Origin of the sequence: Myxococcus sp. AM010 (assembly GCF_013372585.1) — a bacterium.
Taxonomy (GTDB): Bacteria; Myxococcota; Myxococcia; order Myxococcales; family Myxococcaceae; genus Myxococcus; species Myxococcus vastator.
On record NZ_JABXEO010000050.1, the window covers coordinates 1 to 56,892 of the forward strand.

The 56,892-nt window shown below is 70.0% G+C and carries 47 protein-coding genes and 1 pseudogene; 27 read left to right on the plus strand and 21 right to left on the minus strand.

The features are described from left to right. Window positions 1-56: 56 nt before the first annotated feature. Both HV826_RS22060 and wbaP read left to right on the plus strand, forming a co-directional pair. Window positions 57-1,202, plus strand: coding sequence for a glycosyltransferase (locus tag HV826_RS22060; RefSeq protein ID WP_176418983.1), 1,146 nt, complete (start codon window positions 57-59; stop codon window positions 1,200-1,202). Between the two features lie 218 nt (window positions 1,203-1,420). Continuing rightward, the gene (wbaP, locus tag HV826_RS22065; RefSeq protein ID WP_176418984.1) at window positions 1,421-2,815 is read left to right on the plus strand and encodes an undecaprenyl-phosphate galactose phosphotransferase WbaP; all 1,395 of its coding nucleotides are present in this window, start codon (window positions 1,421-1,423) and stop codon (window positions 2,813-2,815) included. Between the two features lie 69 nt (window positions 2,816-2,884). Here the strand turns inward: wbaP and HV826_RS22070 are convergent, their stop codons facing one another. Then, a complete protein-coding gene (locus tag HV826_RS22070) occupies window positions 2,885-4,813 on the minus strand; it encodes a serine protease (RefSeq protein ID WP_176418985.1) in 1,929 nt (642 codons plus the stop codon). A gap of 461 nt (window positions 4,814-5,274) precedes the next feature. Here HV826_RS22070 and HV826_RS38120 point away from each other — a divergent pair. After that, window positions 5,275-5,490 (plus strand): annotated as a pseudogene (locus tag HV826_RS38120) (hypothetical protein); the annotation flags it as partial. Between the two features lie 50 nt (window positions 5,491-5,540). Here HV826_RS38120 and HV826_RS37370 read toward each other — a convergent pair. After that, complete coding sequence (locus HV826_RS37370; RefSeq protein ID WP_255217349.1) at window positions 5,541-6,095, minus strand: hypothetical protein; 555 nt, start codon at window positions 6,093-6,095, stop codon at window positions 5,541-5,543. Window positions 6,096-10,017: 3,922 nt separating this feature from the next. Between HV826_RS37370 and HV826_RS37375 the strand changes: the two genes are divergently transcribed. Next, window positions 10,018-11,199: a general secretion pathway protein GspE gene (locus HV826_RS37375; protein WP_255217350.1), complete on the plus strand. Its 1,182-nt coding sequence runs from the start codon at window positions 10,018-10,020 to the stop codon at window positions 11,197-11,199. Between the two features lie 90 nt (window positions 11,200-11,289). Here HV826_RS37375 and HV826_RS22080 read toward each other — a convergent pair whose 3' ends face one another. After that, window positions 11,290-14,070: a vitamin B12-dependent ribonucleotide reductase gene (locus tag HV826_RS22080; RefSeq protein WP_176418987.1), complete on the minus strand. Its 2,781-nt coding sequence runs from the start codon at window positions 14,068-14,070 to the stop codon at window positions 11,290-11,292. 605 nt (window positions 14,071-14,675) lie between these two features. Between HV826_RS22080 and HV826_RS22085 the strand changes: the two genes are divergently transcribed. The 7 genes from HV826_RS22085 to HV826_RS22115 all read left to right on the plus strand — a co-directional run bounded on the left by HV826_RS22085 (window position 14,676) and on the right by HV826_RS22115 (window position 22,326). Next, on the plus strand, window positions 14,676-15,017 hold the full coding sequence (locus HV826_RS22085) for a ferredoxin (protein ID WP_176418988.1): 342 nt from the start codon (window positions 14,676-14,678) through the stop codon (window positions 15,015-15,017). Window positions 15,018-15,172: 155 nt separating this feature from the next. Further along, window positions 15,173-16,972: a glycosyl hydrolase family 18 protein gene (locus tag HV826_RS22090; protein ID WP_176418989.1), complete on the plus strand. Its 1,800-nt coding sequence runs from the start codon at window positions 15,173-15,175 to the stop codon at window positions 16,970-16,972. Window positions 16,973-17,058: 86 nt separating this feature from the next. Beyond that, window positions 17,059-18,120: a hypothetical protein gene (locus HV826_RS22095; RefSeq protein ID WP_176418990.1), complete on the plus strand. Its 1,062-nt coding sequence runs from the start codon at window positions 17,059-17,061 to the stop codon at window positions 18,118-18,120. Window positions 18,121-18,164: 44 nt separating this feature from the next. Then, the gene (locus HV826_RS22100) at window positions 18,165-18,758 is read left to right on the plus strand and encodes an RNA polymerase sigma factor (RefSeq protein ID WP_255208072.1); all 594 of its coding nucleotides are present in this window, start codon (window positions 18,165-18,167) and stop codon (window positions 18,756-18,758) included. Continuing rightward, complete coding sequence (locus HV826_RS22105; protein WP_176418991.1) at window positions 18,755-19,627, plus strand: tol-pal system YbgF family protein; 873 nt, start codon at window positions 18,755-18,757, stop codon at window positions 19,625-19,627. The genes HV826_RS22100 and HV826_RS22105 overlap by 4 nt, the downstream gene beginning before the upstream one ends. After that, window positions 19,624-20,841: a hypothetical protein gene (locus HV826_RS22110; protein WP_176418992.1), complete on the plus strand. Its 1,218-nt coding sequence runs from the start codon at window positions 19,624-19,626 to the stop codon at window positions 20,839-20,841. The genes HV826_RS22105 and HV826_RS22110 overlap by 4 nt, the downstream gene beginning before the upstream one ends. A gap of 207 nt (window positions 20,842-21,048) precedes the next feature. Further along, window positions 21,049-22,326, plus strand: coding sequence for a hypothetical protein (locus HV826_RS22115; RefSeq protein WP_255208071.1), 1,278 nt, complete (start codon window positions 21,049-21,051; stop codon window positions 22,324-22,326). A gap of 122 nt (window positions 22,327-22,448) precedes the next feature. Here HV826_RS22115 and HV826_RS22120 read toward each other — a convergent pair whose 3' ends face one another. From HV826_RS22120 to HV826_RS22130, 3 genes are all read right to left on the minus strand, one after another. Continuing rightward, entirely contained in the window at window positions 22,449-23,942 is a 1,494-nt protein-coding gene (locus tag HV826_RS22120; protein WP_176418993.1) for a hypothetical protein, read from the minus strand. Between the two features lie 139 nt (window positions 23,943-24,081). Then, on the minus strand, window positions 24,082-25,236 hold the full coding sequence (locus HV826_RS22125) for a lytic polysaccharide monooxygenase (protein WP_176418994.1): 1,155 nt from the start codon (window positions 25,234-25,236) through the stop codon (window positions 24,082-24,084). A gap of 57 nt (window positions 25,237-25,293) precedes the next feature. Continuing rightward, window positions 25,294-26,766 (minus strand): hypothetical protein, encoded by a 1,473-nt coding sequence (locus tag HV826_RS22130; protein WP_176418995.1) that lies wholly within the window; start codon window positions 26,764-26,766, stop codon window positions 25,294-25,296. Between the two features lie 337 nt (window positions 26,767-27,103). Here HV826_RS22130 and HV826_RS22135 point away from each other — a divergent pair, with 337 nt between their 5' ends. The 6 genes from HV826_RS22135 (at window position 27,104) to HV826_RS22160 (ending at window position 31,877) form a co-directional block, all read left to right on the plus strand. Then, entirely contained in the window at window positions 27,104-27,538 is a 435-nt protein-coding gene (locus HV826_RS22135; RefSeq protein WP_176418996.1) for a hypothetical protein, read from the plus strand. Between the two features lie 275 nt (window positions 27,539-27,813). Further along, entirely contained in the window at window positions 27,814-28,311 is a 498-nt protein-coding gene (locus HV826_RS22140) for a hypothetical protein (protein WP_176418997.1), read from the plus strand. Window positions 28,312-28,394: 83 nt separating this feature from the next. After that, complete coding sequence (locus HV826_RS22145) at window positions 28,395-28,778, plus strand: hypothetical protein (RefSeq protein ID WP_163781550.1); 384 nt, start codon at window positions 28,395-28,397, stop codon at window positions 28,776-28,778. Window positions 28,779-28,793: 15 nt separating this feature from the next. Then, window positions 28,794-29,396: a hypothetical protein gene (locus HV826_RS22150; protein ID WP_176418998.1), complete on the plus strand. Its 603-nt coding sequence runs from the start codon at window positions 28,794-28,796 to the stop codon at window positions 29,394-29,396. Between the two features lie 10 nt (window positions 29,397-29,406). Further along, window positions 29,407-31,140, plus strand: a complete 1,734-nt coding sequence (locus tag HV826_RS22155; protein ID WP_176418999.1) for a hypothetical protein — start codon at window positions 29,407-29,409, stop codon at window positions 31,138-31,140. Between the two features lie 185 nt (window positions 31,141-31,325). Continuing rightward, window positions 31,326-31,877, plus strand: coding sequence for an isochorismatase family protein (locus HV826_RS22160; protein ID WP_176419000.1), 552 nt, complete (start codon window positions 31,326-31,328; stop codon window positions 31,875-31,877). A gap of 3 nt (window positions 31,878-31,880) precedes the next feature. Here the strand turns inward: HV826_RS22160 and HV826_RS22165 are convergent, their stop codons facing one another. The 6 genes from HV826_RS22165 to HV826_RS22190 all read right to left on the minus strand — a co-directional run bounded on the left by HV826_RS22165 (window position 31,881) and on the right by HV826_RS22190 (window position 37,190). Then, complete coding sequence (locus HV826_RS22165) at window positions 31,881-32,753, minus strand: metal ABC transporter permease (protein WP_176419001.1); 873 nt, start codon at window positions 32,751-32,753, stop codon at window positions 31,881-31,883. Further along, on the minus strand, window positions 32,734-33,546 hold the full coding sequence (locus tag HV826_RS22170; RefSeq protein WP_176419002.1) for a metal ABC transporter ATP-binding protein: 813 nt from the start codon (window positions 33,544-33,546) through the stop codon (window positions 32,734-32,736). Before HV826_RS22170 ends, HV826_RS22165 begins: the two co-directional genes overlap by 20 nt. Beyond that, on the minus strand, window positions 33,533-34,378 hold the full coding sequence (locus HV826_RS22175; protein WP_176419003.1) for a hypothetical protein: 846 nt from the start codon (window positions 34,376-34,378) through the stop codon (window positions 33,533-33,535). The genes HV826_RS22170 and HV826_RS22175 overlap by 14 nt, the downstream gene beginning before the upstream one ends. A 3-nt stretch (window positions 34,379-34,381) precedes the next feature. Then, window positions 34,382-35,311: a metal ABC transporter substrate-binding protein gene (locus HV826_RS22180; protein WP_176419004.1), complete on the minus strand. Its 930-nt coding sequence runs from the start codon at window positions 35,309-35,311 to the stop codon at window positions 34,382-34,384. A 17-nt stretch (window positions 35,312-35,328) separates the two neighbouring features. Continuing rightward, on the minus strand, window positions 35,329-36,687 hold the full coding sequence (locus tag HV826_RS22185; protein WP_176419005.1) for a zinc-regulated TonB-dependent outer membrane receptor: 1,359 nt from the start codon (window positions 36,685-36,687) through the stop codon (window positions 35,329-35,331). Between the two features lie 77 nt (window positions 36,688-36,764). After that, window positions 36,765-37,190 (minus strand): hypothetical protein, encoded by a 426-nt coding sequence (locus HV826_RS22190; RefSeq protein ID WP_176419006.1) that lies wholly within the window; start codon window positions 37,188-37,190, stop codon window positions 36,765-36,767. Window positions 37,191-37,347: 157 nt separating this feature from the next. Between HV826_RS22190 and HV826_RS22195 the strand changes: the two genes are divergently transcribed. The 6 genes from HV826_RS22195 to HV826_RS22220 all read left to right on the plus strand — a co-directional run bounded on the left by HV826_RS22195 (window position 37,348) and on the right by HV826_RS22220 (window position 43,441). Next, a complete protein-coding gene (locus tag HV826_RS22195) occupies window positions 37,348-37,656 on the plus strand; it encodes a Rieske (2Fe-2S) protein (RefSeq protein ID WP_368670969.1) in 309 nt (102 codons plus the stop codon). 102 nt (window positions 37,657-37,758) lie between these two features. Continuing rightward, complete coding sequence (gene folE / locus HV826_RS22200) at window positions 37,759-38,316, plus strand: GTP cyclohydrolase I (RefSeq protein WP_217917439.1); 558 nt, start codon at window positions 37,759-37,761, stop codon at window positions 38,314-38,316. After that, window positions 38,313-39,737: an FAD-binding oxidoreductase gene (locus HV826_RS22205; RefSeq protein ID WP_176419009.1), complete on the plus strand. Its 1,425-nt coding sequence runs from the start codon at window positions 38,313-38,315 to the stop codon at window positions 39,735-39,737. Before folE ends, HV826_RS22205 begins: the two co-directional genes overlap by 4 nt. Window positions 39,738-39,937: 200 nt before the next feature. After that, window positions 39,938-40,687 (plus strand): RNA polymerase sigma factor RpoD/SigA, encoded by a 750-nt coding sequence (locus HV826_RS22210; RefSeq protein ID WP_176419010.1) that lies wholly within the window; start codon window positions 39,938-39,940, stop codon window positions 40,685-40,687. A gap of 97 nt (window positions 40,688-40,784) precedes the next feature. Next, entirely contained in the window at window positions 40,785-41,582 is a 798-nt protein-coding gene (locus HV826_RS22215; protein ID WP_176419011.1) for a tetratricopeptide repeat protein, read from the plus strand. Next, window positions 41,579-43,441, plus strand: a complete 1,863-nt coding sequence (locus tag HV826_RS22220; RefSeq protein WP_176419012.1) for a long-chain fatty acid--CoA ligase — start codon at window positions 41,579-41,581, stop codon at window positions 43,439-43,441. Before HV826_RS22215 ends, HV826_RS22220 begins: the two co-directional genes overlap by 4 nt. A 126-nt stretch (window positions 43,442-43,567) precedes the next feature. On the opposite strand, the gene tatA is transcribed toward HV826_RS22220, so the two are convergent. Both tatA and HV826_RS22230 read right to left on the minus strand, forming a co-directional pair. Continuing rightward, window positions 43,568-43,816 (minus strand): twin-arginine translocase TatA/TatE family subunit, encoded by a 249-nt coding sequence (gene tatA, locus HV826_RS22225; RefSeq protein ID WP_368670970.1) that lies wholly within the window; start codon window positions 43,814-43,816, stop codon window positions 43,568-43,570. Between the two features lie 75 nt (window positions 43,817-43,891). Beyond that, the gene (locus HV826_RS22230) at window positions 43,892-44,917 is read right to left on the minus strand and encodes a HAMP domain-containing sensor histidine kinase (protein WP_176419014.1); all 1,026 of its coding nucleotides are present in this window, start codon (window positions 44,915-44,917) and stop codon (window positions 43,892-43,894) included. 183 nt (window positions 44,918-45,100) lie between these two features. Here HV826_RS22230 and HV826_RS22235 point away from each other — a divergent pair, with 183 nt between their 5' ends. The 3 genes from HV826_RS22235 (at window position 45,101) to HV826_RS22245 (ending at window position 47,177) form a co-directional block, all read left to right on the plus strand. Next, a complete protein-coding gene (locus HV826_RS22235; RefSeq protein ID WP_176419015.1) occupies window positions 45,101-45,478 on the plus strand; it encodes a two-component system response regulator in 378 nt (125 codons plus the stop codon). Window positions 45,479-45,575: 97 nt separating this feature from the next. Next, entirely contained in the window at window positions 45,576-45,899 is a 324-nt protein-coding gene (locus tag HV826_RS22240; protein WP_176419016.1) for an SCP2 sterol-binding domain-containing protein, read from the plus strand. Between the two features lie 105 nt (window positions 45,900-46,004). Continuing rightward, window positions 46,005-47,177, plus strand: a complete 1,173-nt coding sequence (locus tag HV826_RS22245; protein WP_176419017.1) for a CaiB/BaiF CoA-transferase family protein — start codon at window positions 46,005-46,007, stop codon at window positions 47,175-47,177. On the opposite strand, the gene HV826_RS22250 is transcribed toward HV826_RS22245, so the two are convergent. The 4 genes from HV826_RS22250 to HV826_RS22265 form a co-directional block, all read right to left on the minus strand. Continuing rightward, a complete protein-coding gene (locus tag HV826_RS22250; RefSeq protein WP_176419018.1) occupies window positions 47,143-48,300 on the minus strand; it encodes a hypothetical protein in 1,158 nt (385 codons plus the stop codon). The genes HV826_RS22245 and HV826_RS22250 overlap by 35 nt on opposite strands. Before the next feature lie 106 nt (window positions 48,301-48,406). Next, window positions 48,407-49,006, minus strand: coding sequence for a MarR family winged helix-turn-helix transcriptional regulator (locus tag HV826_RS22255; protein ID WP_176419019.1), 600 nt, complete (start codon window positions 49,004-49,006; stop codon window positions 48,407-48,409). Next, window positions 49,006-52,146: an efflux RND transporter permease subunit gene (locus HV826_RS22260; RefSeq protein WP_176419020.1), complete on the minus strand. Its 3,141-nt coding sequence runs from the start codon at window positions 52,144-52,146 to the stop codon at window positions 49,006-49,008. Before HV826_RS22260 ends, HV826_RS22255 begins: the two co-directional genes overlap by 1 nt. Window positions 52,147-52,181: 35 nt before the next feature. Then, window positions 52,182-53,264: an efflux RND transporter periplasmic adaptor subunit gene (locus HV826_RS22265; protein ID WP_176419028.1), complete on the minus strand. Its 1,083-nt coding sequence runs from the start codon at window positions 53,262-53,264 to the stop codon at window positions 52,182-52,184. 331 nt (window positions 53,265-53,595) lie between these two features. Here HV826_RS22265 and HV826_RS22270 point away from each other — a divergent pair, with 331 nt between their 5' ends. Beyond that, window positions 53,596-54,735, plus strand: coding sequence for an acyl-CoA dehydrogenase family protein (locus tag HV826_RS22270; RefSeq protein WP_176419021.1), 1,140 nt, complete (start codon window positions 53,596-53,598; stop codon window positions 54,733-54,735). An 8-nt stretch (window positions 54,736-54,743) separates the two neighbouring features. Here the strand turns inward: HV826_RS22270 and dctA are convergent, their stop codons facing one another. The 3 genes from dctA to HV826_RS22285 form a co-directional block, all read right to left on the minus strand. Next, window positions 54,744-56,033: a C4-dicarboxylate transporter DctA gene (gene dctA, locus HV826_RS22275; protein ID WP_176419022.1), complete on the minus strand. Its 1,290-nt coding sequence runs from the start codon at window positions 56,031-56,033 to the stop codon at window positions 54,744-54,746. Window positions 56,034-56,103: 70 nt separating this feature from the next. Beyond that, window positions 56,104-56,391 carry a hypothetical protein gene (locus HV826_RS22280; protein WP_176419023.1) on the minus strand — a complete coding sequence of 96 codons (288 nt, stop codon included), beginning with the start codon at window positions 56,389-56,391 and terminating at the stop codon, window positions 56,104-56,106. 60 nt (window positions 56,392-56,451) lie between these two features. Further along, window positions 56,452-56,874 (minus strand): hypothetical protein, encoded by a 423-nt coding sequence (locus tag HV826_RS22285; protein ID WP_176419024.1) that lies wholly within the window; start codon window positions 56,872-56,874, stop codon window positions 56,452-56,454. Window positions 56,875-56,892: the final 18 nt, after the last annotated feature.

Below are 56,892 nucleotides of genomic sequence, written 5' to 3' on the forward strand. Positions count from 1 at the left end.
GCGGGGCACCCTCGACGCTTGCCGCGCCGCGCGCGCCCGGTGTTAGAAGCCGTGCCGTGAAGGTTGCCCTGGTCCACGATTGGCTCGTCACCCACCGAGGTGGTGAGCGCGTCCTTGATGCCCTCTGTGAAGTCCTGCCAGACGCGGACATCTACACGCTCATCCACAAGCCGGGCTCCCAGTCGCCGGCCATCGAATCCCGGCGCATCTTCACGTCCTTCCTTCAGCACATCCCCGGCATCCACACGCGCTACCGGCACTTCCTGCCGCTGATGCCGAAGGCCATCGAGTCCCTCCAGCTCCAGGGGAAGTACGACCTGGTCCTCTCCTCCAGTCACTGCGTGGCCAAGGGCCTGCGCACGCCGCGGGGCACGCCGCACCTGAGCTACGTGCACGCGCCCATGCGGTACATGTGGGACTTGTTCGACGACTACTTCGGCCCGGGGCGCACCGGCCTCCCGGTGCGCGCGGCGGCCCATGCCGTCCGGCCCTGGCTCCGCCGGTGGGACCGGCGCACGGCGGCGGGGGTCCATCGTTTCATCGCCAACAGTCGGCACATCGCCACCAAGGTGCAGCGCTTCTGGGGCCGCGAGGCGTCCGTCATCCACCCCCCAGTCTCCTTGGAGCGCTTCGCCCAGGTGCCCCTGGCGGGCGGGGGGCAGGGCGGCTACTTCCTCTGGCTGGGGGCCTTCGCGCCGTACAAGCGCTTGGACGTGGCGCTGGAGGCGTTCCGGAACCTGGAGGCACAACTCTGGGTGGTGGGCACAGGCCAGGAGGCCGCTCGCCTGGGGGCCGGAACCCTGCCTGAAAATATCCGCTTCCTTGGCAATGTCTTGGATGCGTCCCTTCCGGCGCTGTACCGAGACGCCCGCGCGCTCATCTTCACGCCCGAGGAGGACTTCGGCCTCACTCCGCTGGAATCCCAGGCGACGGGCCGGCCCGTCATCGCCTACGGGAAGGGCGGCGCGCTCGAGACGGTGACGGAGCAGACCGGAATCTTCTTCTCGGAACAGACGCCGGCATCGCTCGCAGCGGCCGTGCGCCACTTCGACGAATGGGAGACAGGCTTCCGGCCCGGAGCCGCTCGCGCCCAGGCCGAGCGCTTTGGCCGCGCGCAGTTCCAGCGTGCCATGCTTCGAGAAATCCACTCGCTGCTCGGCGGGGTGTCGCCAGATTCCCCAGGCCCCGCAGCGGGACTGTGACTTCGCTGTCGCTCCTGGCCTGGCCTTTTGTGGGCAGCAGGTGGAGGGCGCTCCCGGCTGTGGGGGAGGGGTCGCCGCAACCCATTGTTTTCACGAATTTTTTCGTGTTAGCAAGCGCGGCTATCAAACGGTGATGGGCAAAACGCGTGTCCGTCTGAAGAGGGCGCGAGTCTTGCACAGGGGTGGCCACCCGTTGATTACGCCACAGGAGTACTGCGGTGTTCAGTCGTCTCCAGCGTTTCTACACGTCCATCAAAGTCGTCGCCGACATGGTGATGCTCGCGCTGGCCTTCGTCCTCGCGTACGCCACGCGCTTCTCCGGCATCGTGCCCGTCACGGAGGGGATACCTCCCTGGACGGACTCGTTCTTCTCGTTGCTGATGGTGCTCGTCATCTTCCCGGTGACGTTCCACCAGTCACGCCTGTACGGCACCAACCGCTCCCGGACGAACACGGGCGAGGTCTTCGAGGTCTTCAAGTCCACCATCACCGCGGCGCTCATCCTGGTGGCGGTGACGTACTTCGTGCGCGAGCGCTACTCGCGGCTCACGCTGGTCATCTTCATCGTCTATGCCTTCGCGCTGGTGACGTGCAGCCGGCTGGTGACTCGCTATCTGGTGAGTGAAATCCGGCGCCGGGGCCACAACCTCAAGTCCATCCTCGTCATCGGCGCGGGGGACCTGGGGCAGCGGGTCATCGAGACGGTGGAGCACCACCGCGAGCTGGGCTTCCGGGTGACGGGCGTGCTCACGCTGCGCCAGGAGAAGGTGGGCCAGTACGTGGGGGGCGTGCGCATCATCGGACACGTGGACCAGGTGAACGAGGTGTTGGACGCCGAGCCGGTGGACCAGGTCATCCTCGCGCTGCCGCTGGAGGGCCACGCCCAGGTCAAGGGGCTGATGGACAAGCTGACCCTGCGCACCGTGGACGTGCGCGTGGTGCCGGACCTGTACCAGTACATCACGCTCTATGGCGGCCTGGAGGAGTTCGGCGGGCTGCCCATCATCCGCCTCCAGGGCGACCCGATGGAGGGCTGGAGCCGGGTGGCCAAGCGGGCCTTCGACATCCTCTTCTCCCTGCTGGCCATCCTCATCACCGCGCCGCTCATGGCGGCCACCGCGCTGGCGGTGCGGCTCACCAGCCGCGGGCCCATGCTGTACCGCCAGGAGCGCATGGGCATGGATGGGCGCACCTTCCCCATCCTCAAGTTCCGCACCATGCGCATCGACGCCGAGCACAGCGGCGCGATGATGGCCCGCCCGGACGACCCGCGGCGCACGGTGATTGGCACGTTCCTGCGGAAGTACTCGCTGGACGAGCTCCCTCAGTTTTTCAACGTCCTGCGCGGTGACATGAGCCTGGTGGGTCCGCGCCCGGAGCGCCCCGTCTTCATCGAGGAGTTCAAGCGGCAGATTCCGCGCTACCACCTGCGGCACAAGGTGAAGGCGGGCATCACCGGCTGGGCGCAAATCAATGGCCTGCGCGGACAGACGTGCATTGAGAAGCGAATCGAGTACGACCTGTACTACATCGAGAACTGGTCGCTGCTGATGGACCTGAAGATCCTCGTGCGCACCGCGCTGGGCGGCTTTCTGTCGAAGAACGCCTACTGACGCCGCGAGCCCGGGCGGTGGCGCTCGCCACGGCCCGGGCCCGGGGGTTCAACGCCGCCGCGGGGGGGACTACTGGATGTTCCACACCACGGTGCCGGTGCAGCTCCCGCTGGAGTAGCAGCCCGCGCGAAGCTGCAGGGTGGTGGCCGTGGGCGAGGTGTACGTCAGGCTGGAGCCTCGGCCACCGCAGGCGTCGTCGTTGGCGGCCGCCTGCGTGGCGCCGTTGAAGAGGCGCAGGTAGGTGTCGCCGGTGAAGGACGCGCCCGTCACGCCGCAGGTGGCCACGGTGATGCTCTTGCCCGCGGCGATGGTGACGTCGCGGTTGGTGGTGTTCTGCTGCGCGCTGTTGGTGTTGGTGCCGCTGTAGCTGAAGCTGCCGCTGGTGGGGCCGCCGGAGCCGCCGGTGATTTCCCAGACGACGCGGCCGGTGCAGCTCCCGCTGGAGTAGCAGCCGGCGCGGACCTCGTGGTTGCCGGCGGTGGTGGCGGTGAAGGTGATGCTGGAGCCCCGGCCACCGCACGCGTCGTCGTTGGAGGCCACCTCGGTGCCCGCGGGGTTGCGCAGGCGCAGCCACGTGTCACCGGTGAGCTGCGTCCCCGTGAGGCCACACGTCGCGACGGTGAGCGTCTGGCCCGCCGTCAGCGCGAGGGTGTGGTTGGTGGTGTTCTGCTGCGCGCTGTTGGTGTTGCTGGCGCTGTAGTCGAACGAGTTCTCCGGGGGCGGGGGAGGCGGCGGGGGCGGCTCGCCGTTGCCGCCGGTGTCCGGGCAGCCGGCGGCGGGCAGCGCGCACTGGGGCAGGCTGGTGCCCAGGTGGCTGATGACCGCTTCAATGGGCACGCCGCGGTTGGGGCAGTTGGCGCAGTGGTGCAGGGCCACCACCAGGTTGTCCGAGTGGCCGATGACGGGCGAGCCGGAGGAGCCGCCCTGCGTGTCCGCGTAGTAGCCGATGTCGTTGGGACCGCCCGACTGGCAGGAGGCCTCGTTGCGGCTGTAGATCTCCGCGAAGCCGGACTCGTCCCGGGCATCCGTGGAGCGCACGGCGATCTTCTTGCCGTGGCCGGCCGGGTGCTGCGGCAGGTAGATGCGCTCGTTCACCACGGCGCCGGAGGCGCGCAACTGGAGGTAGCCGTAGGTGTTCACCGGGTTCTGGGACAGCTGGATGAGCGCGTAGTCACGCGGCGCGTCCACCTTCACCAGCGTGCCGCCCGGGATGACGGTACCCGGACAGCCGAACCAGCTCGCGCAGCTCGTCGAACAGCTCGCGCCTTCCGCCATGAATTCGTAGTGGGTGTTCTGCGCCTCGCTCGCCGTACCGACGCAGTGCTGGTTGGTCATCAGGTGGCCCTGGCTGCCCACGAGCCAGCCCGTGCACGCACCGGAGCCGTTGATGAGCAGGCGCGCCACCGGACGGGCGCGGCCGTAGAGGGTGGGGTCGCTGGAGGCGTAGCAGGGGGCCCACTGCGTGTCGTCCGCACCGCACAGGGCCTTGTTGCCCGACAGGCCCATCTCCTCGTTGGAGTAGCCCCGCGCGAACCGGTCGATGGAGTAACCGTGCTTGTTGAGGATGCCGCGGCGGTTGACGCTGTCCTGGCTGTGCAGCTCGATGATGGCCGTGTCGCCGGCGATGTGGATGCCCCAGAAGCCACTGCGCGCGCCCGGGTGCGAGTTGTCGTAGCGCCACGACCGGGAGTTGTCCGGCGCGCGCACCACGACGAAGTCGCCTTCCTCCAGGTCGAGCCGCTCGAAGTGGGGCGCGATGTACGCCGCGCCGGGGTGGGTGATGACGTCCGTGTGGATGGGGCCGTCAAAGGCGCGAAGCTGCGTGGTGGCGTAGGGGTGGGTCGTCTCGAAGCGGCGGAAGACGTCCTCGCCCACCTTCGTGAGCCGCTGGGACGAAGAGGAGACTTCTTCCTGCTGGCAGACCTCATCGGAGGCCAGCGCCGACGGCGCCCCCGTGGCCAGCGCCGTGACGAGACATGCGAGTGGGATGCGTTTCATCGATTCTCCTGGGAGTGAAGCTCTTGCGGAGCTGACTGCACTCCCATTTATATCCTGTAAAACTGACAATTCCCTGTAATGGCCCTGGGTTCCGCGGCAGGCGCAGCGTGATTGGAGTTTTCTCTCTTCACGGTGAGTGACACTCCGGCAGGCGCGGCGTGGTGTGTGGAGGCGTGGGCCTCGAGCCGGGGGCCTGGTTTCACTCGGAGCAGGTGCCTGTGGCTCCGCTCGTGCGGCCTGGCTGGCATGCAGGGGCCAGGCGACGGGAGGGGCGTCTCAGCCGCTGAGAAGGCGTCTAGAATCGGGCGGACATGGCCGAAAAGCTCGGAGCGATCCTGGTCCGCAAGGGCCTCATCACGCAGGCGCAGCTCGACGAAGCCCTTCGGGCCCAGCTCATCTACGGCGGAAGGTTGGGCTCCAACCTTGTCGAGCTGGACATCCTCGACATCGACACCCTGGCCATGGTGCTGGGGGAGCTGTGCCGCTACCCGGTGGCGCAGGAAGCGGACTTCGAGGCGGCGCCGGACGCGGTGCTGCACCTGCTCCCCGCTGCGATGGCGGAGAAGCACCAGGCCTTCCCGCTGGCGCAAGAAGGCCGGCGCCTCAAGGTGGCCATGGCCAGCCCGCTGGAAATCGAGCACGCGGATGCGCTGGGGTTCATCACCGGCCTGCGCATCGTTCCGTACGTCACGCCGGAGCTGCGGCTGTTCCAGTTCCAGGAGCTTCGTTACGGCATCAAGCGCGAGATGCGGTTCATCCAGATGAGCTCGACGAAGCGCCCGAAGCGGACCGGGACCGCGGCGCTGCCCGTGGAGGTCTCTTTGGCGCCCGCCGCGCTGAGCATGACGCCGCCGCCTCCCGCGCCCGTGCGAGCGGAGTCCGAGGCGGAAGGGATGTTTGGTGGGCTCGCGCCCGGGCAGTACCTGAGCGGCGATGACCCGGACACGGAGCCCGAGGATTCCGGCTCGGTCCGGTGGGCGCCAGCCGTGTCGGGGAGCTCGCATCCGTCGGACCATCTGCCGCCGCCCGCGCCACCGGTGGCGATGATTGATTTCGGGGAGGACGGCGGGATGCGGGTGGTGACGCCCGAGGTGCCCGTGCCTCCGACGCTGACGCCCGTGGGTGGCAGCGCGCGGCCCGCCTCGCCGCCGCGACTCACGCCGACGGAGACGCCGCGTGCCGTCGCGCCGCCTCCGTTCGCGATGGAGCCGGAGCCCGCGGAGGAGATAGACCTCCTGGAGGATGGGGAGGTGCTGGAGGAGGGCGACGTCGTCGAGGACATGGCCGCTGTGCCCGAGGGCTTCGATGGTGCTCCCGCGCCGGGAGTCGCCGCGGGCTCGGCCATGCCGGTGGCTCCGCAGGGCGCCGGTGGGGGGACGCAGCCACCTGGATTGGCGTCGCGGCAGGGTGTGGCGACTCGGCCTCCGGTTCCTCCGATGGGCGCCGCGTCTTCGGAGCCCGTGCCGCCGGCTCGGGGGGCTTCGGGGGCGGGCGAGGGGATGGGTGTTCCGCCTGGGATGCTCGCGCGGCCCTCGGGGGCGCCGGTGCCTCCGGGGACGATGGGGGCTCGGCCTCCGTCGTCTCCTGGGCTTCAGTCGGTGGCGGGACCTCCGGACAGGGTGGGCGCGCCGCCTGTGCCTGGTGCGTCGATGCCGCCGGGGATGGCCGGGGCTCGGCCGTCCTCCGCGACGGGACTGCCAGCGGTGCATGGCGCACCCGGCGCGGGCGCTGCTGGTCCGCAGATTCCTCCGGGGATGGTGGGCGCAGCGCCGTCGTCCGCGCCCGGAGGGATGTCCGCACCTCCAGGGATGATGGGACATCGTCCGCCGTCCGCGACGGGCCTGCCCGCGGTTCCTGGGCCACACGGTCCGGTGCAGCCAGGCATGGTGGGCGCTCGGCCTCCGTCCATGACGGGGGGACCGGCAGTGCCGGGGCCTCATGGGCCGGTGCCACCGGGGATGATGGGCGTACCACCTCCTGCGATGGCTGGAGTGAGTGCTCCGGTGCCTCCCGGGAGGGTGGGGGCGCAGGCTCCGGCCATGGTTGGAGCGGGTGCTCCGGTGCCTCCCGGGATGATGGGGGCGGGTGCTCCGGTGCCGCCCGGGATGGTGGGGCATCGGCCTCCGTCCGCGACGGGTCTGCCTGCGGTGCCGGGTCCCCCTGGCATGGCAGGGGGCGCTTCCGGGCCCGCTGCGCCAGCTCCTCCCGGAATGATGGGACATCGGCCTCCGTCCGCGACGGGCCTGCCCGCCGTGCCGGGGCCTCATGGACCAGTGCCACCGGGGATGATGGGGACACGGCCTCCGTCCGCGGCGGGTCTGCCCGCCGCGCCCGGGCCACACGGGCCAGTTCCTCCCGGGGTGATGGGACATCGCTCGCCGTCCATGCCGGGGCTGCCCGCGGTCCCGGGGCCTCTTGGGCCGGTGCCTCCGGGGATGGTGGGAGCACGACCCCCGTCGTCTCCGGGGCTGCCCGCGATGCCCGGACCTCATGCGGGGCCGGTGCCTCCGGGAATGATGGGAGCACGGCCTCCGCCCGCGCCCGGATTGCCAGGGCCGCATGGGCAGGTGCCTGCGGGGATGATGGGAGCACGGCCTCCTGCACCTGGCCAGCCTGGGCCTCATGGGCCGGTGCCTGCGGGGGGGATGGGAGCGCGACCGCCGTCGTCGCCGGGACTGCCTGCGGTGCCGGGGGCTCACGGGGCGATGCCACCAGGAATGGCGGGCGCTCCGCCTCTCTCCGCGCACGGGGCTCCACAGGCTCCGGTGCCTCGTGGGGCGATGCCCCCAGGAGTGATGGGCGTACAGCCTCCGCCTGCGCACGGCGTGCCCCCGGCGCCCGTGCCTCCCGGGGCGATGCCACCGGGAATGGCGGGAGCACCGCCTCCGCCTGCGCACGGGATGCCCCAAGCGCCCGTGCCTCGCGGGACGGTGCCACCCGGAATGACAGGCGTACATCCTCCGCCTGCGCACGGCGTGCCCCCGGCGCCCGTGCCTCACGGAGCATTGCTTTCGGAGATGAGTGTTGGGGAGCGGTCTGTCGCCGGGCCGGGGCAGCCTCATGCGCACTCGCCTCACGGACAGACGCCTCCGAGCACGCTGCCCGAACCTTCGTCCGTCGGTGGCCCGCCTGTTCCCCTTCAGGGCGCACCCACGCCGAGCATGGCGCAGGGCCCAATGAGTGGACCGCCCGTGCATGCGGCCCCGACGCCACCTTCAGGCGTGGTCGCTGCGCATCCAGCGGGCATGTCGTCGCAGCTTCCCGTGGAAATGACACCTCCCGGAGCGCTGCCGCCTCCCGCGTCATCGGGGGATGCACGGCCCGCGGAAGCGGAAATGCCAGTCCCTGGCAATGCCGCTGCGGAAGCTCCGCGGACCGACGAGCCAGCCGAGACTCCTCCAGTGGAAGCACACACTGCCTCGTCCTCGGCCGCCGCGGATGGAACGGAACGTCCGTTCCACCTTGAGCAAGCCCTGGGGGCTTCGGTGCCGAGCGGTGACGTCCCGGCGCAGGACCTTGACTCAAGCCGAATGCCGGTTCCTCCCGGAATGTCGCCTGCGGTTCATCGTGGGCACGGTGTCGCACCTGCGCCCTTCGCGTCTGAAGCGCGCGAAGACTCCACCGAACTCGGCGTGGTGCCACAACAGGGTGGCGTCCCAGCTGAGGCGGCGGTTCAAGAGCACGTGCCGTCTGCCGTCGACGCGAGTGGGGCTCCTTCGCAGGCGTTGCCCTCGGACTCTGAAGTGGTGTTGGACGTGGATGCCGTTGCCGTCACGGCTTCCGACGTGGTGCCGGCGACCCCTGTCGCGGTTGAAGGTGCGCCGTCGGTGGACGTGGAGGTGGCTCCCGAGACGCCAGCCCGGACGGATGCCACGACCGTGGTTGAGCCGGTCATTGCCACCGACGCGTCAGGTGGGCCGCAGGCGGTTGACGAAGCCGCTGAGGTGACGGCAGAGGGCGTCGGTACGGCAGCGGGTGGCGTCGCGAGCGAAGCCGCTGGAGTGACGGCACCGGACGTCGGTGTGGAATCGGGTGGTGTCGCAACCGAAGCCGCCGCGGTTTCGTCGGACGCTGCGGTTGCCGCGGTCGCGGCTTCCGAGGCTCAGGCAATCGGCGCCGCTCCCATTGTGCTGGAGGCCGCGGATGTAACAGGTGCTCGGGCCGAGGAACCGGTGGCCAGTCCCATTCACGACGCACCGAATGCCGTTGTCGAGTCAGCGGTAGCAGGCGCAGTTGCCGCTGACTCGGAAGCAGCCAGTGTCGCGGGGCCGGGCGCTGAAGCCGTAGCCACATCCGCGGTGTTGGACACGGCCAATGTCGCCACCTCAAGCGTCGACGACTCGGTGGCGGGTGCAGCTTCCTCCGCGCAGGAAGTTGCCGGTGATGCGAATGCGCTCGCGGCCGCATCGACGGCCGATGGCGTTTCGGCACAGCCGGACGACTCCGTTGGTCCAGGTGCGAACGTCGAGGCCTCGGCCGCGAGCTTCGTGACTGCCCAGCCGAATGACTCTGGCGTGGCAAGTGAGCGCGTTGAGACGCCTGCTGCGACCACCGCGGACACTTCGACCTCGGATGCACGTGCTGACGCTCCTGCCGCGCCGGATGTCGCCGATGGTTCGAGTGACACGCGTTCGGTTGACACCGAGCCCCATGCTGCCGGTGTGAGCGATGCGGCACCCGAAGCGTCCGCCGCTGGCGAGTCGTCGCCGGCACTGGCTCCTCAGGGGACCGTGGAAACGGCAGTTGTGGCACTCGAGGGTGCGCACGTCCCGTCGTCCACGAATGAAGGTGTCGCCGTTGCTGAACCGGCGGATGCATCGACTCCAGGGCTGGACGCTGGGACCTCACAGCACGCGGACACCTCTCCAGTTGAATCGCCGGACGCAGTCGCTGTGAGCGCGGTGGTATCGACGTCGTCCGGTGATGTCGCTCCGGGCGGCAGCCTCACGGATGCAGGCGCCAGCGAAGTCGTGCCGACGGCTTCGGAGGAGGTGGCAACGCCGGATGGCACGGAGGCCTCTGCTACGGTGGAACCCGGGACCGAGCAACCTCCCAGTGCGGAAGCGCTGCCGGAGGCCTCGCAGGCCGATTCCGGTCCAGTCCTCGTGGCCGATGCCGTTGAGCACTCCACGGCTCAAGCCGTCGCCACGAACTCCCAAGCCACCGCGACACCGAGCGATGCGTCGTCTCACGGAGTCGCGGAGTTGGCTGCGGAAACCGAACCAACACTGTCCATCGAGTCCGCTCCCGCCGCCGTTCCATCCACGGGCGAGCGGGCCGCGCTGCCCTTCGGTGAGGTGACGCAGCCCTTCGGCCTCAAGCTGGACCTGGCGGCCAGCGCCAGCGACGCCGACCCGATGGCGGCGGAGGCTGCGCCAGGCACGCACGAGGAGCCGCCAACGCAGGACAGCCTGGCGCCGCGCAAGGCACGAGGCTTCGTCGTCGCGGAGCATGGTGACCTGCTCACCACACCCGTTGCCCCTGCGGGCAGCGTCGACGCCACGGCGCCCACCGCGAGTGACGGCGCTCCCGCGTCCTTCGCCGAGACACCCGAACTCGCGACCCCACCCGTCACCCCCACGCCTCGGGCGCCGATTGAACTGGACGACCTGTCCGGCGCGTCCGACGAGCCGATGCAGCTCGCTTCGACGTGGGAGTTCGTGGGCTGGCAGGGCGGCGATGACGCGGGTCCCATTGGCCACGTTCCGGAGACGACCTGGGCGGACCGCGTGGTGGACCTCGACGGCCCGACCGCGGCCCCCGCTGCGACCGAAGTGCCCCTGGCCTCGGCGTGGGACTTCATCCAGCAGCCATGGCAGCCCACGACGGCGGAGCCTTCGGAGGTCATTGCCACGCTCCTGGCCGCGGCGGCCAGCGCGTCCACGGAGGTGCCCGAGGGTGGCCCTGCCGTGACGGCGGAGCACGTGCTGTCGGCGCTCGACGTCGTGAACACCCAGGGCACGCTCGGCAGGGTGGTGCTGGCGTACTGCGCGGGCCGCTACCAGCGCGCCTTCCTCCTGGGTGAGAGCCTCGGCCTCGCGCGGGTGGGGCATGCCTGGGGCCCGGGCAGTGACAGCGCTGCGGTCGCCGGCCTCAAGGTCGACCTCGAAGCGCCGTCCCTGCTGCACACCGCGATGACGTCCCCGAGCGCCAGCGTCTTCGACGCACCGGCATGTCCCCAGGACGAAGCCATCTTCGCCGCGCTGGGTGGGGAGGGCCCCTCGCACCTGGCCGTCATCGCCATCCGGAACCGGGGCCATGCGGTGGCCTTCATCGTCGCGGACCATGGCGCGGAGCCCATCGCCGCGCCCGCGCTCGATGAACTCACGCGCATCGCGCAGAAGGCCTCCGAGGCCTTCTCCCGTCTCCCCACCCGGAGCGCCTGAGCGCGAGCCGGAGGAGGGGCGACGCAAAAAGGGCTCCGGAGCCAGGTGCTCCGGAGCCCTCTTCACTTCACGAACGGCGCGGCGCGCTGCTCAGCTACAGCCGCTGGTCGCACCGCAGTTGCCGCATTTGTAGCAGGCGCCGCTGCGCACCATGATGGCGCCGCAGGTGTGGCACGGCGGAGCATCCGCCTGGTTCAGCCACGTGGACCCCTTTGAGGAACTGGAGCCGGACCGCTGCCCCGAAGCCGTCTGAGCGGGCAGGGCCTCCCGCTTCGGCTGCACGTCCACCCGGCCCAGCACCGCGTTCTCTTCCTCGCTCGGCAGGAACTTCAGCTCCAGCCAGCGGAAGATGTAGTCGGTGATGGACTTGGCGATGGGGATGGCCGGGTTGCCGGTGAAGCCGCTGGGCTCGAAGCGGGTGTGGCTGAGCTTGTCGACCAGCACCTTCAGCGGCACGCCGTACTGGAGCGCCAGCGACACGCTGGTGGCGAAGCTGTCCATCAGCCCGCTCACCACCGAGCCTTCCTTCGCCATGACGATGAACAGCTCACCCGGCAGGCCGTCCTCGTACATGCCCACCGTCAGGTAGCCCTCGTGGCCGCCGATGGAGAACTTGTGCGTGATGGAGCGGCGCTCGTCCGGCAGCCGCCGGCGGACCGCGCGGGGCTCCGGCTGGACGGCGGGGGCGGGCTCGGGGGCCACGGTGGCCTTGGCGGCGCGCGTGTCCTTTGACGTGTTCAACGGCTGCGTCCGCTTGCACCCGTCGCGGTACACGGCGATGGCCTTGAGGCCGCGCTTCCACGCCTCCAGGTAGGCCTTCTCGATGTCCTCCACCGTCGCGTCCGACGGCATGTTCACCGTCTTGGAGATGGCGCCGGAGAGGAACGGCTGGCAGGCCTCCATCATCTGGATGTGGCCCATCCAGTGGATGCTGCGCTCGCCCTGGGCCGGCTTGAAGGCACAGTCGAACACCGGCAGATGCTCGGGCTTCAGGTGCGGCGCGCCCTCGATGGTGTCCTGCTTGTCCAGGTAGCTGATGATGTCCTGGGCCTGCGTCTGCGGGTAGCCCAGCTTCTCCAGCGCCAGCGGCACCGTCTGGTTGACGATCTTCAGCATGCCGCCGCCCACCAGCTTCTTGTACTTGATGAGCGCGATGTCCGGCTCGATGCCGGTGGTGTCGCAGTCCATCATGAAGCCAATGGTCCCCGTGGGGGCCAGCACCGTCACCTGGCTGTTGCGGAAGCCGTGCGCCTCCCCCTGCGCGAGCGCGCGGTCCCACGCGTCCTTCTGCGCGGCGAACAGGCCCTGGCTCACACCCTCCGGCGCGATGTGGTACGCGGCCTTGCGGTGCTTGCGGATGACGCCCAGCATCGGCTCCGCGTTCTTCGCGTAGCCAGCGAAGGGGCCCTGCTTCTCCGCCAGGCGGGCGCTCATCGCGTAGGCCTCGCCGCACATCAGCGAGGTGATGGCGCCCGCATAGTTGCGGCCCGCGGGCGAGTCATACGGCAGGCCCGACGCCATCAGCAGCGCGCCCAGGTTGGCGTAGCCCAGGCCCAGCGGCCGGTAGTCGTGGCTGTTCTTCTCGATGCGCTCGGTGGGGTAGCGCGAGTTGCCGACGATGATCTCCTGCGCCATCAGCAGGATGTCGACCGCGTGGCGGAACGCCGTCACGTCGAAGTCGCCGTCGATGGTGCGGAAGTGCATCAGGTTCAGGGACGCCAGGTTGCAGGCCGAGTCGTCCAGGAACATGTACTCCGAGCACGGATTGGACGCGTTGATGCGCGCCGTCGTCGAACACGTGTGCCAGCTGTTCACCGTGGTGTCGAACTGCATGCCCGGGTCACCGCACAGGTGCGCGGCCTCGGAGAGCTCCCGGAACAGCTCGCGCGCCTGGTAGGTGTCCACCGGCTGGCCGTCGCGCACCGACCGCGTCGTCCAGGTGGCGTCATCCACCACCGCCTTCATGAACGCGTCGGTGACGCGCACCGAGTTGTTCGAGTTCTGGAAGAACACCGACGAGTACGCCTCGCCGTTGAAGGACGCGTCGTAGCCGGCCTCGATGAGCGCCCAGGCCTTCTTCTCCTCGGCCGACTTGCAGCGGATGAACTCGAGGATGTCCGGGTGCTCGGCGTTGAGGATGACCATCTTCGCCGCGCGGCGCGTCTTGCCGCCGCTCTTGATGACGCCGGCGAAGGCGTCGAAGCCGCGCATGAAGGACACCGGGCCGGACGCGGTGCCGCCGCCCGCCAACAGCTCCTTGCTGCCGCGGATGGTGGACAGGTTGCTGCCCGTGCCGCTGCCGTACTTGAAGAGCATGCCCTCCGTGCGCGCCAGCGTGAGGATGGAGTCCATGTTGTCCTCCACGCTGTTGATGAAACACGCGGAGCACTGGGGCTGCGCCTCCACGCCGACGTTGAACCACACGGGCGAGTTGAAGGACGCCTTCTGGCGCAGCAGCAGGTGGGTCAGCTCCGCGTGGAAGGCCTCGCGGTCCGCGTCCCGCGTGAAGTAGCCACCTTCCACACCCCAGCGGGTGAGGGTGTCCACCACCCGCGCCACCAGCTTGCGCACGCTCGTCTCACGCTCCGGCGCGCCCGGCGTGCCGCGGAAGTACTTCGACGCCACGACGTTCGTCGCCAGCATCGACCAGGACTTCGGCACCTCGATGTCCTTCTGCTCGAAGACGGCCTTGCCATCCTCGCCGGTGATGCTGGCGCTGCGGTATTCCCACGCCAGCTCATCCGCGGGGTCCACGCCCGGCGTCGTGAAGAAGCGCTCCACCGTCAATCCCGTCGCCGCCACGCGCGCCTTCCGCCCGCCGCGCCGCTCCTTCCCGTTCACCGTGGACTTCGAGCTCAGCTCTTTATCCATGTCGCCACCCTCCACGAATTCACTGTGAGTTCTGATGCAAAATTTTGCAAAACGCTAACGTCGCGAGATCCCAATGGATCCGATGGATCAGCCCGGAGCGAAGCGCGGGTGACCTCGGAGTGGATTCGCGACGACGAAGCAGGGGCGCGCCCGGCCCCTCGGCTGTGCTTGGGGGGTGCCCGCCAGACTGCCGGACGAGGCCATGGATAGACCCCTGTAGCACCTCCGTCAAAGAATCTATCGGTACAACAAATGGTAGTCGTCAAAGTCATGCCCACCACAAATTGTGTGTAGTCGCGAAGTGGGCGCCCGGTGTCTGCCTGCCTGCCCTGCTGCTACTGCGTTCAGCGAGGGAGCCCGATCTAGAGGGCCGCGCCTGCCCTGGCAACACATGCTTTGCAGTGCCTGAGTCCAGATGGCGAGCCATGTAGCGTCACTTCAAGCCAAGCAAGCGTGATCACTGGGAGACGTTTGCTGTGAGTCTGTGCACGACTCGGGCGGGTGCAACCGTGCTGATCCGCTACGGACGGTGGAACCGCCCGGGGCGCGGTCCATTGGTGAACGAGGCCGTCGATTTTGGCCTGGACGCGCGTTAGGAGGCGGACATGGCTCCTCCCTACCAGCGCCACGTCTTCGTCTGTACCAACCGTCGCCCGGACGGAAATCCCAAGGGGTGTTGCGCCTCCAAGGGGGCGGAGGAGGTCCGCGCCGCCTTCAAGGCGGAGCTCGACAAGCGCGGCCTCAAGGGGCGCATGCGCGCCAACGCGGCGGGGTGCCTGGACACGTGCAGCTTCGGTGTCGCCGTCGTCGTCTACCCGGAAGGCACCTGGTACGGCGGCGTGAAGGTGGAGGACGTGAAGGACATCGTCGAGCAGCACCTGATGGAAGGCCGCCCCGTGGAGCGGCTGCTGATGCCCTTCTCTCGCAAGGCCCCGCCTCCGGGCTGAAGCGCGCTTATCGGTATTAACCCGAAATAATCGACGCCTGCCTCTGACTGCGTGAACCCGCAGACGAGCCGCGCGGAACCGACGTTGGGGAGCCTGGGGCAGGCCTGCTCCGGACCTGGGCCCGGCGTATGTCCAGCGCGGCGAGGAGCACATGCATGCGTCGCAGTTGGTGGGCCTCTGGCCTGATCGTCACCGCCTTGTCCATGGCTGGCTGTGATTCCGAAGTCCCGTCGTCCCACGTCCCGGACATGACGGCGTTCCAGGATGCGGCGCTGGCCGCGGAGTGGGCCGTGGGGGTCGCGTACTCCGTGGGGACGCGCGTCACCTATCAGGGGCGCCTCTATGAGTGCCGGCAGGCGCACACGTCCCAGGCGGACTGGACACCGGTGGCGGTGGCCGCGCTGTGGTTGGACCTGGGGCCCGCGGGCGGTGGTGAGCCAGATGCGGGCAGCGGTGGGACGGACGCGGGCACCGGCGGGGATGTCACCGCGCCCACCGTGGGCTTGAGCGCCAGCGCCACGCGCATCAGCGCCGCGGGGCCGTTGAGCCTGACGGCCACGGCGACGGACGACGTGGGCGTGACGCGTGTGGAGCTCCTGGAGAACGGCGCCGTCGTCGCCACCGGCTCACAGTTCAGCCGGGCCTTCAGCGGCTGGGAGCAGAACGGCACGTATGTCTACGCGGTGCGCGCCTACGACGCCGCGGGCAACGTGGGGACCACCACGCTCACCGTCGTCGTGGAGATTCCGGGCGGGCCGCCGCCGGGAGGAAAGCGCATCGTCGGCTACTTCACCGCGTGGGGCATCTACGCGCGCAACTACCACGTGTCCAACGTGCAGCCGTCCAAGCTCACGCACATCAACTACGCGTTCTCCAACATCTCCGGGGACGGGCGCTGCGTCCTCGGAGATCCGTTCGCGGACATCGACAAGGGCGGCGGCTGGCAGGGGGAGTGGAACCCCGGCCAGCTGCGCGGCAACTTCCGCGCGTTCAAGGAGCTGAAGCGGCAACACCCGCACCTGAAGCTGCTCATCTCCGTGGGCGGCTGGTCCTGGTCCACGCACTTCTCCACCGTGGCGTCCTCTCCGGCCTCGCGCGCGGCCTTCGTGAAGTCCTGCGTGGACCTCTACATCCGCGGCCAGTACCCCGGCGTGGACCCCGTCAACGGCGAGGGCGTGTTCGACGGCATCGACATCGACTGGGAGTACCCCGTGGGAGGTGGTCTGCCGGGCAACAGCAACAGCCCCGCGGACAAGCAGAACTACACGCTGCTGATGCAGGAGTTCCGCGCCCAGCTCAACGCCGTCACCACGCAGACGGGCAAGCCGTACCTGCTCACCATCGCCACGGGCGCCTCGCCGGACCTGCTGGAGAACAAGCAGGAGACGAAGAGGCTGTCCGACGTGCTCGATTGGATCAACGTGATGTCCTACGACTACCACGGTGCCTTCGAGAGCACGGTGAACTTCCACTCGGCGCTCAATCGCGTCACGGGTGACCCGGGCGCGGCCACGGGCTTCTACACGGATGGCTCGGTGGCGAAGATGCTGGCGCTGGGCGTGCCGCCCGCGAAGATTGTCGTCGGCGTGCCCTTCTACGGCCGGGGCTGGGGCGGCGTGCCCAACGTGAACAACGGCCTGTTCCAGAGCGGCGTGCCCACGCGCGGCACCTGGGATGACGGCTCGTCGGGCCTGACGGGCGTGTTCGACTTCAAGGACATCAAAGCCAACTACGAGCGCGCCGGTTCCGGTTACACGAAGTTCTTCCATCCGGAGGCGAAGCAGGCCTACGTCTACAGTCCGTCCACGGGCATCTGGATTGGGTATGACGACGTGCAGAGCATGAACGCCAAGGCGGACTACATCCTGGACAAGAACCTGGGCGGAGCGATGTTCTGGGAGTTGAGCGGTGATGACGGCTCGCTGCTCGATGCGCTGGCGCGGAAGCTGCGCTGAGCATCTGACAGACATTGTGAGCGTGTCGTGAAGCCATACGCCGGGGGACTTCTGTTCCCCGGCGTGATGGCGTTAGGGTTTGCCGCATGTCCTTCGCGGCGGCCCTCCTGCTGGTGGCGCTCTCCAGCTCTTCCGTGGCCGCCGAGCCGTGGATCGCCGTCGTCCGGGTGGCGTCCGACGAGGACACCGCCTTGCTCGGGCGGGTGCGGGGGCAGAGCAGCGACCTGCCCGTGCGGCTCGAGGTCTCTTCCGGCGCGCCGCTCGGGGGATTTCGCGAGGGCCCATGGCTGGCGGCGGAGCGGCTGGCCGGACGCCACCAGGCCCGCGCCGTCCTCTGGTTCGTGCGAGAGGGCAGCGACGTTCGCGTCCAGGTGGCCGAGTTCGACAGCCGGCGTCTGTTCACCCGGGCCGCGCGGTTGGGACAGTCGCCAGGCTCGCTGGAGTGGTCCACGGGGGCGGAGGCGCTGGCGCTGGCCGCGCGCTCCGCGCTGCGCGCGGTGGAGGCCGGTGCGCCGCTCGGTGTCGTGGTGGAAGTCACGCCGCGCCAGGCCTCGAGCGGCGAGGAGGGCGTGGCGCCACCTCGGGAGGACCTGGGGCTGGCTTCGGCCGAGGCGCACCCAGCGCGCCCGCTGTGGCTCACGTTGGGGGGCCATGCCGCGCTGGATGGGTACACGCGCATGGGGCACCAGGGGCTGGTGGTAGGCGTTGGCGTGCAGCCGGGCCGGTGGCGGCTGCGCGCGCAAGTCCTGGCCAGTGTGCCGGCCCGGCTTCGCGATGCCCGCACGGAGGTGACGTTGGGGCAGCACGCGGCGTCGGTGTGGGCGGGGCTTCCCTGGGCGGCGGCGGCGCGACTGGAGGTGGAGGCCGGGCTCGGCCTGGGGGCGGTGGTCTTCACGCGCCGGACGCAAGCGCTGACGGAGGAGGTGGAGGCGGCGCCCCCGGGCACGATGCTGGCCCTGCTCATGGGCCCCGAGCTTCGCGCGCGGTGGCGGATGGGGGCGCGTGTCGGCCTGGAGGCGAGCCTGGCCGCGGAGGTCCTCCTGGGGCGGCCCGAGCTTCGCTACGCCATCGACGGAAACTTCGTATCTCGCGGTGCGGGCTGGTCCGTCCGCCCTCGGCTGGGGCTGGTGATGGTGGTTTTTCTGTGAGCGCGGATGACCCGAATGGCCCGGTGCCGTCCTCCATGGCGGCAATGAGGAGCTCGGGCTCACACGCAGCGGACCCACGTCGTGCGGCGGTAGACCCTCGCATCCAGGCGGCCATTCAGGGCGAGCGCGAGGCAACCGGGGCGTTGTTGTTGGAGGTGCTCCCCCGGGTTCGCAACCTCGTGCGCTACCTGGTGCGAGGGGATGGGGACGTGGAGGACATCGCCCAGGAGGCGCTCATCGCCCTGGTGCGAGGGCTGCCGTCCTACCGCGCCGAGGGCCGCTTCCAGTCCTGGGCGGACCGGGTCGTTGCGCGGACGACGTTCGCATGGCTGAAGCGCTCCCGAGGCCGGGAGGCCCAGCACGCGGATGCTCCGGTGGAGCTGGTCGCGGTTCCCTCCGAGGAGGCGCTGCCGGACGAGTATGTTCATCGCCGGCACATGGTGACACTCCTGGACCGGCTTTCAGATGAGCAGCGGCATGCACTGGTGTTGCATCACGTGCTGGAGTTGAGCGTGCCGGAGATTTCGACGGAGCTGGGTATTCCCTTCGAGACGGTGCGCAGCCGGCTCCGCTTGGGGCGGGCGGCGCTGCGCTCGCTGGCGTCCGCGGAGGGTGACGGAGGGGAGGAGCGGGGATGAGTGACTTCAGGGACGAGGCAGATGACGCCCTGAACGCGCGGGTCCTGCCGTTGGACGAAGGCGCGGGGCCGGCCCGGCGCATCTCCCGGGAGCGGTCCGCGCAGATGGTGCTGGCCGCGCTGGAGGCAGGTGCGTTGGTGTCACGGCCCGCGCCCCGGCCACGCGGCAAGCGGCCTCCCGTGTGGTTGATGACAGGCGCGCTCCTCGTCGCGGGCGCCGCGGCCGCGGCGGTCTGGAGCTTCACACGCTCGGGCCGGGCGTCGACGTCGCAGCTTGAAGCGCCTGCGCTGGCAGGGCCCCTGGGGTTGAACACGGCGTCACGACGGAGCGGCGGCGCGGTGGTGGACGCGGCACCCTCGCGGCAGGACGCCGTGTCCGAAGTGGCTCCGCCCGAAGCGCCGGTGGTGCCTGCCGCGCCCATCGCTGCCGCCACGGTCGCATCCCAGCCGGTGCGTCCGCGAGCGCCGGCGGCCACCGTGAAGCCGGCTGCTCCGGAGGACCTCTTGCTCAAGGCCAATGGGCTCCGCTCGGAGGGGCGGTGGGCGGAGGCCGAGGCGCTCTACTTGCGCGTCATCCGCGCCGAGCCCGCGTCGCTCGCGTCCTATGTCGCGCGCGTCGCCTCGGGCTCGCTTCGACTGGAGCACCTGGGGGACGCGCGAGGCGCCCTGCATCAGTTCAAGGCGGCGCTTCACGTCCAGCCGCGCGGTGTGCTTGACCAGGAAGCGCAGCACGGCATCGCCGAAGCGCACCGTGTGCTCGGCGACCGGGACGCGGAGCGCGGCGCGCTGGAGTCCTTTCTCTCCAGCCATCCGGATTCGCCGCTCGTGCCCTCGGCCCGTGCGCGCGTTCGGGAGCTCACCGCGCCATGAACCGGCGATGGACGTTGGCTGTGCTGTTGGCGGCCTCGATGGGAAGCTGCACGCGGGGAGACCTGGTGGCCACGGTCCAGTCGCCGGACGCAGGCCAGGTGGGCTCCTCCGCGGATGCTGGTGGGCCGCCCGACGACTGGGAGGCCTACTGCGCGGGGCGCGGACCTCCTGTCGTCGTGGGGGATGCCGATACCGATTCGCAGGTGTGCAGTGGACGTCTGGCGGAACGAACCTTCCGTCACGCGCTGTGCACCTGTGAGGGGCTCGCCCTGGGCGCGTCCTTCGAAACGGATGCCTTTCGCGGCACCGTAGGGACGTATCAGCCAGGAGGCGCGGGGGGCGACGTCGGGGTGAATGGCGCGCTGTCGGCCAATGACGCGGTATCGGTGGGCGGCTCGCTGAGGATTGGCGGTGCGGGAGGAGCCCGGCTCGGGCAGACGTTCCGCGTGGGCGAGGCGTTGCACTGCGGGGGGCCGCTTACCGGCAACCCAGCCTCGGCCACCGTAGTGGGGGACGCCCGCGTACTCGGTGACGTCGCGTTGCCCGCCTTCAGCGTCGGCGGCGTGCTCACGGTTCCAGCGGGCCATGTGCTGGGGCCGGTGGACGCGGCCGAGGTCCGCCGCGAGCCCGTGGACCCAGTCATCCCCTGTGCGTGTGACGCGGCGTCCCAGGTGGATGTCTCCGGGCTCATCGCACGGCACGTGCTCGACAATGACAACGCGGCCATCGGCCTCGACGCCACGGCGCTGGAGGACGTCGAAGGTGAACGTGCGCTGGAGTTGCCGTGTGGCCGCTTCCACCTGACGCGCATGACCGGGACGGGCCGCGCCACGCTCACGATTCGCGCGCGCACGGCGCTCTTCGTGGAGGGCGTCGTCGACCTGGGTGGAGGCCTGTCGGTGGACGTCCAGGCGCCCGGAGCGCTGGACCTGTTCCTTGGAGGCTCCGTCGCGGTGGCGGGACCGCTCACGCTGGGGTCCACCGCCACGCCTTCACGCGTGCGCGTGTACGTCGCGGGCTCGAACGTGCTGGCGCTGTCCGCGGGCAGCACCCTGGCGGGCAATCTCTATGCGCCCCGTGCCGCACTCAGCCTGAGCGGCGGCGCGGAGGTCTTCGGTTCCGTCTTCGTCCGTCACGTCGAGGCTTCCGGACCGCTCCGCCTGCACTACGACGCGGACATCCGCGATGCGGGCGCCGAGTGCACGGACGATTGAGACACACGCCACCGGCCCCGCGTATCCGTGCCGGGCCGCCGTCGGTTGTTCGAAGGCCCTGCGCCCCGGAGTCCGGCGTCGCGCGCCCAGGGGCGGCGGCTCGATGCTCCTGTCCACCGCCTTATCCGGACTGCGCCCCACGGGGGGCTGGTGACGTGCGTGCAGGTCCCCAGCTTTGCGCCGCTGTTCGCGAAGGGGAGGCTGCACATGAGGCGGGAAGTGAAGGCCGGCATCGCTGGGCTGCTGTTCGGGGCCGTGGTGGCTGGCTGCGGGGTGGCGCCGGAACAGGAAGCGCAGGTCGGAGTGGAGGACATGACGGCGGAGGTGTCCGCGAGCACCGAGGCTGAGCTCGATGCACCTCGTGGCTACCCCGCGCCAGCCGCGGTGGCGCGCTTCGGCCCGGCGGTCGCGTACGGTGGCGGAAAGTACTTCGCCGTCTGGACCGACGTGCGGACCGGCGGCATCTACGGCACCCGGGTGAAGCCCGATGGCACCGTGCTCGACACCGAGGGTATCCGCATCAACATCAGCGAGGATGATGGCGTGCGGCCGGCCATCGCCTTCAACGGGAAGTACTTCTTCGTCGTCTGGGAGTCCCGGGACGGTGTCGACGGCGTGCGCGTGAAGCCGGATGGCACCGTGGTGGGCCCCGTGTTCCGCGCCATCCAGACGGATGAGTCCTTCGGTCCGGCGCGAGTCGCCTGCTCTCCGAAAATCTGCCTGGTGACGTACACCATCTCCGGTGACGACGAGACAGTCATCTTCTTCACGCGGGTGACGAAAGACGGCGTCGTCCTCCCAACGGCGGACCGGACGCTCAGCGGCTTCCCTTTCAACTTCGCGGAGGAGGCGTCGTCGACCTGGAACAACAGCAAGAAGGAGTTCCTGGTCGTCTGGTCCGACGACCACGGCGAGGGCCCGGAGAACGCGGACATCTACGGCAACAGGGTGAAGGAGGACGGCACCATCCTGGACGGCGACGGCTTCCCCATCTCCTCGGCGGCGGGCGCCCAGACGACGCCCGACGTGGAGTGGACGGGCAAGAGCTATCAGGTGGTCTGGTCCGATGACCGGAATGGGAACCCGGATATCTACGGGGCGCGCGTGAATCGGAAGGGCATCGTGAAGGACCCCTCCGGCATCCCCATCTCCACCGCCGCGGGCGCGCAGACCGCACCGCGCATCGCCCACCACAATGACAAGTCCCTGGTCGTCTGGGACGACACGCGCGACGGTCCGCACAGCGTGTGGGGGGCGCGGTGGGACGAGGAGGGTGACGTGTGGGACGGCTCGGGCTTCGCCATCTCCTACGATGAGCTGCCTGAGCAGTACCTGCCGGACGTCGCCTACGGGGCTGACAGGTTCTTCACCGCCTACGCCGCCCAATTCATCTACGACCCCCCCGAGCCGCACTACATCCTGGGCACGCGGGTGACGCACCAGGCGCAGGTGAAGGACGTTCCCCCCCTGACGCTCACGCGCTGAGGGGAGCGGACGCGCCAGGGGCCGGCCACCACGCGGACCGCTGCCTTCAGGCCGCGTGCTTGCGCGGCGCGCCTCGGGGACCCAGGCCGGCGCATCCACGCCGGCCTGGGCCGCGCGCGGGCTCACGGGTTCAGGCCAAGCTCGCGGTTCTCCAGGGATGTCAGCCGAGCGGAGTCGTACAGGCCCCGGAGGACGGGGTTGAAGATGCTCTCTCCGAAGAGCTGGTGGAACGGAATGGCATCCTGCGGATCATCCGGATTCTCCTTGAGCGCCTCCGTCACCCAGTCCTGGATCTGGTCGATGGTGAGGTCCTGCAGCGTGCCCAGCCCCGGGATGCTCGAGGAGGGGAGCAGGTCCTTGAGCTTGAAGAGCAGCCCCGTCATTCCCTCGACGGCCTCGTTGCGCTTGTTCAGCTCCTCGACGGAGAGGAGGAAGCCACCCTCGATGGCGCCCACCAGGCTGCCCATGGACCGCGCCAGGCGCTGCGCATCCTGGGATGGCGGATTGGTGCGCGCCTCCGCCTCCAACTGCGTCTGCATGTCACCCAGCTTCGAGGTGATGAACGCGTGGAGTTCTTCCTGGCCCTCGAAGGAGGGCTCGGTGAAGAGCGTCCGGGTGAAGAACTCGGACAGCCTGCCCGCGCCCTCACTGCCAATGGAGCCCGAGGCGTCGCTCGCCGCGGCGAGGATCGCGTCCGCGTGCCGCATGAAGAAGCGCGCCGCCGCCGCGCGGGACTCCGGGTTGTCTTCCAGGTGCCCGATGCTGTCCATGAACAGCTTGATGGACTCCGGCGTGGCGGGCTGGATGGCGCTGGCCGCGTCCAACAGCCTTCCAAGCGCCTCAGAGCCGGCGACGTCGGGGTCGTTGAGGTTCTTGAAGACGTGGCCCAGGGCGTCTGGGTTGTCCTTCAGGAACGCCTGGAGTTGGTCCGGCGGCAGGCCCGCCAGCGCCGTGGCGATGGCCACCGAGCGCACCGGGTCCGGAGCGTTGCTGTCCATCATGACTTCCAGCTCGCGCTGGGCGTAGGCGGTGATGAGCTCCGGGTTGCCCGTCCCGGCGATGATCTTCGCCAGCGTCTCGTGCGTCTCGCCGTTCACGGAACCCGCGAGGTGCGAGCCGACGGCCGCCGTCAGTTCATCGAGCGTGACGGCACCCGAGCGGTAGGCCGCGTCGAGGGCGTCGGAGAGCACCGGCAGGTCCTCTTCGCTGGCCAGGTCGAGCAACTGGCCCGCCTCGGTGCCGTACACCTCAAAGAAGCGATCCATGAAGGCCGCCTGCTGCGCCGGGTCGGGGTGGGCCTTCAGCCAGTCCGTGAGGTAGGACGGGTCCTGATGGTTGGTGGCTTCAACCTGCGCCTCCTCCGCCGATGCCTGCTGCTCGGGCGTCAGCGCCGGGGCCTCCACCGGGCTCGTGTTGAGGGCCGCCACGGTGTCCCCGAGCACACCCCGCGCGAGTCCAAGCGGAGCAGCACCTTGGAAGACATCCGCGTTGCGCTGCGTCTGGTATCTGACAGCGGAGGCCGTCGCCGTGGGCGTCCGGGCCTGGGCCGGCCCCGCGTCCTTCTGGAGCTTCGCGCCGAGCTTCGAGAGCGCGCGCTGGTCGATTCGGGGGGACATACACACACCTTTCTTGGAGATGGCTTGAATGTCGGGGGCACCGGGATTGTCTGCCGTGACGCGAACATGTTGCGTCTGGCGTTGTGGCATCCCGGTGCCTTCACTCCGAAGCGGCATGTGTTTCGTCAACCGGTAGGCCTCAGGGAATGCGCTCCCAGGCGTCCTGCCAGTTCAAGCCCGTGCCCGGCGCGTAGTGCAGCGCGGCGCCCTTGCACCAGCCGGAGTAGGGGAAGGGCTTGCAGCGATAATGCAGGCCGTCGGTGCCCCGCACCACGGTGCCCGCGGCGTAGCCTTCAATCCCAGACGGGTAGACAGGCTCGCCACCGCCATCCGGAGGCGGCTTCACGATGTCGACCTGGAAGGTGTAGCCCGTCTCACGCGCGTAGACGCGGTTGCCCAGCGCGTCCTGCACGGGGGTCACGTGCCCCGTGGTTTGGAGCACGCCCACCTGCACGAGGCTGGACGCGCCGTTCACCCGCTGCGCCAGCGCGTGAATCCACTGGGCCGCGGGCGTGGCCGTGGCCAGGGGATGCACATGGGCTTCGGCGTCAGCGCCCCGCGCGTCGAACACGCGCAGCGTCACCGAGCTCCCGGCGGGCAGGTCTTCACGCGCCTGCACCTGGCCCAGCTCCTTCCACGCCGTGGGCGGCGGCGGGGTGTTGGTGAACTTCACGTCGGTGCAGGCGTAGAAGGCCTCCGGGCTGTCCGAGCGCTGCCAGATGCCATAGATGACATGCGCGCCCGTCTTCCCCTGCGGGAAGGGGCAGTCGAGCCGGTAGCGGTTGTTCTGGGCGGAGACGTGGGTGATGGAGCAGAAGGGGTTCGCTTCCAGGTCCGACCACTTCAGCGGCAGCGCCGGGTTGTAGCCCTCGCGCGTGACGTAGAGGCGGAAGTAGCCCGTGGCGTGCACAGCGGTCGCGTGAAAGACGAACTCGAAGCGGCCCTGGGTGTCCGGAGTGATGAGCGTGGAGGGCCAGTCCGCGCGCGCGAGGTCCAGGCCCCGGTGGCTTTCATTCGCGGCGCTACACAGCTTCCCGTCCGGGATGATTTCGCGGTGCCTGTCATTGGCGTTGCCCTGCCGCACGCCATTCCAGTCGTAGAGCGCCTGCGTGCCGCCGGCTTGGATGAGCGCCTTGCACGCGTCTGACTTCGGCGTCTCCGGCCCTTCCTTGAAGCAGGTGTAGACGCGGCTGAGGGGTACTTCCATGGAGCCATGCGCCAGGGCCACGCTGGCGCACGACATGAAGACAACGGCGAGCGACGCGCCGAGACACCGCTGCACTGCTGAGGTCATCCCTTCCTCCTGTGGTGCGAGGAGGGAGGGCGCGGCCCCCGAAATCGGGTCAACGGCCTAGATGGCCTTCCACGCCATCAGGAGCTTCGAGGCGACTTCGGAGGTGATGAGCGGCAACACGCCGCCGCCGCCGACGATGTTGACGATTTCCGACATCGACCCGCGGCACACCCCGCCCCACGCGGGCTGCCGCGCCAGGCCCACGGAGGCATAGGCGGAGTAGTCCACGAAGAAGGACGTGGGCAGCACGGTGCCGTTGGGCTCGCAGAGCAGGTGCGCCTCGGGGGGCGAGTCCACCGCCTCCTGCACCACGAAGCCTCCGCCGGCCGTGTCCGCCGCCGTGCGCGCGCACAGCTCCGCCCACGTCATCGGCGCGCCATAGGCCGCCTGCACCCGCTCCGTGTAGGGGACGGTGCCCGCGGAGCGGCCCAGGAAGACGGCTCGGCCGCCGTAGTCCCAGGACCGCTTGAGGACGAAGCGCGCTGGCGTCGCGGCGACCAGGGCCACCAGGTCCTCCACGCGCTCGCCGTCGGGGCCCTGCGTGGGTCCGGGCTGGAACATCCGCGTCCACGGCACGGACGCGCGCACCGCCTCCAGCTCTTCGCCCGTGAGCCGCGCGGCCTCCGCCAGGGCGGGCTCGGCCAGGGCCTGCGACAGGCGCGCGAACGTCAGCTTCACCTCCACCTGCGAGGCGGGGGGATTGAGGAACACCGCCTTCTTGCCGGGCACCGTGCCCAGGAAGTCCTCCACCCAGGGGGAGGGGGACTCCTCCAGGCGCCGGACGAAGAGGTGCCGGTACACCAGGTCGTACTTCTTGCCGTGGGCCACGAAGGCGTCGTCACCGGACACCTCGTCCGGATGGACCAGGTCCGCGTCCGCGCCGAAGTCGCGGAAGCGCTCGCACAGCCAGCGCAGCTCCGTGATCTGGGCGTCATTGCGGCGGCACAACAGGGCCACCGTGTCCGGCATCCTGCCGTTGCGCTCGGCCGCGTAGCCGTCCAGCAGCGCGCGGTACAGCGCCAGCGCGTTGCTGCCGTTGAGCGCCAGCAGGGCGGGCAGGGCCTTCTCCGGATAGCGGAAGTAGCGGCCCACCACCTCGATGAAGGTGCGGGCCGCGATGTCGGAGTACCCCTGCATGGCGGGGATGGTGGCGTTGACCTCCAGCGCCCACGGCGTGCCGCCGGCGACGAAGTAATCCACGCGGGTCGTGGCCAGGCGGGTGGACTGGCGCCAGGTGCGCTCGGCGAGCACGCGCTCGACGGGGGAGAGGGCGCCCAGCAGGGTCTCCGCGTCCGCGCCCTGGAGCTGCGCCTGCGCCATCTTCACCGTGGCGGAGGACAGGCGAGCGGACAGCTCCGAGCGGCGGCGAATCTCCGCGGCGTCCAGCACCACGGGCGTAGCGGTGATGGGGATGGGGCGGGTGGTCCCGTCCGGTCGCGTGACGGCGAGGCCCCGCTGGTAGGCGATGCGCGCCAGGTCGGGCGCGATGTGGCGTGCCTGGCTCCTGAGCACGTCGATGAACTCTTGCACGAAGGCGTGACCTCGGTGGTACGCCCGGGGTTCTCCGGGCGGCGCGCACCCTACGCCTGGACGGGTCCACCGGTCCACGGGCCCGGAGCCTCCCGTCGGAGAGCGGGACGCACCCCCGGTGGCCAGGGTACGCCCGCAGGGCCTGGGGCCGGCCGCTCCGGTCCCCCTGGAACAGCGGCGCTGGGAAGGGTCCTTGGGTTGCTTTTGTTCCTGTGTTGCTGTTGTTGTTTCGCGCGGGGAGTGTTTCCTGGCGAAGGTCGCGTGAGACAGTCTGACTTGCGCGAACGGCCTGTCTGGCTTACAACCGTGGGCGCCGTCTGACCGGGAATGCCCTGACGTGAGCCGCTCCACCCATCACCAGTCCGTGAGTTCCGTCCGGTCGCGCCGTCTGGCGCTGCCGTTCGCGCTCGTGTGTGTGCTGGCGTACATGGGGAGCGTGATGCACTTCGCCCTGGTCCAGCACGCCACGTGCCTGGAGCATGGTGAGGTGATGCACGTGGAGGCCCGTGACGCCCACGGCGCCGGTCACGTCGAGGTTTCCTTCGACGACGTGCGGGTCGCCTCCAAGCGCACGGAGGCGGACTCCCACGGCGCCGACGCCCACTGTGTCCACGCCTTCTTCCGGCGGGAGGCTCCGCCTCCGCAGCAGGACACGCCGTCCCGCCTGGTCGCGCCCGCTCGCTCCGAGCCCGCGCTGGCGGTGTTCCGCTTCCACGCGGAGCCCGTCGCCCGTCTGCATCTGGCTCCCAAGGCGTCTCCGCCGCGCGCGTGAGGCCCGGGAGTCTGCTCGCTCACGCGGCCTGTCGCGCCGTGTGAGGCTGCTCGTCCGCTAAAGCCATACAGACTCTCGTCCGCTCCACGCGGGCTGTGAGTCATTGCGGCTTTGCGTCCACGCCGGCTGAGCTGTCTCACGGCGCCCGTGTTTCGTGCCCCGCGCACACCCCTTCCATTCCCACGCTCCCGTGGCGGCTCCTCCATGTCCTGGCGGGGGCCGTTGCTGGCGCGCGGGCGTGGCACACCCGCAGTCCAAACCCGTGGAGTAGCACCATGACGAAGAAGCTCCTTGCCGCGCTCCTGCTGTCCACCGCCCTCGTCTCCGCCGGCTGCGGCGACGACGACCATCCCGAAGAAGAGGGGGTCGACGCCGAGGCGTGCGAGCACCTCCAGGAAGGTCCCGCCACCACCGTCACCGCCACCCTGGGCACGGACGCGGCCCCCGCGATTCGCGCTGACCACCGCCGCTACGACATCACCTTGGCGGATGGCCCGGACGGGAAGCAGGGCGCCGTGTCCTTCGCGGCGAGCGAGGCCGCCGACTACGTCATCTACACCAACGCGGACGTGCCCCTCTCCATCACCACCGCGAGCGGTGACGAGGTGGAGATCGAGGAGAGCACCAGCAGCTCCGAGGGCTGCACCGACATCAAGGGCCGCCACGTGGTGCCCCTCGCGGTGGGCACGCACATCCTGACCTTCGGTCCCACGTCGACGGCGACCGTCTCCGTCATCGTCGAGGAGTCGCACGACCACGGCCACGAGCACTGACGCTGTTCCCGGGCTCCCTGGCCCGTTCACCCGGGGGCCGGCGCTGTCGGTGCCGGCCCCTCGTTCCCCGAAGAGAGATGACCATGGGTTCCTTCCAGCAGTTCCTGACGGACAAGAACATCCCCTCCGAGAAGCTCCTCCGCCTGTCGCGGCAGCTGGAGTCCTACGGCTCCGAGGGCCGCACCCTCCTGAAGCAGCGGAGCGCCCGTCGCCGTGACAAGGACACGCAGGGCAAGAGCTACGAGTCGCTGTCCATCGGCAAGCCGAAGAGCGGCCGGGGCATCAGCACGCAGCAGCTCCAGGCCGCGCTGGGTGACCTGCCGCTGACGGCCAGCGTGCGCGGAAAGCTGGTGCGCGCCGTCAACGCGGTGCTGGGAAAGCAGGGCGGAAGCCCGGTGGATGCGCCCGCGCTCTTTGGTGCCAGCCCCGTGCGCCGTGGCGCCACGGCGAAGAAGTCCGCGAGCTGAGAGGAGCGCGCGCCCATGTCCGGCAATGCCATGTCCACCGTGCTTCCCTGTGAGCTGCGACGCGATGGAGACCGGCTGTTCGACGTCTCCATGTGGTGCCTCGGGCGGGATGTCCTCTGTCCGGAGGGGAACCTCCTCGTTCGACGAGGGCTCGTGCGTCACGCGCGCCCCGAAGGCGCGGAGGGGCAGAGTCCCTACACGGTGGGCCTTCCGGGCAGCGGGCGCCTGACGCTGTGGGGCTTCGGCGCGCTGTGCGAGTGCGGCGAAGCCATCTTCGTCCCGCGGGCGGGCTTCGCGCCCGTCCTGCTGGACGGGGTGCCGGGCCGCCTGCCGTTTCGCGCGGAGGAGCTGGGCCCGGCGCGCCTGCCGACCACGGGGCACGAGCGGCGGGCGCTGCGCGTGGGGCTGGCCTCGCTGGCGGGGTGGCTGGCCGAGCACGAGGACTGGGTGTCCTCCGAGGTGGGGCCGTCCTGGCGGCGCGAGTGCTTCGAGGCCCGGCGCAAGGCGCCCCCCGTCGCCGCGGACGGACTGGCCGCGGCGTGGCGGCGCTTCGCCTCCCGCCTTCGTTCCCTGGAGTCTGGATTCAACGTCTGCACCGCCCCGGTCGCCGGGGTCTGAGGAGGACATCATGTTGGCGCGACTGCTCCGAGCCGATGAACCTTCCGTCCATGCCCGCGCGCCGTGGGAGGACGTCGCGGATGACGCGCTCCCCACGCCGCGCCTGCGGGAGGGCCTGGGTCACGCACACCTGGAGGTGACCACCGCCCGGCCCCAGGCCCAGGCCTGGTTCGACCAGGGCCTTCGGCTTCTGCACCTGGGCTGGGGCGGTGAGGCCCGCCGCGCCTTCGCGCAGGCCACGCGGGAAGACGCGTCGCTGGCCATGGCCTGGTGGGGGCTCGCCCTCGCGCGAGGCTCTGGCGCCCGCTTCGCCACCGCCCGCGCGGAGGCCATGGGCCGCGCGCTGGCGCTGAGCGAGGGCACCTCGGACCGCGAGCAGCGCTACATCGTCGCGGCCAGCCTGCTGGCGGAGAAGGGCCCGGCCAATGGGCGCCACGCCTTCGTGCGCGACATGGAGTGCCTCATCGACCGCTATCCCGAGGACGGCGACGCGCGGCTGCTGCTCGCGGGCTTCCTCCTGGACGGCTACGAGCCGGATGGTCGGCCCGGACAGGGGCAGCCGTATGCGCAGGCCCTGCTGCGCGAGCTGCTGCGTTCACACCCGGACCACGCGGGGGTCCACCAGGCGTGGGTGCAGGCCATGTTGAATAGCGGCCGGCCGGAGGCTGCTCGCGACAGTGCTCGCCGGTTGGTGACGTTGGCGCCTGGTGCCAGTCCCGCGCTGCTCTCCGCGGGGCGCCTGCTTCAGCGGGTCGGGCTGATGGCGGAGGCTCAGCGCGTGCTGGAGGCCACGGTGGCCGCGGATGATGCGTACCTGGCCGAGGAAGGACTGCCCACCTCCGACGCGCCGAGCGCCGAGCCCGCCATGCGGCTGCTCAGTCAGGGCTGCGCCGAAGTGGGGCAGTACAGTGAGGCCCAGGCGTGGGCCCGTCGCCTGCGGCAGCGGGTGGAAGGCGCGGGAGGCGACGACCAGGCGCTGCTGTTCGCCGCCGCGACGATGGTGTCCGCGCACCTGCGCTTCGGTTTCTGGCGCGCGGCGGCGGACGTGCCCATGGAGCTGTCCGACACGGCCAGCCCGGCGGAGCGGGCGCTGCGGGACGGGATGCGCCAGTACACGCGGGGGCTCAGCCTGCTGGAGGCCGCGCGGCTGGGCGAGGTGGAGCGGGTGTGCAACGCGCTGGATGCGCGGCATGCGCTGCTGGCGGAGGCTCGCCGCTCGGAGGACCTGTCCCTGTGTCCACGGGATGTGGCGCGCGTGGTGGAGGTGGCCGCACAGGAGCTGCGCGGCGCGCTGGAGGCTCGCAGGGGCGAGGTGGGCCGCGCCGAGGCCACGCTGACGCGTGCGTGGCGGTTGGAGCGGCGGCTTCGGGCCGCGGGGCCCACGGCCTTCTCCCGGCCCGCGCGCGAGGCCCTGGTCCGGCTGCGTCTGCGGACCCATCGCGAGGACAAGGCGGTGGAGCTGGCGAAGACGCTGGTGGCGGAGCGGCCCGGCTGTGGACACCTCCGCCTGCTGTCCGCGGAGTCCCAGGTGGCGCTCGGCGCCTGGAGCAGCGCGGTGGAGGACTTCACCGCGTTCCTCGACTGCTGGCGGGACGCGGACCCGCATCAGCCGGAGCTTCGCCGCGCCCGGGCCTTCATCGCCGGCCGAGGGCGCCTGCTGCGGCTCGTGCACCCGCCGGAGCTCCTCGCGCCGCGGGAGACCGGAGCGCCGGCGCTGGCCGCGCAGGCGACGGTGTCCTGCTGAGCCTTCGCCCGAATGGCACGGGGGCCGCCGCTTGTCGGCGGTCCTCATCGAGCATGGGCCCCAGTGCCCGCGCGACGCGGGTGGACTGTCACCCGGTGGAACTCCGCGCCGCGTCGGTGTTCCACCCTCGGCGCTGACCGCGCCCGCCGCTTGACGGGGCCGCGCCGTTCGCGCGAGGAGGGGGCATGGCTACCTTCCGCCTCAAGCAGGACCAGGCCGCGTTGCTCGTCGTGGACATCCAGGAGCGCCTGTGCGCCGCCATGGACCGGGACGCGCTGGACCGGATGCTCAGCCGCACCATCGCCGCCATCGAAGGGGCGCGCGCGCTGGGCCTCCCCATCCTCCTCACCGAGCAGTACCCCAAGGGGTTGGGCCCCACGCACTCGCTGCTCCGCATGCGCGCGCTCAAGGACGTCAAGCCGGTGGAGAAGCTGGAGTTCAGCGCCGCCGTTCCGGACGTGCTGGCCGCGCTCGGCGGGCGCACGCAGGTGCTGGTGGCGGGCATGGAGGCGCACATCTGTGTCTTCCAGACGGTGCGTGACCTGGCCGAGCGCGGGCTGTCCCCGTTCCTGCTGGCGGACGCCGTGCTGTCCCGCGCGCAGGAGGACCGGCAGGTGGGCCTCCAGCTGTGCCGTGACGCGGGCGCGCACGTCGTCACGGTGGAGGCCGCGCTGTTCGACCTGCTCGGGCGCGCCGGCACGCCCGAGTTCAAGCAGGTCTCCGCCGCGGTCCGTTGACGCTCAGCGCGCCTTCTGCGCCGCGTGGACGAGCATCCGGAGGACGGTCGCCACGGCCACCATGGCCGCGGCGAACACCGTCTGCGAGCCCCCCACGGGGAAGTCGTAGAAGAAGGCGAAGAGGTAGCCGCCCACGCCCGCGATGGCGCCGAAGAGCGTGGCGACGAAGAAGGTCCACGGCAGCCGCAGCTCCAGCATCAGCGCGGCGATGGCGGACAGCGTGGAGAAGGCGAACACCGGCAGCGCGCCCAGCGCCCGGGCGCACACGCCCACCATGACGCCGATGCTGACCATCAGCACGCCGTCCAGCAGGCGCACCGGCAGCCCCTGCACCAGCGCGCCCGTCCGGTCGAAGCTGGCGAAGGTGATGCCCCGGTACCACCACAGCTGGATGAACATGACGGCCCCGCCCGCGATGGTCACCGTGTGGAGCTGTTCGGGCGTCACCAGCACCGCCGTGCCGAAGAGGATGCCCTGGATGTCGTGCGCCTCCTGCGCGATGCGGTCTCCCACGAGCACCGCGGCGCCGCCCGCCAGCGCGTAGGCCAGGCCCAGCAGGCTCTCCCGCGTGAGGCGCAGCTTCGCCGGCTCCGTCATCAACAGCAGCGTGGCCAGCAGGGCCAGGGTGGTGGCGCCCAGCACGGGCTCCACGTGCGTGCCCAGGTGGATGGCGGCGTAGAAGGCCAGCGCCACGCCCAGGCCCGCGGATTGGGCCACCGCGGCGCTGACGAACACCATGCGCCGCAGCACCACGTACACGCTCAGGAAGCCCAGCACGCCGCCGGCGATGAGCGCGCACAGCAGCGGGTCCCTGAACAAATCGAACGCCAGGTGGAACTGCTCCCACTTGGACGGTTCAGCGAGCGTCGTTTCCACGGTGAGGTCCCAGGGGCGCGCGTTGGCAGTACTCGTCGCCGTACTGGCGGCGGAAGGCGGGGTGACAGAAGACGGTGCGGGCATCGCCCATGACGAAGGCGGACGTCTCGCGGTCCACGAAGACGAGCACGTCCGCGTGCTCGGCGGCGACCTCCAGGTCGTGGCACACCACCACCACGCCCAGGCCCCGCTCACGCGACAGCGTGCACAGCCGCTGCATCGTCTCGCGCTCGGCCACCGCGTCCATGGCGGCGGTGGGCTCGTCCAGCAGCACCAGGTCCGCCTCGGTGGCCACCAGCCGCGCCAGCAGCGCGCGCTGCTTCTGGCCCTCCGACAGCTCGCGGTAGGGCCGCGCCGCGAAGTCCTTCGCGCCAGCCGTCTCCAGCGCGCGCTGCACGGCCTGCCGGTCCGCCTTCCGGGCGAAGGGCCACAGGAAGCTCCAGCCGCGCAGGCGTCCCCACGCCGTCAGCTCGCCCGCGCGCAGTGGCAGCAACGAGTCGATGGCGGACGTCTGCGGCACGTAGGCGCTGCGCACCTGCGCGGAGGCGCGGGAGATGGTGCCGGACACCGGCGGCTGCATGCCCAGCAGCGTCCGGAACCAGGTGCTCTTGCCGGAGCCGTTGCGGCCCACCACCGCCACGAACTGGCCGCGGCGGATGGTCAGGTCGATGGGCGGCAGGATGGCCTTGCCGTCGTAGCCGATGACGAGCTTCTCGCAGGTGAGCAGCGCGTCTCCCGGTGCGAAGGTGGCGGGCACCGCGTGCGCGCCGTCCGTGGGCTCAACGGTCTTCACGCCGCACCTCCGCCTGGGGCTCCAGGGTGGCCAGTGCCTCCACCATCGCGGTCCGGAGGGCGGCGTTCTCGGGAGCGGTCAGGTCCACCACGCCGTCGGGACCGGGCGTGGTGGACGCCCAGTCCAGCGAGTCGAACAGCGTGGGCGCCAGGGCCAGCCGCAGGGCCAGCTTCACGCGCGGCCTGTGCTCCCGGTCCGCGGGGATGTCCACCGTGCCACGCAGCACCAGCAGCGGCGTGGCCTCCGCCGCCGCCGCCAACGCGAGCCGGAAGCGGCGCTCGTCGTTGAAACGCGGCGTGGGGCGGCTGTCGCGCACGACGCCTTCCAGGTGCACCGACGACACGTCCCACTGGTAGCGGCTGACGTTGGCGCGGTCCAGCTCGCAGGACGGCTCGCAGCCGGGCGACAGCGTCTGGTCCGCCAGCAGGTCCAGGTCCGCGTCCACGTGCAGGCTGGCCACCGTGGCCTCCGCGCCGCCGCCACCGCCATCCAGCTCCGCCTGGATGTCCTCGTAGTCCACCAGCGCGCCGTCGTCGCGGTGGCAGTGGCCGTTGTGGCAGTTGCCGTAGCCCGGCGGCGGGTTGGCCGGGTCGAAAGTCGCGGGGCCGCGGGTGCCGCCGCTGGCCACCAGGTCGATGTGGTCCACGCCCAGCGCGGCGCCGTCCAGGCGAAGCTCGAAGTCGGAGGCGAGCCGCTGGAAGCCGTTGCCCACGTCGCGCCCGGCCACCGGTGTGTAGTCCGCGCGGACGGTGGGTTCCAGCACGGCGAAGCTCTCACCGGAATCCAGCGCGCAGCCGGACAGGAGGAGCAGGGGAAGGAGGAGGGTCCGCATGGCTCAGGTCCCCTTGCCGGCGAGCCCCTTCTCCAGGCGCTCGACCATCTCGTTGATGTGCTGGAGGTACGTCTCGTTCGCCTTGAAGTCCGTGCCGCCGTGCAGGGTGACCAGCGGCGCGGGAATCTTCGAGGCCACCAGCCGCGCGGTGGTGTCCGGGTAGTAGCTCTCCATCAGCACCATGCGCGCCTTGCGCTGACGGCCCTGGGCCAGGACGCTCGCCACGTGGGACGGGTTGGGCGGGATGCCGGGCTTGGGCTCCAGGTAGATGATGGTGTCGAAGCCCAGCCAGTCCGCCAGGTACGCCATGGTCCGGTGGTAGGCGATGACGGGCTGGCCACGCAGCGACACCAGCCGCTTCTCCCAGTCCGCGCGCGACTTCTCCAGCTCGGTGGCGAAGGTGGCCAGGTTGGCGCGGTAGGCCTTCGCGTTCTTCGGGTCCAACTGCGCCAGCCGGTCGGTGATGCCACGCGCGACGGACAGCGCCTGGCGAGGGTCATAGAGGAAGTGCGGGTTGCCGCCCGGGTGGACGTCGCCCTGGCCCCGGTCCACCTGCACCGTGGGGACCTCCAGCAGCTTCACGAACTGAGAGGCCACCAGGTAGCCCGGGTTGCCCACGAGGACCTTCGAGTTGCGCGCGCCCACCTGGAGCGTGGGCAGCCAGCCAACCTCCAGGTCCAGCCCCACGGCGATGAGCAGGTCCGCGCGGTTGAGCGCCAGGGCGAGGTTCGGCTTGGCGTCCACGAAGTGCGGGTCCTGGCTGGACAGCGCCAGGGCCTGCACCTTGACGTGGTCCCCGCCCACGGCCTTCGTCAGCGCGGCCAGGTCCGGCAGGGTGGTGACGACGTTGAGGTCCGCGCGAGCGGGGGAGGCGACGAAGAGGGTGAAGGCGGCGCACACGGCCGCGAGCAGACGGGAGAGACGCATGGTCATGGCTCCTGCGAAAGGGTTTAGAAGGCGTGGGCGCCGTGGGCGCCGGTCACCAGCTCGAGCGCGAGCATCAAGGAGTAGCCGGGCTCATCCCGCCACCCGGCCCTGTCCCGTGCGCCCTGGAGGCGCAGCCGGGAGAACTCGGTGGGCCAGAAGGTGACGTTGGCGGACACGCGGTTGCGTGACTCCGTCCACTCCGGGTCCAGCGGGTCGATGACGCGCTCGCCGTCTTCGCCGCGCGCCGCGGTCCCCAGCTCGTAGCGCAGCGCGGTGGCCCACCGCGGCGAGAAGCGCCACGCGGCCTGCGCGTAGGTGTTGAAGTCCGTCAGCACGTCTCCGGGCACCTGGCGGCGGCGGTAGAAGGCCTCCGCCTGGAGCGTGATGAGCGTGGTGTTGTAGGCCTGGGTGATGGGCCGGTAGCGCAGGTACAGGTCCGTGCCGAACACGTCCGTGCGGTTGCGGTAGCCGGTGGGGTTGGGCCCGGTGGCGGTGGACAGGCCCCACATGAGGGACACGTCGTCCGACAGTGGGAAGAACTGCTTCAGCGCGCCGGTGAGCTGCAAATCGAGCGGGGACTGCACCCGCTCGTTGGTGGCGCCCAGGAAGCTGCGCGCGGTGGCCTCGCCGGTGGCGTCGGTGGTGCTGCCAATCACCTCCACGTACCAGGGCAGGGGCGCCAGCCAGGACACCTCGGCGCCCAGGCCGCGGTTGCCTTCGCCTCCGAAGATGCGGCCCACGGCGAAGGGCTGGTCCACGAAGTCCCACGAATGCGGGTGCGTGGGGTTGATGCGGCCGAAGCGCGTGAGGAACTGACCGGCGCGCACCTGGAGGTTGTAGGGCAGCGTCAGTGTGGTGCCGTAGGCCTCTTCGATTTCCACGCCGAACTGGCTGAAGACGATGTTGGCGTCGAAGCGGAAGTAGGGGTCCACCACCGAGCCGATGGACAGCTCCAACTGCTGCAGGTTGAAGCCGTTGCGCGTGGGGTCATGCGCGCCGCTCTGCAGGGGCTCCTTGTCCGTGAAGGCCGCGGCGGCCACGTCCAGGATGAAGCTCAGGTCCAGGAAGTTCGCGCCCGTGTTGGGGTTGTTCACCCCGGGGATGGAGAGCGCGGAGCCACCGCCGGGGCTGGAGGTTGGCGGCGCCGCGGTGCCGGCGGGCGCGTTCTGCTGCGCGGCCGCTGCGTCGCTGCCAAGCGCCTTCTCGATTTCCTCCAGCTCCTCGGGCGTGAGCGCGGGCGCGGCGTCTTCCTGTGACGCCTGCACGGGGGCGTCCGCCGGAGGCGCGGAGGCGTCCTGGGCGCTGGCGCCGCTGGCGAAGAGGAAGGGCGTGAGTGAAACGACGATGAGAGCGCCGTGAGCACGGCGCGAACGGGTTGCCACCTGGAATGCTCCTCGAACGGGGCGCCCGCGAAGCGGCCACGCCCACCAATGACCTGCCAGACCTCAGACGACGCACGTCACGCGTGCGCGGGAGGCGAGGCCTTGGGGGCGGTGTCGAGGATGGAGAGGGGGGGCTGGACGCGGGGCGGCGCGGTGGCCGGGCGGCTCACGGCGAGCAGCGTCAGCACCAGGGACGTGCGGTAGGGCGTCAGGAGCTCCGAGCGGGAGCCGGACGTCACCAGCGGACATTCCTCATGGGGGAGGGCCGCCGAGTCCGTGACGGCCTCGGGCAGGGCGGACAGCTGCGGGCTCTGTTCAATCGCGAGCCGGGACAGCCGCGCGCCCGTGCCGAGCGCCGTCTCCTCGAACGTCTGATGCTGCGGACAGAACCGGTGCGCGTGCTCGTCCCTCGCGTGCATCAGCGCGCCCAGCGGCTGACACACCCACAGCGCGACGAGCAGCGTCGCGGTGCAGCGGGCGAAGGTGTGGGCTCGCTGATTCATCGGAAGGGGCGGTTGCCCGGGTGCTCTAATGAGGCGGCACGGCGGGTGTCAAGGGACGGTATCACGCTCTGATTCGTCCGGGTGGGGATGTGTCGGCCCCGGCCGGGCGTTGGGGGACATCGGGATGAACGGACAGCCGGACGGAGGATTCATTCCAGTGGCGACGCTGGACGCACTCGACGCGCGGGGGCGCGCGGTGGTCCAGGTGGACGGGGTCGCGGTAGCCCTCTTCCGCGTGGATGGGGCGCTCCACGCGGTGGCGGACGCGTGTCCCCACCGGGCCGGGCCCCTGTCCGAGGGCGACCTGGTGGGATACGTGGTGCACTGTCCGTTGCACACCTGGCCGTTCGACGTCCGGACGGGGCTGTGCCCGCGGCACCCCGGAGTGCAGGTCCGCACCTATGCGGTGCGTGTGCAGGGACAGCACATCCTCGTGTCCGCATCGGGTAGGGTCCACGCCCCCTGAATGCTGGCCCCTTCCAGGAGCGATTCCGCTGTGACTTCGTCCCGAGCCCGCCGCAAAGCCCCCGCCGCTGCCGCCCCCGCTGGTGTCCCGGATAGCTCGGCCATGGCGCGCGCCGTGGCGGACTTCCTGCGCGCCGCCGGCCTGAACCTCCAGGACATCCACCTGGCGGACACCCCGGAGCGCGTGGCCGAGGCCTGGACGGCCGAGTTCCTCGACGGCTACAGCCGCACCCCGGAGCAGGCGCTGGGTGAGACGTTCCCCGCGCCGCCGGGCTCCTCCGGCGAGCTGGTTGTGGTGACGGACCTGCGCTTCCACTCCATGTGTCCGCACCACCTGCTGCCGCTCACCGGACGGGCCCACGTGGCCTATGTGCCGGGCAAGCGGGTGGTGGGCTTTGGCCGCCTGTCATCGCTGGTGGACTGCTTCGCGCACCGGCTCATCCTCCAGGAGGACCTGGCGCGGGAGGTGGCGCGCTCCCTGGCCCAGGTGCTGGGCAGCCCCGCCACCGCGTGCATCATCGAAGCGGAGCAAGCGTGCCTGCGCCTGCGCGGGGACAAGCAGCGCGACGCCGTCACCCACGCGGAGGCCTATGAAGGCACCCTGCGGCGCGACGGCCCCCTTCGCCGCGAGCTGTGGGCCCGGCTGGGGGCCCGGCGATGAGCACGCCCGTGCCCGGGCCTCGCGTGGCGCCCGAGCGCGTGGTCCGCGTGCGCGAGGCGCTGGCCGCCGTCCTGGCCCCGGAGCAGCTGCGCGCGGATGACGCCTCGCTGGCAGCCTATGCCCGGGATGAGTCCGACAGCGGCGTCCATGCGCCTGACCTCGTCGTCTTCCCCGCAGACACGCGGCAGGTGTCGGAGGTCTTCAAGGTGTGCGCGGCGCACGGCGTGCCCTTCACCCCTTGCGGCGCGCGGAGCGGCAAGAGTGGTGGCTCGCTGCCCTTGCACGGTGGGGTGGCGGTGAGCCTGGAGCGGATGAACCGCATCCTCTCCATCGCCCCCGAAGACCTCACCGCGGTGGCGCAGCCCGGCGTCATCACGGGTGACTTGATGAAGGCCGTGGAGGCGGTGGGGCTCTTCTATCCCCCGGACCCGAACTCCTGGGAGCTGTGCACGCTGGGCGGCAACGTGGCGGAGAACGCCGGCGGGCCTCGCGCGCTGAAATATGGTGTCACGCGCGACTACGTCATCGGACTGGAGTGGGTGCTCCCGGACGGTGAGGTGGTGCGGGTGGGCCGGCGCACCATCAAGGGCGTGGCGGGATATGACCTGGTGGGCCTCTTCGTCGGCTCGGAGGGCACGCTGGGGGTCGCCACGGAAATCACCGTCCAGCTCATCCCGCTGCCGCGCGAGGTGCTGACGGCTCTGGTGGTGTTTCCGTCCGTGCTGCACGCCGCGCGGGCGGTGTCCGCCGTGCTGGCCGCGGGCCTCCTCCCGCGTTGCCTGGAGCTCATTGATGACGTGGCCCTGCGGGCGGTGAACGGCCGCGGCTTCCAATTCCCCCCGGGCGCGGGCTCCGCCGTCATCGTGGAGGTGGACGGCAACGGCCGCGAGGGCTTGCTCGCTGAGCTGTCTCAATTGGGTGACCTCTGTACCAGTCAGGGGGCCACCGAGACGCTGGTGGCCCAGGACGCCTCCCAGCGCGAGAAGCTCTGGGCCGCGCGCAGGGCGATTTCCCCAGCCCTCCGGGCCCTCAAGCCTCACAAGATTTCCGAGGACATCGTCGTGCCCCGCTCCAAGATTCCCGAGGTCATCGAGCGCCTGAAGGCCATGGGCGCCGAGCTGGGACTCACCGTGGCCACGTATGGCCACGCGGGCGATGGGAACCTGCACGCCAACGTCCTCTACGAGGGCGCCCACCAACGGCCGCTGGTGGATGAAGCCCTGCGGCGCATGCTGGTGATGACCGTGGAACTTGGCGGTACGATCACAGGCGAGCACGGTGTGGGGCACGCGAAGCGGGAATATCTTTCGCTGGAGCAGTCCCCCGCGCTCATCGATTTGCAGCGCCGGCTCAAGGCCTTCTTTGATCCATCAGGGTTGCTCAACCCCTCGAAAATCTTCCCCGCGCCCAAGCGTTGTTGATGCGTAACCGGCGCGGCTCGTTTTTGTCCCGGCGTCGAGCGGCTTACCGTCCAAGTCATGGGAAGGGCTGGGAATGTCGCTCGAAATGCCGAATCGAACCTGGAATGAGAAACCCTTTCGCTCGTTGCGCGTCTTAGTTCCAGGTGGACGCGAGGCGGCGGAGGAGCGCGCGTCCGGCATCGAACGGAGGACGGGAAATCATGGCCAATTCGACGAAGTACGCAGCGGAGGGCCTGTCGCACTACCTTCGGAACCTGGGCGGGCACCAGCAGCTGACGCGTGAGCAGGAGTACGAGCTCGCGCGCCGCGCCCGCCAGGGTGACGAGTCCGCGCGGCAGACGCTCGCCAGCTCCAATCTGGCCTTCGTTGTCGCCGTGGCGAAGAAGTTCGCCAATCGCGGCGCGCGCCTGGATGACCTCATCCAGGAGGGCAACGTCGGTCTCATGAAGTCGATCGAGCACTTCGATCCGAAGAAGAACGTGCGCTTCGCCACCTACGCCGTGTGGTGGATTCGCGCCTACATCACCCGGTACCTGAAGGACAACCGCAGCCAGGTGCGCGGCGGTGAAGCCGAGCGCGGCAGCATGGTGGACTTCTCGCTGGACGCCACCATCGACGAGGACGGCGAGACGACCTTCCTCGACCGGCTGGAGGACAACGGCCCTTCGCCTCAGCAGGTGTTCCTGTCGCACGAGCAGGACACGGAGATTCAGGAGGCGCTCGCCAAGGTGCGCAAGCGCATCGGTGACCTGGGCTGGGACATCCTCACGGAGCGGCTGACGCAGGACAAGCCGCTGACGCTGGAGGAGCTGGGCCAGCGGTGGGGCGTGTCGCGTGAGCGCGTGCGTCAGGTGGAGCTGAAGACGAAGAACTTCCTCGAGCGCTACCTGCAAGCGTTCAACGAGAACGAGGAGCACCTGGGCGAGCTGACCGCCGACGCGGCGGCATGAGCGGCCCTCCAGGGCGCTTCTCACCTGGGAAGGCGCGTCATCGGGGCGGGACGGACCGGGTCACTCCGGGCCGCTCCCGCCTCTTGTCGTTTGGCGGATGTTTGACCCGCCATGGTTTGCTAGCAGGCAAAAGCGCGTGCTAAGCCCGGCGCTTATGCGCCTGATTTCATTTGCTTTGAGCCTCCTCCTGAGCCTGCCTGCCTGGGGGGCTGAGGCCTCCCTGCTGTCCGAGCTTGACGGGCTGTACGCGAAGCGCGGCGAGCCCGGCGGGGAGAAGGCCTATGAGGGGGCGTTGAAGACGGCGCTGGACGCGGCGCCGGAGGACTACGAGCTGGTCTGGCGCAAGGCGCGCATCCTCCAGTGGCAGGCGGACGGGGCGGCAAGCGAGAAGCTGAAGAAGGTGCTGGGCCGCCAGACGTGGGACTGGGGTGAGAAGGCGGTGAAGCTCAACCCCGGCCGGGTGGAGGGCCACTACTACGCGGCCACCGGCATCGGCGCCTACTCCCAGGCCGTGGGCATCATGAAGGCGCTGGGCGAGGGGCTCGAGGGCAAGTTCAACGAGCGGCTCGACAAGGCCATCCAGCTCGACGCGGACTATGACCGGGGCGCGCCGCTGCTGGCGAAGGGCCGCTACTACTACGAGCTGCCCTGGCCCAAGCGCGACCTGGCGAAGTCCGCCAGCCTCTACGAGAAGGCCATCGCGAAGCACCCGCGGATGCTGCGCGCCTACTACTTCCTGGCGGAGACGCTCCTCAAGGACGGCAAGGCGGAGAAGGCGCGCGAGGCCATCCAGAAGGTGAAGCAAGGCAGCATCGCGTACGACCCGGCGGAGGGGCGGCGCGTGCAGGAGTGGTCCAAGAAGGTCGAAGCCGATATCGAGAAGGAGCTCAGATGAGGGCAGAGAATCAGGTGGCGGTTCCCGCTGCCGCGGGGGGGGATGCGACGCTGGTCCAACTGCTCATCCAGCGCGCGAAGAACGCGTCGACGGTGGGCGCATGCCACAAGAAGGACGGCCGCTGGCAGGACGTCACCTTCGCCCAGTTCCTGGACGAGGTGAAAGCGCTCTCCGCGGGCCTGGTGGCCCAGGGGGTGAAACCCGGGGACCGGGTGGCCATCTTCGCGAACACCAGCCTGCAGTGGCTCATCTGCGACGTGGCCATCAGCGCCGCGCAGGCCATCACCGTCCCCATCTACGCGTCCAACACGCCGGATGAGTGCCGGTACATCCTCAACCACTCCGAGACGACGCTCGTCTTCGTGGACAACGACGAGAAGGACGCCCGGCAGGCAGGCCGGCTCACGCGCCTTCGCCAGAAGCTGGCGGAGTGCCCGGCGCTCCGCCGCATCGTCGCCTTCGAGGGCCCCGTCGCTGGCGGCACCGAGCTGTCGCTCGCCGACGTCGTCGCCCAGGGCCGCACCGAGCACGCGGCCCGTCCGGACGACTTCGACGCGCGGGTGGCGGGCGTATCCACGGAGGACACCGCCTCCATCATCTACACCTCCGGCACCACGGGTGACCCCAAGGGCGTCATCCTCACGCACCGGAACTGGGCCTTCGAGGCCATGGCCGCCCAGTCGGTGGGGATGATGACGCCCGGCGACTCGGTGATGTTGTTCCTGCCGCTGGCGCACGTCTTCGCGCAGGTGGTGAAGGCGGGCTGGCTGAGCATGGGCTACCGGCTCATCGTCGCGGAGTCGGTGGACAAGCTGCTGGCCAACCTGGTGGAGACGCGCCCCACGGTGCTGCCGTCGGTGCCGCGCGTCTTCGAGAAGGTCTACAACAACGTGGTGGCCAACGGCTCGGCCGCCCCGGGCCTCAAGGGCCGGCTCTTCCGCTGGGCCTTCAAGCTGTTCGACGAGTACGTCGAGGCGCGCAGCCAGGGCCGCGAGTACGCCACCCTGGGCTTCGCGCTGGCGAAGAAGCTGGTGTTCTCCAAGGTGCACGCGGCCATCAGCGAGAAGCTGGGCGGCAACATGCGCGTGTTCATCTCCGGCGGCGCGCCCCTGGCCCCGAAGATTGGCTACTTCTTCGACCTGCTGGGCCTCAAGGTGCTGGAGGGTTACGGCCTGACGGAGACGTCCGCCGGCACCACCATCAACCGCGAGCACAAAATCAAGATTGGCAGCGTGGGCTCGCCCCTGCCGGGCATGGAGGTGATGATTGCCTCCGACGGCGAAATCCTCATCCGCGGCCCGTCCGTCATGAAGGGGTACTTCAAGAACCCCGAGGCCACGGCGGAGGCCATCGACGCGGAGCGCTGGTTCCACACCGGGGACATTGGCGAACTGGACGCGGACAACTACCTGCGCATCACCGACCGCAAGAAGGACCTCATCGTCACCGCGGGCGGGAAGAACGTGGCGCCGCAGAACCTGGAGAACGCCCTCAAGACGCACGCCATCATCAGCCAGGCCATGGTGTACGGCGACAAGCGGCCGTACCTGGTGGTGCTCGTCACCGTGTCGGAGGAGGGCGCGCGCAAGCTCCTGCAGGACCAGGGCGCCCCGGTGGGCACCTACGCGGAGAACGCCCGGCGTCCGGAGGTCCACGCGGCGGTGAAGGCCGCGGTGGATCAGCTCAACACGCAGCAGCCGCCCTACGCCACCCTCAAGCGCTTCACCGTGCTGGAGAACGACTTCAGCCAGGAGACGGAGGAGCTGACGCCCAAGCTCAGCGTGAAGCGGAAGGTCTGCACCCGGAAGTACAAGGCGCAGCTCGACCGGATGTACGAAGGCACCGCCGTGGTCGACTGAGGCTCACGCCACACACGGCCAAAAGCGAACGCCCGGCCCACCCCTTGTTCCAGGGGCGGCTCGGGCGTTGCGCGTTTCAGGGCACGGCTCACGTCCTGCCGGGAGCCACGGCCGCCCGGCGGAGGCTCAGACGTGACTGCTGGGCGTCTGGCTCTTGGCGACGTCGTTCTGTACGCCGGAGGCGCTGGAGAGCGAACCCGAGGCCTTCTTGTCCCCGGGGGCCGCCGCCGCATCCTCGCCCTCACCGCCGAAGCCGCGCTTGAAGTTGCGGATCGCACTTCCCAGCGAAGAGCCCAGCTGTGGCAGGCGCGACGCTCCGAACAGGAGCAGTAGCACCCCCATGATCAGCAGGATTTCCATTCCCTTCAAACCCATCATTCGGCTCCTTCGCGAAGACGCCAGGAGCATACCGATGGCCGCCGCCGACCGCTAGCAAGACCGGCGGACGATTCAAGCCTGCATGGTTGCTGGAGAACCGAGCGCCGCGATGGGGGCCTGGGCCAGGGTGAGGAAGAGGGTGCTGCCGCCTCGGTCCGACTCGACGCCCACGCTGCCTCCATGCGCCTCCACCTCCTGCCGGGCCAGGTAGACGCGCAAGGGGTCCTCCAGCCGCTTCTCCCGGAAGGCGCGCTCCTCGCGCTGGAAGACGGCGGCGGCGTCCTCATCCGTCAAGGGCGCCCCGTCCCGGCGGACCTCCACGCGCACCCTGGGCGCGAAGTCGCGGAGGCCCAGGCGGATGACCTCACCCGGCTGGGCGCGGGCCAGCTGGTACTGGATGAAGGACTCCACGGCGTGCTGGATGCGGGCCCCGTCCACGATGACCTCGGGCACCGCCTCCGCCGGCTTCAGGTCCAACACGAGCGCCACCTGGGCCGCCGTGGCCGCGGCGCGTTGCCGCTCCACCGCCGCGTCCAGCAGGGGCAGCAGGGACTGGCGCTCCTGCTCACAGGGCAGGGAGCCCAGGTCCGCCCGGCTGGCGTCGAAGAAGTCCTGTGAGAAGGCCAGCGAGCGGTCCGCGTTGCGGAGGATGGTCTCCAGGCCCCGCTGCACCTTGGCCTCCAGGGGCACGCGGCCGTTGAGCAGCAGGGCCGCGTACGAGCGCACGTTGGCCAGCGAGCCGCGCAAGTCGTGCGACGCCATGGACAGGTAGCGCACCCGCCTGCGCACCCCAGCCTCGTCCCACGCCAGGGGCGAGGTCCACAGCAGCACTGCGCCGTCCTCCAGCGTCTCCTCGCCCGCCATCAGCACCTGGCCGGCCCGCTCCCAGAGGCTCCCGCTGCCGGAGCGCCGCTGGAAGCCCGCCACCGCCATGAGCTCCGGCAGGGAGCCCACGCGGCTGGGGAGCGCCTCCAGCCCCAGCTGCTCCAACAGGGAGCGGCCGAGCAGGCGCGGGCTGCCTCCTCGAGGCAGCAGCAGCAGCCCTGGTGCCGCCATGTCGCCTGCCTTCAGCTCCCCCACGCTCGCCACGTTCCACACCCCCAGTCCATCAGGTCACGGAAAGGGTGGGCAGCGACTGTCGGTTTTGCAACGTGGGACCATGTCTGGCGGCGTGGGCGCATTTTCTTGCGCGGCCGTGTGGGAGGATGGTTGAAGAATCCCAGCGACGCACCTCGGGAGACGGCTCTGACCTTGCACAATGCGCAGCATGCGAGGGCCCCGGTGGTCCTGGTCGTTGATGACGACCCGGACATCCTGGAAGCCCTTTCAGAGATTCTGGAAGCCGAAGGCTTCGAAATCCGCCGGGCGCGGAACGGGAAGGAGGCGTTGGACCGGCTCGAACCCGAACCGCCCAACCTCATCCTGTTGGACCTGATGATGCCGGTGATGGACGGTTGGGAGTTCGCCCAGCGGATGCGGCAGAAGCCACCCGAGGTGGCGCGCATCCCCCTCATCGTCCTGAGCGCGGACCGCAACGTGGGCAGCAAGGCCTCCGACATCGGCGCGGTGGGCCATCTGGCGAAGCCGTTCGAACTCAACGACTTGTTGGACATGGTTCGCCGCTCGCTGAATCCCACCGCCGCGTCCACCAGCGCGTGACAGATGCCGCATCCGTGTCTTGACCTGCCAGGGGGGGCGCCATTACGGTCCCCCTGTCTTTGATTTTCAAATCAACGATCAGGCCAAGGAGTGTGTCGTGAGCGCGAAGGACATCATCGAGAACCAGATTCCGGAGACCCTCAAGGCGAAGCCGGAGCTGGCGAAGGAACTCAACGCCGTCATCGTCTTTGACGTGTCGGGTGAGGGCGGCGGGAAGTGGACGCTGGACGCCACCAAGTCCGAGGGCTGGGTGACGGAAGGTGCGGCCGACAACGCGAAGATGACCATCTCCGTGAGCAACGACGACTTCGTGAAGATTCGCGAGAAGAAGCTCAACGCGCAGATGGCGGCCATGCAGGGCAAGCTGAAGTTCAAGCCCATGGACATGGGCCTCGCGATGAAGCTCGCGAAGCTGCTCTGAGCAGACTCCGCCCGCTGACTTCCGTCGCACGCGGCGCGTCTCCTTCACAGGGGCGCGCCGCGGCCGTTTCCACACCCCTGACGCGCAGCTTCCGAGGAATGTCCCATGTCATCGCTCCCGCTCACTGGCCTGCGCGTGCTGGACCTGTCGCGTCTGCTGCCCGGCCCCTACGCCACCCTGGTGCTGGCCGACCTGGGGGCCACCGTGGACAAGGTGGAGGAGCCGGGGGGCGGGGACCCTGTCCGCCAGATGCCGCCCCTGCGGGACGACGTCAGCGGCCTGTTCTACGGCCTCAACCGGAACAAGCGCTCCCTGACGCTGAACCTGAAGCAGCCCGAGGGCCGCGAGGCGCTGAAGCGGCTGGCGCGCCACTACGACGTGCTGGTGGAGAGCTTCCGGCCCGGTGTCATGGACAAGCTGGGCGTGGGCGAGTCCGTGCTGCGCGCGGAGAACCCCCGGCTCATCTACTGCGCCATCTCCGGCTACGGGCAGACGGGGCCGGACCGGCTGAAGGCGGGGCACGACTTGAACTACGCGGCCCGCGCCGGCCTGCTGGGCTACGGCGGTGAGTCCGGCGGCGCGCCCGCCTTTCCCGGCGTGCAGATGGGCGACATTGGCGGCGGCAGCCTCTTCGCGCTGGTGGGCATCCTGGCGGCGCTGCACGAGCGCGAGCGCACGGGGCAGGGGCGCTTCGTGGACGTGTCCATGACGGACGGCGCGCTGGCCTTCCTGCACATGCACCTGGCGTCGCGCCTCTACATGGGGACGGAGGGTGCCGCCCTTCAGCGGGGCACGGAGGCGCTCAACGGGGGCTACGCGTGCTACGGCCTGTACCGCACGTCGGATGACCGGTGGCTCGCGGTGGGCGCGCTGGAGCCCAAGTTCTTCGCGGGCGTGTGTGAGCGGCTGGGGTGTCCGGAGCTGCTGGAGGACGCCTACGCCCCGGGCGAGCCCGGCGCGCGCGTGAAGGCGGAGCTGACGCGCCTGTTCGCCGAGCACCCGCTGGCGTACTGGCAGGAGCGCTTCGCGGGCTCCGACCTCTGCATCGAGCCGGTGGCGGAGGGGGACGACGTGCTGAAGGACGCGCAGCTCCAGTCGCGAGGCCTCTTCGTGGAGGCGGAGGACGCGGTGCTGGGCCGCGAGGTGACGCACCTGCTGACGCCGCTGCGCATGGGCGAGACGCCGCTGCGCGCGCCGCCCGCGTTGGGGCAGCACTCGCGGGAGATTCTGGAGGAGGCGGGCTTCACCGCGCAGGAACTCGCGCGGCTGGGGCACTGACGGCGGGCGTGCGCCACAGGGCCTCGCCGTGCGCGGCGTGGCAGGTGTCGCCCAGCAAATCCAGCGCGAGCTGCGGCTGCCGCTCGGCCAGCGCCTGCCACCCGTCGAAGGCGCCACCGGCGTCCAGCCGGCGCACGGTGTGCTCCAGCGCCGTGCGCGCCCGCTCCACCGTCTGCTGCTGGGCCTTCGTGGGGCGCCACCCGGTGTCGTCGCGGTAGCGTCCGAGCGTCTCCAGCAGGTGGCCCTGGAACTTCAACATCTGCACCAGCAAGGGCAGCCGGTGCGCGAACGGCGCGTTGACCAGGGCCGCCTCGTACTGCCTTCCTTCGGAGTCCAGCCGGTACAGCAGCACGTCCACCTGCGCGTCCAGCCGCTTGCGCCACGCCTTGCGCACGGAGGCGTGCCGGGCCCAGCCCGCCACGGCCTGGAAGTAGTGAAGCCCGCCGCACGGGTGGGCGTAGATGCCCTGCTTGCGCTTGGGGACCTGCGGTTTCCCCTCGCGCATCGCCACGGCCAGCTCGGCCTGGGCGGCCTCCAGCCTGGCGAGCGCGTCCCGCATCACCGCGTCGATGTGGACCGTCATGCCCTCGCTGTTGCGGAACGTGGCGCCGGGCTCCAGCGCCAGGGACAGGGCGTCCAGCGCCCAGGCGCCCTCGGGACTGACCCCGAGCGATGGGCGGAAGTCGAGCTGCAGCTGCTTCACCAGCGCCTGCACCATGACGGGGCCCCAGGACGCGTTGAAGCGGTGGCGCACCGGGTAGCCCGCGTGCAGCAGGCCCTTGAGCTGCAGGGCCGGGTGAGGCTCCACCGGCGTGCCGTTGGCGGTTCGGGTGTCGAAGTAGAGCCGCTGCGCGGCGGCGGGGGAGGTGGACGGGGGCGGTGTCCGGCGCAGGTAGCGCGCGATGATGGCGTCCGCCGCGGGCTGGCCGTCGCGGGTGCGGAAGTCCCGGCCGTCCAGCGCCAGGCCATGGGCCAGCGCCCAGGGATTGTCGGGCGTGGACGCCCACTGCCTGCACCGGGAGGCCAGCAGCGAGGCCACGTCGGGTGGGGAGGCCGCGCGGGCGGGGGCGGCTGCGCCCAGGCCCACGGCGAGGCTCACGAGGAGGATGGCGGTCATCGTCATGCGGTGTGCATCCGGGGAAGCGCATGCGCACGGTCGCGCCAGCGACACCCGCGGCGTCTTGCGCGCGCCGGCCCGAACCATGGGCCGGCGCGCGAGAGGAAAACGCTCAGCTCGTCTGGGAGTCGCGGTTGGCCGATTCCGCCTCGGCCGTCAGCCGCGCCAGCATCCGCTCCAGGATGCCGAACACGGCGTCGCGGTCATCGGAGCTCATCAGGCTCAGCACGCGCCGCAGGCTCGCGTCCAGGCCCCGGTCGATGCGAGCGAAGACGCTGCTGCCCTGCTCGGTGAGGCGCACGACGACAGCGCGCCGGTCCTCCACGTCGCGGGTCCGCTCCACCAGGCCCATGCTCTCCAGGCGGTCCACCACGCCGGTGATGGTCTTCCGGGTGATGCCCACCCGCAGGGCCAGGACGCCCACCTGCACCGGGCCGTCGTTCCCCAGCCACGACAACGCATGCATCTGCGTGGGCGTGAGCTGGAGGTCCTCGCAGATGCCCGCCAGCGGGTTCTTCAGGGAGCGGTAGCGGCTGAACTCAATCAGCAGCTCGTGGAGGCGCCGCGACTCGGGCGTGGAGGCTCCGACGTCTTCCTCCAGCAGACCGTGGCTCTCCTCGGAGCCACCGTCCTCGGGAAGGTCCTGGCCCTCCGCGCCCGGGTCGCCTCGCCGATTCGCGAGCGCGGCCGGCCTGTCATCCGGCCGCCGCATCAGGCGGTCTCCACCCGGGCCGCGGCGGCCACGGAAGGCGCTTCAGCGCCGTGCTTCGGACCCACCGCGTGCGGCGTGCCGGAGGTCGCGTCCGGACCCTTGCGCCGCTTGAACTTCTCGGTGAGCTGATCCATCAGCGAATACACCACCGGCACCACGCCCAGGGTGAGGAACGTGGACGTCACCAGCCCGCCGATGATGGTGATGGCCATGGGCGCGCGCGTCTCCGCGCCGTCACCCTTGGCGATCGCCACCGGAATCATGCCGGCGATCATCGCGATGGTCGTCATCAGGATGGGACGCAGCCGCACGGGCGCCGCCTGGAGCAGGGCCTCCGTCGCCGTCTTGCCTTCCTCACGCAGCTGCAGCGTGAAGTCCACCAGGAGGATGCCGTTCTTCACCACCAGTCCCATGAGCATGATGATGCCGATGAGGGCGAACATCGACATGGCCTGACCGGTGACGAGCAGCCCGCCAATGGCGCCGATGAGGGCGAAGGGCAGCGACATCATGATGGTGAAGGGGTGGATGAAGCTCTCGAACTGCGCCGCCAGAATCATGTAGATGAGGATGATGCCCAGCAGCAGGGCGGAGCCGAAGGCCGCCACGGCCTTGCCCATCTCCTTCGCGTTACCCTCGAAGTCGTAGATGACCGTCTTGGGCAGCTCCTTCTCCGCGTACGCGTTGAGGAAGTTGATGCCGTCGCTCAGCGCGTAGCCCGAGGCCAGGTTCGCCAGCAGGGTGATTTGCCGCTTCTGCGACTCGCGGTCGATCTGCACAGGGCCGTCCGCCGGGGTGATGGTCGCGATGTTGCGCAGCTCCACCAGCTGGCCCGTGGTGCTGCGCACGGTCAGCTTGCCCAGCGCGTCGGCGGAGGCCAGCGTCCGCGACGGCAGGGCCACCTTGATTTCGTACGTCTCGCCACCCTCGCGGTAGTCGCCGAACTTGTCGCGCCCCAGGAAGGCGCGCAGCGTGGCACCCAGCGAGGCCGCCGGAACGCCCAGGCTGGCCGCGCGCTCGCGGTCCACCTTCACGTCGTACTGCGGCTTGCCAGAGCGGAACGTCATGTCCACGTCCACCAGGCCCGGGTTCTGGCGCATGGCGGCCTGCACCTTGTCGGCGGACTTCACCACCTCGTCCCAGTCGTCACCGCGGATGTTGAACTGGATCTGCTGGGTGCGGGCGCCGCCTCCGCCCACGGCCGAGATGTCCTGCACCGTGACGCTGACGCCGCTGCGAGGCTTGACGGCGCCGCGCAGGTACGTCTTCAGCTCGCCCTGGTTGAAGGCGCGGTCCTTCAGCGGCACCAGGTTGATGAGCAGCTCACCCTTGTGCACCTCCTCCTGCACGCCGCCACCGGCGGTGGCGAAGGTGGAGTCGATGCCGGGCAGGGCGCGGACCTGCGCGTCCAGCGCGTCGAGCTCCGCCTGCGTCTCCTGCAGCGTGGAGCCGATGGGCAGCTCCACCGCCAGCTTGATGTTGCCGTTGTCCTGCTCCGGGATGAACGTGAACTTCAGGAAGCCGGCCATGAAGAGGGTGAGGAAGAGCACCGCCACGGCGACCACCAGGGTGATGGCCCGGTGCCGCAGGATGCTGGCCAGGATGTTCCGGTAGCCCGTCTCCGTGGCGACCAGCACCTTCTCCACCGCCGCGGAGATGCCCGTGGGGCTGCCATGGTGGCTCAGCATGCGCGACGACAGCATGGGCGTGAGCGTCATGGACACGGCGTAGGAGATGAGCACCGCCACGGCCACCGTGACGCCGAACTGGTAGAAGAACATGCCCATCGTCCCGTCCATGAAGGCCACGGGGATGAACACGGCGACGATGGCGAGCGTCACGGCGAACACCGCGAGCGCGATCTGCCCGGTGCCCACGAGCGCCGCCTCCATGGGCGTCTTTCCCTCTTCCAGGTGACGGACGATGTTCTCGATGACCACGATGGCGTCGTCGATGAGCAGGCCGATGGACAGCGTCAGCGCCAGCATCGTGACGATGTTGAACGTGAAGCCCAGGGCCGCCATGACGGCGAAGGTGCCGACGACGGACACCGGCAGCGCGATGGCGGCCACCAGCGTGGAGTTCAGGTTGCGCAGGAACACCAGCACGATGAGCACCGCCAGGAAGCCACCGAGCACCAGGTCGAACTGCACCGCGGCGATGGACGAGCGGATGAACCGCGAGTTGTCCGTCACCATCTCCGTGCGCACGCCCTCGGGCAGCAGGCTGTTGACCTCGCCCAGGGACTCCTTGATGGACTCGGCCACCTGCACCGTGTTGGAGCCGGACTGCTTGCGCACCACCAGCGCCACGGCGTTGCGGTCACCGCTCTTGGCGCTGGAGCGCGCCTCTTCCGGACCGTCCACCACGTCGGCCACGTCACGCACGCGCACCGGCGCGCCGTTGGGACTGGCGATGATGATGTTGCGCAGCTCGTCCACGCTCTTGGCCTCGGACGTCAGGCGCACCACGCGCTCACGGCCGCTGTCCATGGTGCGGCCACCCGGGACGTCCAGGTTCTGCGCCCGCACGGCCTGGCTCACGTCGCTGACGGCCAGCCCGAAGCCCCTCAGCCGCTCCGGATCCACGACGACCTGGATTTCGCGCTCGCGGCCACCGACCACGTCGATGCTGCCCACGCCCGGCTGACGCTGCAGGGCCGGCTTCACCACGTCCTCGGCGACGCGCGTCATCTCTTCGATGGGGAGCGCGCCGGACAGCGACAGCGTCATGATGGGCGCCGCGCCGATGTCGAACTTCTCCACCACCGGCGTCTCGATCTCCGCCGGCAGCTTGCTCAGCGTGGCCTGGACGCGGTCACGCACGTCCTGGGACGCCACGTCCACCTTGGTGTCCAGGGTGAAGCGGACGACGATCTGGGACACGCTCTCCAGGTTGATGGAGCGCAGCTGCTCCACGCCGTTGAGGGTGTTGAGCGCCTCCTCCAGCGGGTCACTGACGTTCTTCTCCATCGACTCCGGGTCCGCGCCGGGCAGCACCGTGGTGACGGTGACGACGGGGAACTCGACGTCGGGGAACTGGTCCACGCCGATGCGTGGGTAGGCATTGACGCCAAAAACGACCACCGCGAGCATCAGCATCGCGGTGAACACAGGGCGGGTAATGAATGTCTTGAGCATTCAGGGGCTCCGAAGTTGAAATGGGCGGGCAGGCGTCACTGCACTACGCGGACGGCCGTGCCCTCCTTCACGTCCAGGGAGGAGTCGGCGAGCACGCGCTCGTCGACCGCCAGGCCCTGGAGGATGCGGACGTAACCAGGCAGCACTCGCTCGACGCGCACATCCCGCTTGCGCACCGTGCCGTCCTGCACCACCCACACGAAGCCCTCCTGCCCCCGGGCGCTGACGGCCTGGGTGGGGAGGAAGAGGCCCTTGTCGTCGGCCTCGCCCGCGCTCGAGAAGTCCAGCTCCACCAGGGCGCCGGGACGCAGCGCCGTGGAAGGCTCGCCGACCACGTCCGCCAGCACCTCCACCGTGCGGTTGGAGGCGTCCACCACCGCGCCCACGACGGACACCTGCACGTCGAAGCGCGCGCCGCTGGGGCTCAACGTGCCCTGCGTCTTGCTGCCCACGCGGACCTTGTCCACCACGGACTCGGGGACCTGCGCGCGCACCTCCAGCCCCGTCGTGTCGACGATGCTGAACACGGGCGTGGAGGGCGTCATCGCCACCGAGTCACCGATGTTCTTCGTGCGGGCCGTGATGACGCCGTCGAAGGGGGCGGTGATGGAGTGGTCGCGCAGCATCTCCTCCGCCAGCCGCAGCCCGGCGGCGGCCTGGGCGGCCTGGGCGGCGGCCTGCTTCTGGCCAATCACGGCCTGATCCAACCCCGCGGCGGCCACCCCGCCGGACTCCGCCACCCTCCGGGTGCGCTCCAGGGAGGACGTGGCCAGCTCCAGCGCCGCGTCCGCCGCCTGCTTCACGGCGCGCGCCTGCTCCACGCTGATGGCGACGTTGGAGGCGTCCAGCACCGCCAGCACCTGGCCCTTCTTCACCTTGTCGCCCACCCGCACGTTCATCTTCGCGATGGTGCCGGTCGCCTGGGGCCCCAGGACCGCCTCGTTCTTCGAGCGGATCTGCCCCGTCACGCGGGTGACGTCGGCGCTCAGCTCCGTGGCCGGAGTGATGGCGCGCACACCCAACGCCGCGGGACCCGTCTGCTCGGGGAGGGCCGGCTTGTTGCTGGCCTTGCCACAGCCCGTCGTCACCACCGCTGCCACTGCCGCGGCCATCCACATGCGTCGAATCACGGTCGTCCTGCTCCTGCCGGTCGCGGGGCGCTTGTCCCCTGGGAGACACTTCCGGGCCGGCTTCTACATGGAAAGTCTGCGGCCCGGAAACTACAGCCTCTGAACTGTCTGTCAAGAGGATACTCCGGAGTACGGACTATCTTCTCCCCGGCACGTCTAACGGCCGTCCGCCGAGCGGGCAGGAGAAAATGACACGACGCGGTGCGTTCGTCCCCTGGCCTCGGGGAGGGGCGCGGTGTGCCTGGGCGGCGGTGCTTGTGGCACCTGGGGGCCCCTGTTATTGATTCCAGAATCAATCCTTTTGCATCAAGGACTCCCCATGCCCCACCCGTTCACCGAGGAACACGAGGCCTTCCGCAACACGGTGCGCAGCTTCGTGGAGAAGGAGATGACGCCGCACGGCCTGGAGTGGGACCGGGCGGGCCTCTTCCCCAAGGAGCTGTTCCGCAAGGCGGGGGAGCTGGGCTTCCTGGGCATCAGCCACGACCCGAAGTACGGCGGCAGCGGGCTGGACTACTGGTACGTGACGGTGTTCGCGGAGGAGCTGAGCCGCAGCCTCAACGCGGGCGTGAACATGGCGCTGCTGGTGCAGAGCCAGATGGCCACGCCCATCATCAACGAGATTGGAACGGACGAGCAGAAGCGCGAGTTCCTGGAGCCGGCGCTCAAGGGCGAGAAGATCGCCGCGCTGGGCGTGAGCGAGCCGAGCTGCGGCTCGGACGTGGCCAGCATCAGGACGACGGCGCGCCGGGACGGGGATGACTACGTCATCAACGGCTCGAAGATGTGGATCACCAACGGCACGCGGGCGGACTTCATCACCCTGGCGGTGCGCACGGGCGAGGCCGGCTACGGCGGCATCTCCCTGGTGACGTTCCCCACGGACGTGAAGGGCTTCGGCGTCTCCAAGAAGCTGGACAAGGTGGGCAACCTGTCCTCGGACACCGCCGTCCTCTACTTCGAGGACTGCCGGATCCCTGCCCGCTACGTGCTGGGCGAGGAGAACGAGGGCTTCTACCACATCATGACCAACTTCCAGGGTGAGCGCCTGGTGGGCGCCATCACCACGGTGGCGGGCATGGAGCGGATGATGGAGGACTCCATCCAGTACGGCAACGAGCGCGAGGCCTTCGGCCGGCCGCTGATGAAGTTCCAGGTGTGGCGCCACAAGTTCGTGGAGCACCTGACGGCCATCGAAGCGGCCAAGCGGTTGACGTACCACGCGGTGGACCTCTTCGACCGGAAGGAGAACCCGGTGAAGGAGGTCTCCATGGCGAAGCTGTTCGCGGGCGACCTGGCCCAGCGCGTGGCCTACGACTGCCAGCAGTTCTACGGCGGCATGGGCTACGTGGAGGAGACGTCCATCGCCCGCATGTGGCGCGACGTGCGCCTCATCACCATCGGCGGTGGCACCTCCGAGGTGATGAAGGAGATCATCTCCAAGCTCTACGGCTTCTGAGCGCGCGCTCAGGCGCCGTGGCCCAGGCTCAGCCCTTCCAGGGGCTTGGGCCCGCTGTCGAGCGCGGCGTGCATGACGGTGTCGTCACGCACGCCCTCCCACCTGGCCACCACCAGCGTCGCCACCGTGTTGCCGATGACGTTGGTGATGGCCCGGGCCTCGGACATGAAGCGGTCCACGCCCAGCAGCAGCGCCACGCCTTCCACGGGCACCTTGCCGTTGAGCGCCGCCAGCGTGGCCATCAGCGTGATGAAGCCCGAACCCGTCACGCCCGCGGCGCCCTTCGACGTGAGCAGCAGCACGCCCAGCAGGGTGAGCTCCTCGCCCAGCGTGAGGTCCACGTTCACCGCCTGGGCGATGAAGATGGCCGCCATCGTCAGGTAGATGCACGTCCCATCCAGGTTGAACGAGTACCCGGTGGGCAGCACCAGCCCCACGGCGCCCCGGTCGCAGCCCAGCGTCTCCAACCGCTTGAGCAGCCGGGGCAGCGCGGACTCCGATGACGACGTCCCCAGCACCAGCAAGAGCTCGCTGCGCATGTAGCGCAGCAGCTTCCACAGCGAGAAGCCGGACAGCCGCGCCACCAGCCCCAGCACCACGAAGACGAAGAGGGCGCAGGTGACGTAGACGGCGATGAGCAGCCGGCCCAATGAGCTGAGCGCTTCGACGCCGAACTTGCCCACGGTGAAGGCCATGGCGCCGAAGGCGCCCAGCGGCGCCAGCTTCATGATCATCCCGACGATGCCGAAGAAGACCTGCGCCAGGTCATCCGACAAGTCGAGCACGCGCTGGCCCATGGGCCCCAGGCGGGTGAGCGCCACGCCCGTCAGCACGGCGATGAGCAGCACCTGGAGCAGCTTCCCCTCGGTGAAGGCCGACAGGAAGTCATGCGGGATGATGTCCAGGAGGAAGGGGATGGTGCCCTGCTGCGACGCGGACGCGCGGTACTGGGTGATGCCAGAGGTGTCGATCTGCGCCGGGTCGATGTTCATCCCCACGCCGGGCTTCAGGGTGTTCACCACCACCAGGCCCACGACGAGCGCCAGCGTCGTGAGGACCTCGAAGTAGATGAGCGCCTTGAGGCCGATGCGGCCCACGTGCTTGAGGTCGCCCATCTTCGCGATGCCCGCGACGATGGTGAGGAAGATGACCGGTGCGATGATCATCTTCACCAGCTTGATGAAGCCGTCGCCCAGCGGCTTCATGGACTCGCCCAGGTCCGGCCGCAGCCAGCCGAGGAGGACGCCCACGGTGATGGCCAGCAGCACCTGGACGTACAGATTCTTCAACCACCGCATCCGCACCCCGCTCTCAGGAGGCCGCGGACTATAGCGCCCCGCCGCGGGGCTTCGTTGGCGGCGGGCCGCGTCACTTCTTGCGGAACAGCGCCTCCGCGGCGCTCAGCAGGGCGTCCCGGCTCTCCTTTTCATGGAGGCCGCCCTCGCCAATCTGGAACAGCTCACAGAAGTTGGCGCCGTCCTTGTCCTTGGGCACCTCGGCGAAGGGCTCCTTGCACTCCTTCGCCACGCCCAGGTCGAAGTGACGGCAGTTGCGGCAGGAGCGGATGTCCTCGCCGCAGTGGGGGCAATCATCACGCCGGCCCACCTGGTTCGCGATGATGTCCAGCCGGTGTCCACAGTGCGCGCAGCCGGGCATGGCCTCCTCCATGAAACGGGGACGCCATTGTGCCAGCGGGCCACGCCCCGCGGCGAGCGCTCAGCGCTGCGGGCTGGGCATCAACGCCTGGACGGGCTCCGGGGAGTCGGGCTCCCGTGCGGCGGCTCCGTGCGCTCCGCTGCCCGTGGCATCGAGCAGCTGGTCGTTCAGCCGCTTGAGGAGGAACAGGAGGTACGCGCAGACGGTGGCCAGCGAAGCGACCAGCACGCCCAGCAGCATCCCGCGCTGCCACACGTGCGCCTTCTCCAGGATGGCCCGGCGCTCCGCGAACGTCTTCAGCTGGGCATCCGCCGCGGCGCCGTCGAACCGGGCCGCGTAGTCCTCCGCCTGGGCGGTGCCGCGCTCCATCAGCCACTGGCCCTGCACCTGGAGGGCGTCCGCGCGGGTATAGCAGTAGGCGGCGCCCCCAGCCGACAGCAGGGAGATGCACAGCGCCGTCATCACGCTCCGGGTCGTGCCCATCCAACGTCCTCCGGACTG

What these genes read in the sequence shown, in the direction of transcription:
- HV826_RS22070 (WP_176418985.1), bottom strand. Translation starts at nt 4,813, where the DNA reads ATGAAACGCATCCCACTCGCATGTCTCGTCACGGCGCTGGCCACGGGG.
- HV826_RS37370 (WP_255217349.1), bottom strand. Translation starts at nt 6,095, where the DNA reads ATGTCCTCGACGACGTCGCCCTCCTCCAGCACCTCCCCATCCTCCAGG.
- HV826_RS22080 (WP_176418987.1), bottom strand. Translation starts at nt 14,070, where the DNA reads ATGGATAAAGAGCTGAGCTCGAAGTCCACGGTGAACGGGAAGGAGCGG.
- HV826_RS22085 (WP_176418988.1), top strand. Translation starts at nt 14,676, where the DNA reads ATGGCTCCTCCCTACCAGCGCCACGTCTTCGTCTGTACCAACCGTCGC.
- HV826_RS22090 (WP_176418989.1), top strand. Translation starts at nt 15,173, where the DNA reads ATGCGTCGCAGTTGGTGGGCCTCTGGCCTGATCGTCACCGCCTTGTCC.
- HV826_RS22095 (WP_176418990.1), top strand. Translation starts at nt 17,059, where the DNA reads ATGTCCTTCGCGGCGGCCCTCCTGCTGGTGGCGCTCTCCAGCTCTTCC.
- HV826_RS22100 (WP_255208072.1), top strand. Translation starts at nt 18,165, where the DNA reads ATGAGGAGCTCGGGCTCACACGCAGCGGACCCACGTCGTGCGGCGGTA.
- HV826_RS22105 (WP_176418991.1), top strand. Translation starts at nt 18,755, where the DNA reads ATGAGTGACTTCAGGGACGAGGCAGATGACGCCCTGAACGCGCGGGTC.
- HV826_RS22110 (WP_176418992.1), top strand. Translation starts at nt 19,624, where the DNA reads ATGAACCGGCGATGGACGTTGGCTGTGCTGTTGGCGGCCTCGATGGGA.
- HV826_RS22115 (WP_255208071.1), top strand. Translation starts at nt 21,049, where the DNA reads ATGAGGCGGGAAGTGAAGGCCGGCATCGCTGGGCTGCTGTTCGGGGCC.
- HV826_RS22120 (WP_176418993.1), bottom strand. Translation starts at nt 23,942, where the DNA reads ATGTCCCCCCGAATCGACCAGCGCGCGCTCTCGAAGCTCGGCGCGAAG.
- HV826_RS22125 (WP_176418994.1), bottom strand. Translation starts at nt 25,236, where the DNA reads ATGACCTCAGCAGTGCAGCGGTGTCTCGGCGCGTCGCTCGCCGTTGTC.
- HV826_RS22140 (WP_176418997.1), top strand. Translation starts at nt 27,814, where the DNA reads ATGACGAAGAAGCTCCTTGCCGCGCTCCTGCTGTCCACCGCCCTCGTC.
- HV826_RS22145 (WP_163781550.1), top strand. Translation starts at nt 28,395, where the DNA reads ATGGGTTCCTTCCAGCAGTTCCTGACGGACAAGAACATCCCCTCCGAG.
- HV826_RS22150 (WP_176418998.1), top strand. Translation starts at nt 28,794, where the DNA reads ATGTCCGGCAATGCCATGTCCACCGTGCTTCCCTGTGAGCTGCGACGC.
- HV826_RS22155 (WP_176418999.1), top strand. Translation starts at nt 29,407, where the DNA reads ATGTTGGCGCGACTGCTCCGAGCCGATGAACCTTCCGTCCATGCCCGC.
- HV826_RS22160 (WP_176419000.1), top strand. Translation starts at nt 31,326, where the DNA reads ATGGCTACCTTCCGCCTCAAGCAGGACCAGGCCGCGTTGCTCGTCGTG.
- HV826_RS22175 (WP_176419003.1), bottom strand. Translation starts at nt 34,378, where the DNA reads ATGCGGACCCTCCTCCTTCCCCTGCTCCTCCTGTCCGGCTGCGCGCTG.
- HV826_RS22180 (WP_176419004.1), bottom strand. Translation starts at nt 35,311, where the DNA reads ATGACCATGCGTCTCTCCCGTCTGCTCGCGGCCGTGTGCGCCGCCTTC.
- HV826_RS22190 (WP_176419006.1), bottom strand. Translation starts at nt 37,190, where the DNA reads ATGAATCAGCGAGCCCACACCTTCGCCCGCTGCACCGCGACGCTGCTC.
- folE (WP_217917439.1), top strand. Translation starts at nt 37,759, where the DNA reads ATGGCGCGCGCCGTGGCGGACTTCCTGCGCGCCGCCGGCCTGAACCTC.
- HV826_RS22205 (WP_176419009.1), top strand. Translation starts at nt 38,313, where the DNA reads ATGAGCACGCCCGTGCCCGGGCCTCGCGTGGCGCCCGAGCGCGTGGTC.
- HV826_RS22210 (WP_176419010.1), top strand. Translation starts at nt 39,938, where the DNA reads ATGGCCAATTCGACGAAGTACGCAGCGGAGGGCCTGTCGCACTACCTT.
- HV826_RS22215 (WP_176419011.1), top strand. Translation starts at nt 40,785, where the DNA reads ATGTTTGACCCGCCATGGTTTGCTAGCAGGCAAAAGCGCGTGCTAAGC.
- HV826_RS22220 (WP_176419012.1), top strand. Translation starts at nt 41,579, where the DNA reads ATGAGGGCAGAGAATCAGGTGGCGGTTCCCGCTGCCGCGGGGGGGGAT.
- tatA (WP_368670970.1), bottom strand. Translation starts at nt 43,816, where the DNA reads ATGGGTTTGAAGGGAATGGAAATCCTGCTGATCATGGGGGTGCTACTG.
- HV826_RS22245 (WP_176419017.1), top strand. Translation starts at nt 46,005, where the DNA reads ATGTCATCGCTCCCGCTCACTGGCCTGCGCGTGCTGGACCTGTCGCGT.
- HV826_RS22250 (WP_176419018.1), bottom strand. Translation starts at nt 48,300, where the DNA reads ATGACGATGACCGCCATCCTCCTCGTGAGCCTCGCCGTGGGCCTGGGC.
- HV826_RS22255 (WP_176419019.1), bottom strand. Translation starts at nt 49,006, where the DNA reads ATGCGGCGGCCGGATGACAGGCCGGCCGCGCTCGCGAATCGGCGAGGC.
- HV826_RS22260 (WP_176419020.1), bottom strand. Translation starts at nt 52,146, where the DNA reads ATGCTCAAGACATTCATTACCCGCCCTGTGTTCACCGCGATGCTGATG.
- HV826_RS22265 (WP_176419028.1), bottom strand. Translation starts at nt 53,264, where the DNA reads ATGTGGATGGCCGCGGCAGTGGCAGCGGTGGTGACGACGGGCTGTGGC.
- HV826_RS22270 (WP_176419021.1), top strand. Translation starts at nt 53,596, where the DNA reads ATGCCCCACCCGTTCACCGAGGAACACGAGGCCTTCCGCAACACGGTG.
- dctA (WP_176419022.1), bottom strand. Translation starts at nt 56,033, where the DNA reads ATGCGGTGGTTGAAGAATCTGTACGTCCAGGTGCTGCTGGCCATCACC.
- HV826_RS22280 (WP_176419023.1), bottom strand. Translation starts at nt 56,391, where the DNA reads ATGCCCGGCTGCGCGCACTGTGGACACCGGCTGGACATCATCGCGAAC.
- HV826_RS22285 (WP_176419024.1), bottom strand. Translation starts at nt 56,874, where the DNA reads ATGGGCACGACCCGGAGCGTGATGACGGCGCTGTGCATCTCCCTGCTG.